This is a genomic window from Pseudomonas sp. P1.31, assembly GCF_001269815.1.
Classification (GTDB): Bacteria; Pseudomonadota; Gammaproteobacteria; order Pseudomonadales; family Pseudomonadaceae; genus Aquipseudomonas; species Aquipseudomonas rustica.
The window spans coordinates 340,890-398,560 of the sequence record NZ_LHVN01000032.1 but is presented as its reverse complement, the minus strand read 5'-3'; the positions used below and the strand labels follow the sequence as shown (position 1 = coordinate 398,560).

Sequence of the window (57,671 nt, the reverse complement as noted above, 5' to 3'; positions counted from 1 at the left end):
GCCGAATGCCGTGACGCCGCCACCGAGAGCGGGTCGTACCTGTTCGGTCGCGTCAGTCTGGCCGATGCCTTCTTCGCGCCGATTGCCGTGCGCCTGCGCACCTATCAGGTGAAGCTGCCGGCCGCCGACGAAGCCTATGTTGAAACCGTCTACCAATGGCCCGCCTTCAAAGCGTGGCAGCAGGCCGGACTGGAGGAGTTGAATCCGTGAAACGTGTACACGTCGCCGCCGCCGTCATCCGTGACGACAGCGGCAAAATCCTCATCGCCCGCCGCGCCGACTCCCAGCATCAGGGTGGGCTGTGGGAGTTTCCCGGCGGCAAGGTCGAGGCGGACGAGACTGTCGAAAGCGCACTGGCCCGTGAGCTGAAAGAAGAGCTGGGCATCGTCGTTGGTGCTGCCCGACCGTTGATCAAAGTGCGTCACGATTACCCGGACAAGCAGGTGTTGCTGGATGTCTGGGAAGTCTCGGCATTCACCGGCGAACCGCACGGTGCCGAAGGCCAGCCATTGGCCTGGGTGACCGCGAAAGATTTGCCGAACTACGAGTTCCCGGCCGCCAACCAGCCCATCGTCGCCGCCGCGCGTTTGCCGGGCGAATACCTGATCACCCCGGAAGATCTGGAAACCCCGGCTTTGCTGCGCGGGATTCAGAAGGCGATTGCTGGCGGGATCAAACTGATTCAGCTGCGCGCACCGAATGGCTACGATCCGAAGTACCGCGATCTGGCTGTGGACGCGGCCGGTCTCTGTGCTGGTAAGGCGCAACTGATGATCAAAGGGCCATTTGAATGGCTCGGTGATTTCCCGTCGGCGGGTTGGCACATCACTTCAGCGCAGTTGCGTAAATACGCAGCGGCGGGGCGGCCGTTGCCGGCTGAGCGCTGGTTGGCGGCGTCGTGCCACAACGCTGAGGAATTGGCGTTGGCAGAGCAGATGGGCGTGGATTTTGTGACGCTGTCGCCGGTGCAGCCGACGCTGACGCATCCGGATGCGCAGCCGTTGGGTTGGCAGCAGGCTTCGGCGTTGATCGAAGGCTTCAGTAAGCCGGTGTTTCTGTTGGGCGGGGTTGGCCCGGCGGAGCGCGAGAAGGCTTGGGGTGTTGGGGCGCAGGGTGTGGCGGGGATTCGCGCGTTCTGGCCTGACCCTTTGTAAAGGCTACTGGCCTCTTCGCGGGCAAGCCTTGCTCCTACAAGGAGCAAGGCTTGCCCGCGATGGCGTCGGCTGAGACGCTACACCTCTGCAGGTTTGGCGGCTGGCTGCCAAAGAATCTCCGCAATCCCCTGCCGCCGCGCAATCAACCGCGCCGCCACAAACAACAAATCCGACAACCGATTGATATACGCCAAGCCAACCCCGGCCAAAGGCTCGATCGCATTCAGATGCTGACAGCGCCGCTCGGCACTCCGCGCCAGGCTGCGGCACACATGCGCCTGCGCAATCAGCATCGAACCACCCGGCAGAATGAAATTCTCCAGCGGCCCCAACTCCTCATTCCAGACGTCGATCGCCGCTTCCAGACGCTCGATTTCCGCCGCGTTCAGCGCCTGATATTGCGGCATCGCCAACTCGCCACCCAGATCAAACAGTCGATGCTGACAAGGCGCCAATACCTCGATCAATTCATTCAGCCCCGGAGTGGCCTCGCGCTCGGCAAGTAACCCGGCCAGCAACACGCCAACCTGACTGTTGAGCGTATCGACCTCACCAATCGCTTCGATGCGCGGATGATCCTTCGGTACGCGGCGGCCGTCGCCCAGGCCGGTTTCGCCTTTGTCGCCGGTGCGCGTGTAAATCTTCGACAAGCGAAAGCCCATGGGTTACCTCGGTAGTTGATTGATTTCAGCCGCGATGGCCGGTGGTGGCGCCAGCGGCAGGCGCAGGGTGAAGCAGGTGCCCTGACCGGGCGCCGACTGCACTTCCATCTGGCCTTTGTGATTGTTGGTGATGATGAAGTACGACACCGACAAGCCAAGCCCGGTGCCCTGACCGATTTCCTTGGTGGTGAAGAACGGCTCGAAGGTGCGTTTACGCACACTCTCGCTCATGCCGATGCCGTTGTCCTCGACCTGAATCTCGGCCCACGGCGGATTGAGTTTGGTGCGCAGAATAATCCGCCCCGGTTCGCTGTCGTCCTCGCGCTGATGAATCGCTTGTGCGGCGTTTTTCAGCAGATTGAGCAGCACCTGTTCCAGTTCGTTGGCAGTGCCAGGCACCGGGCCGAGCGCCGGGTCGAACTGGCGCACAATGGCCTGACCCTTGAAGTCGAAACCGATCGCCAGATCGAAGTCGTTGCCGGCGATTTCCACCGCTTGATCGATCAGCGCCGGCAGGTCGCACGGTGCCATTTCCCGAGTGCTGCGGCGGCTGAAGCTGAGCATGTGCGTGACGATTTTCGCCGCACGGGAACCGGCCTGTTGAATGCCGTCGAGGAGTTTCGGCACTTCGCGGCCTTGCAGGTAACGGTTGACGGTATCGAGTTCGATGCCCAGTTGTTCGGCGGTTTCGATGTTCTTCGGCAGATCTGCTGAAAGGCGTCGACGGATGTTTTGCACGTTGTGCAGGATCGCGCCCAGCGGGTTATTGATCTCGTGGGCCATGCCCGCCGCGAGGCCGCCGACCGAAAGCATCTTCTCCGACTGCACCATCATTTCTTCCAGCGACAAACGCTGGGTGATGTCATCGATGCGGATCACCACGCCACGTCCGGCGCCACCCATCAGCGGATAAAACGTCAGCGCGTAATGCTTCGGCTCGTCGTCCTTGAACCACGTCACCCGTTCGATTTTCGCCACCGTGTGTTGTTCGACGGTTTGCTTGAGCTGCGGCAGAAACGGTTTCAATGGTTCGAAGGCGAGGAAGATCGGCTGGTTCAGCGCTTCGTCCAGACGTGTGCCGGAAAGGGCGCTGGCTTCCTGATTCCATTGGGTGACGTAGAGCTGTTCGTCGAGGGCGATCAGTGCCGAGGGCATCGAGTCGATGATGCTGTTGAGGTAGTTCTGGAAACCGGTGAGCTTCTTCTCGATTTTGCTGCGCACCTGAACTTCCAGTTCCAGTTTGCGGTTGGTGTGGCGGGTTTCCTCGGCCAGACCTTGAGCCTGATCGTAGGCGGCTTGCGAGTCGTCACGGGCGCGTTTGAGCTGCTGTTCGCGGGCTTCGATGCGCGACAGCATGGTGTTGAACGCTTCGGCGAGGCTGCCGATTTCGTCGTGGTTGCCGCGTGAGGCACGCAGCGCGTAGTTCTCTTCGCGGGTGACCTGACGCGAGAGTTCTTCCAGTTGATGGATCGGCCGGGTGATCAGGCGTTTGATCTGGCGGGCAATCACCAGCCACAACAGCACGCTGAAAATCAGAATCCCAAGGCTCGCGGTCAGGGTGCCGGTGTAGAACGCCATCGGCAGTTCGCTGCTCGCCACCAACAGCAGATGGCCGGGCGCGGTGCCGGGGCGGGGCAGGGTGATCAACTGGTTGCTGCGAAATTCGGTGAGTTGCCAGGCTTCGATGTGCCGGTAGCGCTCCGGCAATTTCAGTTTGTCGCCGCGCTGCACCTGCGCGAGGCGTTCGCCTTTGCCGTCATAGATGGCAGCGGCGCGTAATGGCGAATAGCTGTCGAGCTCCTTGAGCAGGCGCTCGGCGCTCTCCGGTGATTGCAGGGACTCGCTGACCAGACTCGGGTTGGCGATCAGTCGGCCGATGGTCTGCAACGCCTGCGGCGCCATGCTTTCCTGGGAAATGTAGTAGGCGGCGCTGATAAAGGTCAGGTTGGCGACCAGCAACACAGTGGTCAACAGCACCAGCAGGGCGGCCAGCAGTTTCTGGCCGACCGGCAGGTTTTCGAGGCGCTGGCGCAATGGCATCAGTTTTATCGCAGCAAAGGAACAAGTGGCCAGCGTAGCCGCTGCTCAGTCGCTGGGCAATCCAAGGCTGTGCAGATGCGCGACGAGGCGCTGCTGCAACTGGTTGAGGTGCGGCAGATTCAATTGATGACGGGTGGCGACTTTGCAGGCGTGGCCCAATAGATAGCTGATTTCGGTGCGGCGCTGGTTGGCGACGTCCTGATACATCGACGAGTAATTGGCCGCCGTCGCCTGAATCACCCGTTCGACTTCTTGCTGCAGATTCTCAGCGGCAGCGGGTTGGCCGCAGTGCTGCAACAACTCGGCGAGTTCGGCGCACAGCGTGGCGACTTCGCAGTGGTGATCCTGCAAACCACCGTTGCGGCAGTGGTGCAGCACGGTCAGTGGATTGATCGCGCAGTTGAGCGCCAGTTTGCGCCACAGCCGCGTGAGGATATCGGTACTCCACTCGTGGGGAATGTTCGCGGCTTGCAGATCGTCCAGCCAGATCGGCGCAACCGGTTGAGTGACATCGCCCAGCCAGGTGAAGCCGTGACCGGCGAACACCACGCGCCAGTCGCCATCGCGAAACGCGCCTTCGGTGCTGGACGCGCTGATGCAGCGCGCTTGCGGAACGCGCGTGGCGACGGCGTCCTGACTGCCGAGGCCGTTCTGCAACAGGATCAGTTCGGCATCCGCTGTCAGGCGCGGAGCGAGGCGGGCGATGGCACTTTCGGCGTCGTAGGCTTTGCAGGCGACCAGCAGTCGGCGAATTGGCTCAGGGCTTTCGGCGGTTTCGCCCGGCACGGCATGCGTGCTGGCCTGGCCGTGTTCGACGAGCGTTAGCCCGCCGGCCGCTTCGTAACTGCGCAGGCGTTCGGCATCGCGCACGATCAATTTCACCGGCAAACCGGCCCGGGCCAGACGCGTGGCCCACAGGGTGCCGAGGCTGCCGGCGCCGAGGACGTGCCAAGTGGTCGACATCAGTTTTTTGCTCGATTGCGTACAGGCATGTGCGGCTCGCCGTGTTCGTAGGAAAAGACCCGTTATAATGAGCCCGATTTTAACCGCAAGCCAAGCGCGCTCCATCCTCATTGAGCGTGCCTTTTTATTGGAGAGATTACATGCCGTCGTTCGACGTGGTATCCGAACTGGACAAACACGAACTCACCAACGCGGTCGAGAACGCCGTGAAGGAACTCGATCGTCGTTATGACCTGAAAGGCAAAGGCAGCTTCGAGTTCAAGGAAAAAGACCTGACCGTGAGCCTGACCGCTGAAGCCGGGTTCCAGCTCGAAGCGATGATCGAAATCCTCAAGCTGGCGCTGGTCAAGCGCAAGATCGATGTGCAGTGCCTTGAGGTCAAGGACGCTTACGCATCGGGCAAGCTGATGAAGCAGGACGCCGTCCTCAAGGAAGGCATCGACAAAGAACTGGCGAAGAAAATCGTCGGCCACATCAAGGATGCCAAGCTGAAAGTGCAGGCCGCCATTCAGGGCGAGCAAGTGCGCGTGACCGGCAAGAAGCGTGATGACCTGCAAGAAGCCATCGCTGCACTGCGTGCCAAGGAATTCGGCATGCCGCTGCAGTTCAACAACTTCCGCGACTAAGCCCGGTCAGATGACCTGTGGGAGCGAGCCTGCTCGCGAAAGCTCTATGTCATTCAGCATTGAGTTGACTGACACACCGCCTTCGCGAGCAAGCTCGCTCCCACATTGATTTTGTATACCCCCGGCGGTTTCTGCCGCTTATCTTTCGCGTGCCGAATGGCCGGAAATCAGGAGATAGAAGATGGATTTGAATGCTGAGGTAGACCAGTTGGTCAAGGCATCCCAGGCGTGGATCCCGATGATCATGGAATACGGCAGCCGCGTGCTGCTGGCAGTGATTACCCTGGCCATCGGCTGGTGGCTGATCAACAAGGTCACGCAAAAACTCGGCGGTCTGCTGGCTCTGCGCAATGCTGACCTGGCGCTGCAAGGTTTTATCAGCAGCCTGGCCAACATCATTCTCAAGGTGCTGCTGATCGTCAGCGTCGCGTCGATGATCGGCGTGGAAACCACCTCGTTCGTTGCCGCAATCGGTGCTGCCGGTCTGGCCATCGGTCTGGCGTTGCAGGGCAGCTTGGCGAACTTCGCCGGTGGCGTGCTGATTCTGCTGTTCCGTCCGTTCCGTATCGGTGACTGGATCGAAGCGCAGGGCGTGGCGGGTACTGTCGACAGTATCCAGATCTTCCACACCGTGCTGCGAACCGGCGACAACAAGACCATCATCATGCCTAACGGCAACCTGTCGAACGGCATCATCACCAACACCAATCGTCAGCCGACCCGTAAGGTTGTGTTCGATGTGGGCGTTGATTACGAAGCCGATCTGCAAAAGGCCCGTCAGGTGCTGCTGGATCTGGCCAACGACGAACGCATTCTGCAAGACCCGGCGCCGCAGGCGGTAATTTCGACGCTGGGTGACAGCGCGATCACCGTTTCCCTGCGTGTGTGGGTTAAAACTGCAGACTACTGGGACGTGATGTTCATGTTTAACGAGCAGTCGCGTGATCGTTTAAAAACCGCTGGTATTGATATTCCTTTTCCGCAGCGAACCATTCGCGTAGTTCAGGAAACAGCAGCGCAGTAACAACCTTGATACCTGGCTTTGCAGTCAGTTAATCAATAAAGACCCAAGAGCTGTTCGCACTCTTGGGTTTTTTATGGCCGCCATTAAAGTTCGCCAGCTAATAGATAGCTGACTAATCTTTGTCATTCGAATGCAGTTAAGCCAGGCATAAAAAAACCGCCCACCTGAATCAGGTGAGCGGTTCTTGTTTAGAGCAGAGCTCTACAGTACTTCAGCTGTGCATCCCTATTAGAGGATGTTCAGTGGGTACTCAACGATCAGACGCACGTCGTTGTTGTCAGACGAGTAGCCGCTGTAAGCACCGTTCGAACGGTACATGGCATAACGCAGACGGAACGACAGGTCTTTGGCTGGACCTTCTTGCAGAACGTACTTGGACTCGGCGTTCCACTCGTTCTCTTTACCTTCACCCAGACCGTTGGTCTCGATGTTGTCACCCATCACGTAACGGGTCATGAAGCTCAGGCCAGGAACGCCGTAGTCTTTCATGTTGATGTCGTAGCGAGCCTGCCAGGATTTCTCTTCGCGACCCACGAAGTCGGAGATCTGGATGGAGTTGGCTACGAAGATTGTGCTGTTACCGTCAACGCCATAGTAGTAAGCGTTGTCGCCGCTCGACTGCTGGTAGGCAACGGTGAACTTGTGCGCGCCCAGGCTGTAAGCAGCGGCCAGGGACCACAGGTTGTTGTCCACACCCAGAGTGCCGTCACCGATGGCGTCGACCAGGTCACCACGGCTGTCGCCCTTGGTTTTGTAACCGTTCAGGTCGAAGTTCAACGACTGAGTGTCGTCGATCGGCAACGTGTAGTTCAGGTTGATGTAGTACTTCTTGAAGTAGTCATCAGCGTCGGAAGCAGCCAGTGCACCGGTGAAGTTGTCGGTGAAGGCGTAGCTGGCACCAAAGATATTGATGTTGGTCAGGCCTTTGCCGCCGTTACCGTTTTCATCAGGCAGACCGCCGATGCTGTCACGGCCCATACCGGTTTGCTTGCTCAGGGAAGTGAAGCGACCTGCGCTCAGTTCCAGACCTTTGATCTCTTTGGAAGTGATCAGGGTACCGGTCGCGACTTCTGGCAGCAGACGGCTGTCATCGGTAGCGAACACTGGGCTGGCAACAAATTGCTGGCCGTATTTCAGGGTGGTGTCGGAGAGACGGAATTTAACTGCGCCGCCGATTTTGCCCTGGGATTTTTCCGGGTTGCCGTCGCTGTCGCTGGCGAACAGGCCGTTACCGCGGTGGCCCGAGCCGCCGTCCAGTTTGACCGAACCCATTGCCATGGCGTCGAGACCGAAGCCGATGGTGCCTTGAGTGAAGCCCGACTCGTAAGTCAGCAGTTGGCTGACACCGGTGTCCTGGCGATAGCCAGCAGTACCGGAAGAGCCGTTGCCTGCACCGTTTTTAAAGTCACGGTTCATGTATTCCATACGAGTCTTCAGTTTCAGACTCTGGTCGCCGAAGAAACCTTTGGAATCATCCTGAGAAGACGCCACTGCGAACTGCGAGGTGCCTGCTGCAACAGCCAGTGCGATCATGCTCCACTTCATCACGCGCATCGTGATTTGCTCCTTTGGTTTTTAGAAGAGTACTGCCGTCCCACCTGTTTTATTATCTGGGCGGCTCTTTCTTTTTGTGTCGGCGCAAACTTATATCACGCCGACAATGTTGGCGATACTTGCGAATCTAACGTTTCACCTTCTTTACGACGCTGTCGCAGATGGCTTTGTAGAGGTCGCAAATTCACAGTACCGATGCAATCGGGTCTACAACTTTCTCGCTGTTTTTCTAGCCTTTTGCATCGCTAAAAAAGAGTCCCTGGCAAAACACTTGAATCTCCATCGGGCAACCCTGCCACTGTTTTTGTTGGGCTTGAGGCATCCACATCGTGTGGTGCGCTTATAGTCCATATGTGTACGAATGCAACAAGCGTGCACAAACCGCAATGTCGGTGCGGTTATTTTTCTGAACACCGCCTGTTACCTGTAAAAACCTCATAAATACGGGGCGCCAAGCCCCTTTCTACAAGGGCTTGACGCCATTCCGGCTATCGTGTTGCCAAGGCATCGGCCGCGTGCGACAGCCAAAAACGTTACCGGTTCACCCCGCCAGTGAGTATTCGGCGGATGCTTCGACGCCTGAGCGTAGACGCACTGTGCGGTTTTGGTGCAAAAAAAATGACACCCTGTCCTGTAATCACACAGTCCGGCATGTGGGTAATCTCGAACGCCTCAATGGTTTTCAGTCATTTACGCGTATTCGTTGTCACTCTCGGTTCCGTGCTGGTGCAGGGCGCCAATAAATGTCACATGTCGGGGCGTTCGGCGAAAGCGCCGCAGGGCACAGCTGTCGTGAAGACTGGCGTATTCGCGGTATGCTTCCGGTCTGTCGCTTGGTGCGCTGCCCATCGGGCTGGCCGCTAAGCTGAATATGTCGATCAGCCGGGAGTGCGCGCAGTGTTTGCTTTAGATTCACGACTTCAACAGGACACGCTGACCATCGGTGACTTCCCGCTCTGCCGCCTGTTGCTGTCCAACGACAGCAACTATCCATGGTTCATCCTGGTGCCTCGTCGCGACGATATCAGCGAGTTGTTTCAATTGGATGTCGCCGATCAGCAGCAGTTGTGGCTGGAAACTACCGCACTGGCCGAGTTGCTCAAGGACTTGCTGGACGCGGACAAAATGAACGTGGCAACACTGGGTAATGTTGTCAGCCAGTTGCACATGCATGTGATTGTGCGCAAACGCGATGACGCCGCCTGGCCGGCGCCGGTCTGGGGCAAACACCCGGCCAAGCCATACAGTGCCGAGCAGGTTGCCGCGATTCGTGAGCGCTTGCGTCTGGTGTTGACCGAAGACTTCACGTTTCTGGAGGGCTGAAGCATGAGCCTGGAACAACGCGTTACCGATCTGGAAAGCCGTCTGGCGTTTCAGGACGACACCATTCAGGCGTTGAACGACGTGCTGGTCGCGCAGCAGCGCGTAGTTGATCGTCTGCAACTGCAGATGGCGGCGCTGCTCAAGCGTCAGGAAGAAATGGTCGGGCAGTTCGAGTCTTTTGAAGAAGAGGCGCCACCGCCGCACTATTAAGACTTTTCTGAAGGCATAAAAAAACCGCGAACAGCCAGGCTGCTCGCGGTTTTTTATTGCCTTGGATCAGCGACGCGGCAGAGCAGCGATCACGTCCTCGGCTTGCAGGCCTTTGTCCCGGTTCATCACCGAGAACTCGACGCGCTGGCCTTCGACCAGAACGCGGTGGCCTTCGCCACGGATTGCACGGAAGTGCACGAAAATATCATCGCCGGAATCCCGGGAGATAAAGCCGAAGCCTTTGGAAGTGTTGAACCACTTGACGGTACCGGTATCACGATTGGTCATGTCATAGCTGGTTGGCGCGGCAGCAGGTGAAGAACGATAGAAGCTGACGGCCAGGTGCAGAACCACGGCAACCAGAGCGATCACCAGGGTGAACAGCACGGCTGGCTGGCCGGCGATGACAGGCATCGGCGCGATCAGGGTCAGGGTTTGCAGGACAACGGTCAGTACCAAAAGCGCGCTGACGAGGTTTTGCAGATGCTGACGCGGGCCTTTGTTCCAGTAAGGAATCACCGGGGCAATGATCAGGTTCAGCAGGCCGAAAAAGGCCAGGTAAAGTGCATCGGGTTGTTGCAGGTAGGGAACGGCTTCGGATTTCAAGCTAGGTATGAACGACAGCAGCAAAGCCGCTGCGCCCATTAGCAGGTGGACGATTTTCAACATTTTAATTGGCTCACGTTTATGACGGCTCACAAGGAAGAGCTGAAGGCGCACGGTTCGCTTCGGAACAAAAATAAGAGGCGTTGGACACGTACACGGCATCAGCCTATGCGCAACACCCCGAAAAATGGGGCATGGCGACACACTGCCTATTTAACAGCAAAGCCTGCGGCTACTCAAATCAGCCCGGCCAGCGGCACAGCGTCGGTCGATTTGTCGCAGCGTCTGTGGCCAATCAAGGCTGCGAGGTGTGGTCAGCCTTGCTAGAGTGGGTCTGCACCTGTTGGATGAATTCAATCGCCGTTAGGGGGTAAACATGGCAATCGATATCGGTATCAGTGAAGAAGACCGCAAATCCATCGTTGAAGGACTGTCGCGACTGCTGTCCGACACCTACGTGCTGTATCTCAAGACCCACAACTTCCACTGGAACGTCACCGGCCCGATGTTCCGTACGCTGCACCTGATGTTCGAAGAGCAATACAACGAACTGGCGCTGGCCGTGGATTCGATCGCCGAGCGCATTCGCGCGCTGGGCTTTCCGGCTCCGGGCGCCTACGCGACGTACGCGCGTCTTTCTTCTATTAAGGAAGAAGAGGGCGTGCCGAGCGCCGAAGACATGATCAAGCAACTCGTCGCCGGTCAGGAAGCGGTGACCCGTACCGCACGCGGCATCTTCCCGTTGCTCGATAAAGTCAGCGATGAGCCGACCGCCGACCTGCTGACTCAGCGCATGCAGGTGCACGAAAAAACCGCGTGGATGCTCCGCGCGTTGCTCGAAGGCTGATCGAAGCGCGCCTGTAATCGTTGGGTTGCAGGCGCGCTGTCCAGACTCTTACTTGTTGCGTTGGCTTATCCTACGTGGCGGGTCAACAAGTCGTCTGGCTATAACTTTGCGTCTGCGTTTTTATGGAGGTCACAGGAAGTGGCTTTGAAAATCCGCAGAGATGGCAAAGGAGTGTCAACGATATGGAAGATGCAGACAGGCGCAACGACAGGGTTGTCGTGCCGCCCCATGAACTGATCGTCGATCCGTTCGTCAATGAGTTCGACATGGCATTGATCCGGCCGCTATCGCGATCCGTGCGTTTGAATGGTTACGCCACCTGCCTGCGACTGGAGCAGGTGTACTGGAACATCCTCGCCAATATGGCGGCCAATAATTGCTGTTCGATCAGTTCGCTGTTGTCCCACGTCGACCGCGAGGTGCAGTTGCGTCACGGCGGAGTGAAAAATTTCAGTGCGCTGGTGCGGGTGGTCTGTGTGATGAACAGCGGTCGGGAGGTGGCGCCGGCCATCGCGGTCTGAACGGTGACGGTTGCAAGCGAGGTCGCGGCCCGTGCAGTCTTACGGCTGCACAGGCCGCATTTAATGGATATAATCCCGCTCTTTCGCCGCAAAGCCCTGCGCGCGGTAGCAATCTGATCGCCGAGACACCTCCATGCCGATGTACGATTACCAATGTGCTTCCTGTGGTCATCAGTTGGAAGCCATTCAAAAGATCAGCGCTGCACCGCTGGTCGACTGCCCTGCCTGCCAGGCGCCAGAGCTCAAGAAACAAATGTCCATGCCAGGCTTTCGCCTCAGCGGCAGCGGCTGGTACGAAACCGATTTCAAGACCGGCGCCAAGAAGAACCTGGCCGGTGGCGACAAATCTGACTAGGGTTCAGGCCCAGGTCGAACGACACGCGTGAGTGTCCCGATGGCGCACACAGTTTGGGTGCGGCGGGATCTCCACCGAATTTCGAATTACGAGAAGCGAAACCACTACCATGATGCGCAGCCATTATTGCGGCCAACTGAACGAAAGCCTGGAAGGTCAGGAAATTACCCTTTGCGGATGGGTTCACCGTCGTCGCGACCACGGCGGGGTGATTTTCCTCGATATCCGTGATCGTGATGGTCTGGCCCAAGTGGTATTCGATCCGGATCGCGCCGAGAGCTTCGCCGCCGCCGACCGCGTGCGCAGCGAATACGTCGTGAAGATCACCGGTAAGGTGCGTCTGCGTCCGGCCGGTGCCACCAACGCCAACATGGCGTCGGGCATGATCGAAGTGCTGGGTTATGAGCTGGAAGTGCTGAACGAGTCGGAAACCCCGCCGTTCCCGCTGAACGAGTTCTCCGACGTCGGCGAAGAAACCCGCCTGCGCTATCGCTTCCTCGACCTGCGTCGTCCGGAAATGGCCGAGAAGCTGCGTCTGCGTTCGCGCATGACCACCAGCATCCGTCGCTTCCTCGACGAAAACGGCTTCCTCGACGTTGAAACACCGATTCTGACCCGTGCCACCCCTGAAGGTGCGCGTGACTATCTGGTGCCGAGCCGTACTCACGCCGGTTCTTTCTTCGCTCTGCCGCAATCGCCGCAACTGTTCAAACAACTGCTGATGGTTGCCGGTTTCGACCGTTACTACCAGATCGCCAAGTGCTTCCGCGACGAAGACCTGCGCGCTGACCGTCAGCCAGAATTCACCCAGATCGACATCGAAACCAGCTTCCTCGATGAAAAAGAGATCATGGGCCTGACCGAACAAATGATCCGCAACCTGTTCAAGGAAGTGCTGGATCTGGAATTCGGCGAATTCCCGCACATGACCTTCGAAGAAGCCATGCGCCGCTACGGTTCCGACAAGCCAGACCTGCGTATTCCGCTGGAGCTGGTCGACGTTGCCGATCAACTGAAAGAAGTTGATTTCAAAGTATTCAGCGGCCCGGCCAACGATCCGAAATGCCGTATCGCTGCTCTGCGCGTACCAGGCGGCGCAAGCATGCCACGCAAGCAGATCGACGATTACACCAAGTTCGTCGGCATCTACGGTGCCAAGGGCCTGGCGTACATCAAGGTCAACGAGCGCGCTGCCGGTGTTGAAGGTCTGCAATCGCCGATCGTGAAAAACATCCCGCTGGAAAACCTCAACGCCATCCTCGATCGCGTTGGTGCCGTTGACGGCGACATCGTGTTCTTCGGTGCCGACAAGGCCAAGATCGTCAGCGAAGCCTTGGGCGCACTGCGTATCAAGCTCGGTCACGACCTCAACCTGCTGACCTGCAAGTGGGCACCGATGTGGGTTGTCGACTTCCCGATGTTCGAAGAAAACGACGACGGCAGCTTCTCCGCGCTGCACCACCCGTTCACCGCGCCGAAGTGCTCCCCGGAAGAACTGGAAGCCAACCCGGCCGGCGCGCTGTCCCGCGCGTACGACATGGTGCTGAACGGTACTGAACTGGGTGGCGGTTCGATCCGTATTCACCGCAAGGAAATGCAGCAAGCGGTATTCCGCCTGTTGGGTATCAACGAAGCGGAACAGGAAGAGAAATTCGGCTTCCTGCTCGACGCTCTGAAATACGGTGCACCGCCGCACGGTGGTCTGGCTTTCGGCCTCGACCGTCTGGTGATGCTGATGACCGGCGCCCAGTCGATCCGTGAAGTGATCGCCTTCCCGAAAACCCAGAGTGCTGCTGACGTGATGACGCAAGCGCCGGGTGTCGTGGATGCCAAGGCACTGCGCGAGCTGCACATTCGTTTGCGCGAAACGCCAAAGGCTGAGTAACACGGGCCTGAAGGCGCATCTTCGGATGCGCCTTTTTTCTATCTATAGAAAGCAGGTCGAGATTTTTTGTGTGCTGGCCGCTGCATGAGCAGGGCGGGCAACGTTTCAAAGAGAATTCGGAGCGAGTTATGGCTGGTCATTCCAAGTGGGCGAACATCAAGCACCGCAAAGAACGTCAGGATGCCAAAAGGGGCAAGATCTTCACCAAGTGGATCCGCGAACTGACCGTTGCGGCCCGTCAGGGCGGCGGTGATCCGGGCTCCAACCCGCGTCTGCGTCTGGCGCTGGATAAAGCGCTGAGCGCAAACATGAGCCGCGACATCATCGACCGTGCCGTTGCACGTGGCGCCGGTGCGACCGAAGCGGACAACGTTGAAGAGCTGACCTACGAAGGCTACGGCCCGGGCGGCGTAGCGGTGTTGGTCGAGTGCATGACCGACAACCGCAACCGTACCGCCGCAGCCGTGCGCCACGCGTTCAGCAAGTGCGGTGGCAACCTTGGCACCGACGGTTCGGTGGCGTATCTGTTCGAGCGCAAAGGCCAGATCAGCTTTGCGCCGGGCGTCGATGAAGACGCACTGACCGAAGCTGCGCTGGAAGCCGATGCCGATGACGTGGTTGCACACGAAGACGGTTCGATCGACGTGTTCACCTCGTTCACCAGTTTCTACGCGGTGCGTAACGCGCTGGAAGCGGCCGGCTTCAAGGGTGATGACGCAGAAATCGTCATGCAGCCGACCACCAGCGCCGAGCTGGATCTGGAAGGCGCGGAGAAGGTGCTCAAGCTGATCGACATGCTTGAGGATCTGGACGACGTGCAGAACGTTTACTCCAACGCGGACATTCCGGAAGACGTGGCTGCTCAGCTCGGATAAGAGCGACTAGTCTTCAATGTGGGAGCGGGCTTGCTCGCGAAGGCGGCGTATCAGCAAACATCAATGCTGAATGACACACCGCTTTCGCGAGCAAGCCCGCTCCCACAGTTGTTTTTTGTTGTTATGTAAATCGTGTTTTTTCAAAACCGCAGGCGTTATGACTTTAATTCTTGGTATCGACCCCGGTTCGCGCATCACCGGTTATGGGATTGTTCGTGATACCGGGCGTGGCGGCTGTATCTATGTGGCTTCCGGCTGCATCCGCACCGGTGCGGGCGAGCTGCACGAACGGCTGCAAATCGTTTATCGCGGTGTGCGTGAAATCATTCAGACCTACGGCCCGGTCACCATGGGCATCGAAAAAGTCTTCATGGCGAAAAACGCCGATTCTGCACTGAAACTCGGTCAGGCCCGTGGCGCGGCGATCGTCGCTGGCGCCGAAGAAAGCCTGGAGATCGCTGAGTACACCGCGACGCAGGTCAAGCAGGCCGTAGTAGGCACCGGCGCCGCCAATAAAGAACAAGTGCAGATGATGGTCATGCACATGCTCAAACTGACCGCCAAACCGCAAATCGATGCATCCGACGCCCTGGCCATTGCCATTTGCCACGCGCACACCCGCTCCAGTCTGCTGCCGCACGGCTTGGGCACTGCACGCAGTCGTGGCGGGCGCCTGCGTCTCTGATAGCATCAGCATCAAATTTCCCGAAAGCGGATGCTTGCGCCTGTGTCGTCGGCCCGAAATCCGCGTTTCGACAGTCGCCAGCCCACGGTTGGCCAACGCTCAAGGATCTGAAACGTGATTGGACGCTTGCGCGGCACCTTGGCTGAGAAACAGCCGCCGCACCTGATTCTGGATGTAAACGGCCTCGGGTATGAGCTGGAAGTACCGATGACCACGCTTTATCGTCTGCCGTCGGTCGGTGAACCGCTGACCCTGCACACCCATTTGGTCGTACGCGAAGACGCGCAACTGCTCTATGGTTTTTCCGGTAAACGTGAGCGAGACTTTTTTCGCGAGTTGATTCGTCTCAATGGTGTCGGGCCTAAATTGGCCCTGGCCTTGATGTCGAGTCTGGAAGTCGACGAGTTGATCCGCTGCGTGCAATCCCAGGACACCTCGGCGCTGACCAAGGTGCCGGGCGTTGGCAAGAAGACGGCCGAGCGTTTGCTGGTCGAGCTGAAAGATCGCTTCAAGGCGTGGGAAACTTCGCCGGCTATGTTTGCGCTGGTACCGAATCAGCCGGACGGCCCGGCGCCGGTCAATACCGCCGAGAACGATGCCGTCAGCGCGTTGATTTCCCTCGGTTACAAACCGCAGGAAGCGAGCAAGGCGATTTCCGCGATCAAGGACAAGAATTTGAGCAGTGAAGACATGATCCGCCGCGCCCTGAAGGGAATGATTTAAGTGATTGAAGCTGATCGTCTGATCGCCGCCGCGCACAGCCCGCGTGAGCGCGAAGAAGTCCAGGATCGGGCCATTCGCCCGGTCAGTCTGGCCGACTATATTGGCCAGCCGACCGTGCGCGAGCAGATGGAATTGTTCATCCAGGCCGCGCGTGGCCGCAGTGAATCCCTCGACCACACGCTGATCTTCGGCCCGCCGGGCTTGGGTAAGACCACGCTGGCCAACATCATTGCCCAGGAAATGGGCGTGTCGATCAAGAGTACCTCGGGCCCGGTGCTTGAACGTCCCGGTGATCTGGCGGCATTGCTGACCAACCTTGAACCGCACGACGTGTTGTTTATCGATGAAATCCATCGCCTGTCGCCGATCGTGGAAGAAGTGCTGTACCCGGCGATGGAAGATTTCCAGCTCGACATCATGATCGGCGAAGGGCCGGCGGCGCGTTCGATCAAACTTGATCTGCCACCGTTTACTTTGGTTGGCGCCACGACTCGCGCCGGCATGCTGACCAATCCGCTGCGTGACCGCTTCGGTATCGTCCAGCGTCTTGAGTTCTACAGCACTGCCGATCTGTCGACGATTGTCAGTCGTTCGGCGGCTATTCTCGGTTTGCCACTGGATCCGGAAGGCGCCTTTGAAATCGCCCGCCGTGCCCGTGGTACGCCGCGTATCGCCAACCGTTTGTTGCGTCGCGTGCGCGATTTTGCTGAAGTCCGCGCCAAAGGGCACATCACCAAATCGGTTGCCGATCTGGCGTTGAACCTGCTGGACGTTGATGAACATGGCTTCGACCATCAGGATCGACGTCTACTGTTGACCATGATCGAGAAGTTCGACGGCGGGCCGGTCGGTATCGACAGTCTGGCGGCGGCGATCAGCGAGGAGCGGCACACCATTGAGGACGTGCTGGAGCCGTACCTGATTCAACAGGGCTACATCATGCGTACACCACGGGGCAGGGTGGTGACCCGGCATGCGTACCTGCATTTCGGTTTAAACATCCCGTCACGAATGGGCGAAATGCCCGTGGCAGACGAGTTTCTCGATGCCGTGGACGATTAATACACATTTGTTGTCGATTTATTCAGGGTTTGTACTGTCAGACGACGGTACTTTTGCGTTAAAGCTTTGAAACCATGAAAAACAGTTGCCTGGCCGGATTGGCAACCTGAGGAGTAAGCACTAGAGTATGCGCGCGCAAAACGGGCTTGGGCCGTTCGCACATCGTTGTCGCGTTTATTACGAGGACACCGATGCGGGCGGCATCGTGTATTACGTTAATTACCTCAAGTTTATGGAACGGGCTCGAACCGAGCGGCTGCGTGAACTGGGCTTTGCCCAATCGCAGTTGGCAGGGGAGGATCTGTTGTTTGTCGTGCATTCCAGCGAAGCGCGTTACCACGCGCCGGCGCGACTGGATGACGAACTGCTGGTAAGCGCTGAAGTAATCGAATTGAACCGTGCCAGCCTGCGCTTTAAACAGCAGGTCAGGCGGGCTACGGATAATGTGCTGCTCTGTGAAGGGCAGTTTTTGGTGGCCTGTGTGCGCACTAACAGTTTGAAACCCCGGGCCCTTCCCGAAGACTTGCGTGCGGCCTTTGCCGACGCGGTCGGCCCGGGTACACACTCAAAGCAGGAGATAAAGCGTGGAAGCTAACGTCGTCGACCATTCCTCCATGTGGAGCCTGGTCAGCAATGCCAGCATCGTGGTGCAGTTGGTAATGTTGACCCTGGTGGCCGCATCGGTGACCTCATGGATCATGATCTTTCAGCGCAGCAATCTGCTGCGTGCCGGTCGACGCGCCCTGGAGAGCTTCGAAGAGCGCTTCTGGTCGGGTATCGATCTGTCCAAACTGTACCGTCAGGCGGGCAGCAACCCGGATCCGGATTCGGGCGTCGAGCAAATCTTCCGCGCCGGTTTCAAAGAGTTCTCGCGTCTGCGTCAGCAGCCAGGTGTCGACCCTGAAGCGGTGATGGAAGGTGTGGCCCGTGCCATGCGCGTTGCCATCTCCCGTGAAGAAGAGAAACTCGAGCAAAGCCTGCCGTTCCTCGCCACCGTTGGTTCGGTCAGCCCGTACATCGGTCTGTTCGGTACCGTGTGGGGCATCATGAACTCCTTCCGCGGTCTGGCCAGCGCCCAGCAAGCCACCCTGGCCACTGTGGCCCCGGGTATCGCCGAAGCCCTGATCGCCACCGCGATCGGTCTGTTCGCCGCGATCCCTGCGGTTATCGCTTACAACCGTTTCGCCGCTCGCAGCGAAACCTTGCTGGGCCGCTACTACACCTTCGCCGATGAATTCCAGGCGATCCTGCACCGCAAAGTGCACACCAGCGAAGAATAAGCAGGTAATTTCCAATGGCTTTAATCGCTCGAGCTCGCAAAAAGCGCAAGCCGGTCGCCGAGATGAACGTGGTGCCTTACATCGACGTGATGTTGGTGCTGCTGGTCATCTTCATGGTGACCGCGCCGATGCTCAATCAGGGCGTGAAAGTTGATCTGCCCAAGGTTTCCAGCGAAGCCTTGCCGCAGGACAACAACACGCAAGTCCTGACCATTTCGATCAAGGCTGACAAGACCTACTACTGGAACCTTGGCAGCGAAGTCGATACCGAGAAGCAACAGGACAGGGCCATGACCCTGCCGCAAATGACCGACGCGGTGACCAAGATCATTCGTGCCGGCACCGAAGGCGGCAAGCGTACCCAGGTCTTCATCCGCGGTGACAAGACCGTCGATTATGGTTCCGTCATGGGCGCCATGGGCGGGTTGCAGAAAGCCGGGGTCGGTAATGTTGGTTTGATTACCGAGGCCCCCTGATGCAGCAACAGCGAGAGCCGTCCGCCTCGGAAAGCTACTTCTGGCCTAGTGTTCTGGCAATTGTCCTGCACGTGCTGGTGTTCGGCATGCTGTTCGTCAGTTTCGCCTTTACACCAGAGCTGCCGCCGGCCAAGCCGATTGTCCAGGCGACCCTGTACCAGCTGAAATCGAAAAGTCAGGCAACCACCCAGACCAATCAGAAGATTGCGGGTGAGGCGAAGAAATCCGCCGCGCGTCAGACCGAAGTCGAGCAGATGGAGCAGAAAAAGGTCGAGCAGGAAGAGATCAAGGCTGCGGCGGAACAAAAGAAAGAAGAAGCGGCTCAAAAAGCCGAGGAAGCCAAGAAGGCCGACGAGTCGAAAAAAGCGGACGAAGCGAAAAAGGCTGATGAAGCCAAAAAAGCCGACGACGCGAAAAAGGCTGAGGCGAAAAAGGCAGAAGAGAAACAATTGGCTGATATAGCCAAGAAGAAAGCCGAAGACGAAGCCAAAAAGGCTGCTGAAGAAGAGGCCAAGAAAGCGGCCGCTGAAGAAGCCAAGAAGAAGATTGTCGAAGACGCGAAGAAGAAAGCCGCCGACGACGCCAAGAAGAAAGCTGAAGCTGACGAGGCGAAGAAGAAAGTCGCCGACGAAGCGAAGAAGAAAGCTGCTGCCGATGCTGCGAAGAAGAAAGCGCAGGATGCGGCACGTAAATCGACCGAAGACAAAAAGGCTCAGGCCTTGGCCGATTTGCTTTCCGACACGCCGCAGCGCCAGCAGGCTTTGGCGGATGAGCAGGGTGACGAAGTCGCGGGCAGTTTCGATGACCTGATTCGTGCGCGAGCAGCAGAAGGTTGGGCTCGACCACCTTCGGCACGCAAAGGCATGACGGTCGTGCTGCAAATCGGCATGTTGCCGGACGGTACGGTGACTTCGGTCAGCGTGTCCAAGTCCAGCGGCGATGGTCCGTTTGATGCTTCGGCAGTGGCGGCAGTGAAGAATATTGGACGTTTGACAGAAATGCAGGGAATGAAGCCGAGCGATTTCGCTCCGTATCGTTCATTCAAGATGACATTCACACCTGAGGATCTAGCCTTGTGAGAAACCTTCTTCGAGGAATGCTGGTCGTGATCTGCTGCATGGCAGGGATCGCGATGGCTGATGAAAAGAACATTCTGGTTACCAGCGGCAGTGATCGGGCTACTCCGATCGCGGTTGTGCCGTTTGGTATGCAGGGCGGTGCCGTCCTGCCGGACGACATGGCTGAAATCATTGGTAACGATTTGCGTAACTCGGGCTACTACTCGCCGATTCCAAAGCAAAACATGATCAGCCAGCCAAGCCAGCCGAGCGAAATCATCTTCCGTGACTGGAAGGCGGTGGGTGCTCAATACATGATGGTCGGCAGCATTGCTCCAGCCGGCGGTCGCCTGCAGGTGCAATGGGCGCTGTTCAACGTTGCCACCGAGCAGAAAGTGGCTGACGGCAGCGTCTCCGGTACCACGGATCAAATCCGCGACATGGCGCACTTCATTGCTGACCAGTCGTTCGAAAAACTCACCGGTATCCCGGGTGCGTTCTCGACTCGCCTGCTGTACGTAACGGCCGAGCGTTTCTCCGAGAAGAACACTCGCTACACCCTGCAACGTTCGGACTACGACGGTGCTCGCGCCGTGACTCTGCTGCAATCGCGTGAGCCGATCCTGTCGCCGCGTTTCGCACCGGATGGCAAGCGCATCGCTTATGTTTCGTTTGAACAGCGCCGTCCGCGCATCTTCATGCAGAACATCGACACCGGTCGCCGTGAGCAGATCACCAACTTCGAAGGTTTGAACGGTGCACCGGCCTGGTCGCCGAATGGTGATCGTCTGGCGTTCGTACTGTCGAAAGACGGTAACCCGGACATTTACGTGATGAACCTGGCTTCGCGTCAGATCACTCGCGTGACCGCAGGTCCGGGCATCAACACCGAACCGTACTGGGGCAAGGATGGTTCGACCATCTACTTCACCTCGGATCGCGGCGGCAAGCCACAGATCTACAAAACCAGCGCCAGTGGCGGCGGTGCGGAGCGAGTGACCTTCATCGGTAACTACAACGCCAACCCTAAATTGTCGGCGGATGAAAAGACCCTGGTGATGATCCATCGTCAGGACGGTTTCACCAATTTCAAGGTGGCAGCCCAGGATTTGCAGCGAGGTAGTGTAAAGATCCTCACTGATAGCACTCTGGACGAGTCGCCTACTGTTGCGCCCAACGGCACCATGGTAATCTACGCCACCCGCCAACAGGGCCGGGGAGTCTTGATGCTCGTGTCCATTAATGGACGCGTTAGGCTCCCGCTTCCTACCGCTCAAGGCGAAGTCAGAGAACCGTCCTGGTCCCCTTACCTGAAGTGAGCGGGCGCTACACGTTTTACTTAACACACTGGGGTTCATTAGGAGTTTCACGATGGAAATGCTGAAGTTTGGTAAATTTGCTGCGCTGGCTCTGGCCATGGCTGTAGCTGTAGGTTGCTCGTCCAAAGGCGGCGACAACGCCGGTGAAGGCGCTGTTGATCCAAACGCTGGTTACGGCGCAAACACTGGTGCCGTTGACGGTTCCCTGAGCGAAGAAGCTGCTCTGCGCGCAATCACCACCTTCTACTTCGAATACGACAGCTCGGACCTGAAGCCAGAAGCCATGCGCGCTCTGGACGTTCACGCCAAAGACCTGAAAGCAAACGGCGCTCGCGTTGTTCTGGAAGGCAACACCGACGAACGTGGTACTCGTGAGTACAACATGGCACTGGGCGAGCGTCGTGCGAAAGCCGTTCAACGCTACCTGGTACTGCAAGGTGTTTCCCCAGCTCAGCTGGAACTGGTTTCCTACGGCGAAGAGCGTCCAGTTGCTACCGGCAACGACGAGCAGTCCTGGGCTCAAAACCGTCGCGTCGAACTGCGTAAGTAATTCGATATGCGAACGTGCCGTCGTGCTGTAACTGTTCTGGCTCTCAGCCTCGCGCCGCTTGCGGCGTGGGCTGCGGTTCCTGTGGTCGATGACAACTCCGGTTATAACAATAGCGGGAGCAGTTATCCGCCTGCAGGTTACGGTACGAACGGCGCCTATGCCGGGGGAGCGGCTTCGGCCCCTGCCTCGGCACAAGGCATGCTGTTCAACCAATTGCAACAGATGCAGGATCAGATCTCGCGCCAGCAAGGCGTGATTGAAGAACTGCAGAATCAGGTTGCGCGCATGAAGCAGGAATCCCTGGAGCGATACCAGGATCTTGATCGGCGCATAGGATCCGGTGCTGCACCTGCCGCGACTCCCGAGAATTCTTCTGCCGGTGGCGACGCAAGCGCTGCTGCCGGTGCTGCCGCTGGTGCAGGGGCTGCTGCTGCAGCAACCCAGGCGCCGGCTGCGGGTAGCGAACCGGCTGATCCGGCCAAAGAAAAGCTGTATTACGATGCCGCTTTCGACCTGATCAAAGCCAAGGATTTCGACAAGGCCAGCCAGGCTTTTGCCGCTTTCCTGCGCAAATACCCGAACAGCCAATACGCGGGCAACGCCCAGTACTGGTTGGGCGAAGTCAACCTGGCCAAAGGCGATCTGCAAGGTGCGGGTCAGGCTTTCGCCAAGGTTTCGCAGCTGTATCCCAAGCACGCCAAAGTGCCGGATTCGCTGTACAAGCTAGCTGATGTAGAGCGCCGCCTTGGTCACACCGACAAGGTCAAAGGCATTCTGCAGCAGGTGGTGGCCCAATATCCGGGTACCTCCGCCGCTCAGTTGGCCCAACGCGATCTGCAACGCATGTAAGGCCGTTTGACCTTTCAAGAAGAAACCCGCGCTTGTCGCGGGTTTTTTCGTTAGAATTCACGCCCTTTTTCTGAAACACGCTTCTTGCGGTCTACGCGTTGGCGGGATTGCCTGAAGTGCCTGACGGAGGCGGACAGCCTGTTTAGCTGTTACGCCCGTGGCGACTATGCAAGACACATTGAGAATCACCGAAGTTTTCTACTCTTTGCAGGGGGAAACGCGGACTGCCGGGCTGCCCACTGTTTTTGTGCGCCTGACCGGTTGCCCTTTGCGTTGCCAATACTGCGACAGCGCATACGCCTTCAGTGGCGGCACCGTGCGCAGCCTCGACGACATCCTCGAGCAAGTGGCCGGATTTCGTCCGCGCTACGTTTGTGTCACCGGCGGTGAGCCGCTGGCGCAACCCAATGCCATTCCTCTGCTTAAACAGTTGTGTGATGCCGGTTACGAGGTCTCGCTGGAAACCAGCGGCGCCCTCGACGTCTCGGCGGTCGATCAGCGCGTCAGTCGCGTGGTTGACCTGAAAACGCCGGGTTCGAAAGAAGCCCATCGCAACCGTTACGAAAATATCGAATTGCTGACCCCCAACGATCAGGTGAAGTTTGTCATCTGCTCGCGGGAAGACTATGACTGGGCGGTATCGAAACTGATTCAGTACGGGCTTGATCGACGTGCGGGCGAAGTGCTGTTTTCGCCAAGTCATCATGACCTCAATGCCAGGGATCTGGCGGACTGGGTGGTGGCAGACAACCTGCCAGTGCGGTTGCAACTGCAGCTGCATAAATATCTATGGAATGATGAGCCGGGGCGCTGATATGACTGAACAACTGAACACTAACGAAAAACGTGCGGTAATCCTGCTGTCCGGTGGTCTCGACTCGGCAACGGTCGTGGCCATGGCCCGTGCTGAAGGTTACGCCTGCTACACCATGAGCTTCGACTACGGTCAGCGCTCCCACGCCGAATTGCACGCCGCTGCACGCGTCGCCCGCGATTTGGGTGTGGTCGAGCACAAAGTGATTGGCCTGAACCTGAACGGCATGGGCGGCTCGGCCCTGACCGACACCAGCATCGACATTCCGGAAGAACTCGGCGAAGGCATTCCGGTGACCTACGTGCCGGCGCGCAACACGGTGTTCCTGTCGTTGGCATTGGGTTGGGCAGAAGTGCTTGGCGCGCGCGACATCTTTATCGGTGTCAACGCGGTGGACTATTCCGGTTACCCGGATTGCCGTCCCGAGTTCATCGAGTCGTTCGAGCGCATGGCCAACCTGGCAACCAAGGCTGGCGTGGAAGGCAATGGCTTCCGCATCCAGGCGCCGTTGCAGAACCTGAGCAAGGCGCAGATCGTCCAGGCCGGCGTGAAGCTGGGCGTTGATTATGGTCTCACCGTTTCCTGCTATCAGGCCGACGATGAAGGCCGCGCGTGCGCCAAATGCGACAGCTGCCGCCTGCGTGCGGAAGGCTTCGCGGCCGCTGGTGTGGACGACCCAACACCTTATTTTTGATTATTTTCAAAAAGGTGTTGAATAGTCCTTAAAAATCAGTATTATACGCGCCACCACACAGCGGGTCGTTAGCTCAGTTGGTAGAGCAGTTGGCTTTTAACCAATTGGTCGTAGGTTCGAATCCCACACGACCCACCATTTTTGGCGGTTTAGAAAATCCGGAAGGCCCACGCAAGTGAGGATTTCCGGGTTTTTTTTTGCCTGCAATTCGGCCCCGCGTCGTTTCGGTGTCAGCAGCGCTGACGCAGGTCAGAATGATCTTTTGTATCAACGGGATATTCTGTAGCCTTGCGCAGCTTCAATGCTGTCCGTGCCTGATAATACTCACTCTCCCGGCGGTACCCTCAAGCGGTCCGGAGCCGGGTGTATACTCGACTTTCGCGCGAACGCGCCTGCAGGTCTTGCGAACATGACGCAGATTTCCGAACGCCTTCTGGTTCAAGCCCACCTCGATGCCAAACAGCCCAAACCGCTGACGGCTGAGGAAGAGGCTTATTACCGTGCCGCCATCGCCGCCGAGCTCAAGGCTCAGGACGCGGTGCTGGTTGCCCACTTTTATTGCGACCCGGTGATTCAGGCTCTGGCCGAAGAAACCGGTGGTTGCGTGTCCGACTCCCTGGAAATGGCGCGCTTCGGCAACGCCCACCCGGCCAAGACCGTGGTGGTCGCCGGCGTGAAGTTCATGGGCGAGACCGCGAAGATTCTCAACCCGGAAAAACGCGTGCTGATGCCGACGCTTGAGGCAACCTGCTCGCTGGATCTGGGTTGCCCGGTCGATGAGTTCTCGGCGTTCTGCGATCAGCACCCGGAGCGTACGGTGGTGGTCTACGCCAACACCTCCGCTGCTGTTAAAGCACGAGCCGACTGGGTGGTGACATCGAGTTGCGCGCTGGAGATCGTCGAAAGCCTGATGGACAACGGCGAGACGATTATCTGGGGCCCTGACAAGCACCTGGGGACGTACATCCAGCGCAAGACTGGCGCCGACATGCTGTTGTGGGACGGTGCCTGTATCGTCCACGAGGAGTTCAAGTCCAAGCAGCTCGAAGACATGAAAGCGCTGTACCCGGACGCCGCGATTCTGGTGCACCCGGAGTCACCGACCTCGGTGATCGAGCTGGCAGACGCCGTGGGCTCGACCAGTCAGCTGATTGCCGCTGCACAGTCGTTGCCGAACAAGACGCTGATCGTTGCGACCGACCGTGGCATCTTCTACAAGATGCAGCAGCTGTGCCCGGACAAGGTCTTCATCGAGGCGCCAACCGCCGGTAACGGCGCAGCGTGCCGCAGTTGCGCACATTGCCCGTGGATGGCCATGAACACCCTTGAGCGCACGCTGAAGAGCTTGAAGGAAGGCACGAACGAGATCTTTGTCGATCCGGCGCTGATTCCGCAGGCGATTCGTCCGTTGAAGCGCATGCTCGACTTCACCCAGGCTGCACGGATGAAGCTCGCCGGTAACGCCTAAAAGCAAAAGATCGCAGCCTTCGGCAGCTCCTACATCGATCCCTGTAGGAGCTGCCGAAGGCTGCGATCTTTTTTTGTGGGCGCTTACTTTTGTTTCTTCGGGATTCGCACCACGCGCGTATCCGAATAGATGTCATGCCACGTGCGTTTCTGCTTGTCGTACAGCGACCAGAAAAAACCCAGTCCCACGCACAGCCACGACGCAATCGACACCATAAACCGCAACAGCGCCTGCCACAGGCTGATCGCGCTGCCATCCGCGTTTTGCACGCGAATCCCCCACACCTGCATGCCCAGTGTCTGCCCGCCGTGGGTCCAGAACTTGGCGAAGAAGGCGAACAACACCAATAGCAGGACGGTGGAGTACAGCGGATCGCCGTCCATTTTTCCGGCATCGGTCAGCACGCGCAGGCGTTCTTCGCCGATGATCGCGGCCTGGATCAGTTTGTAAATGAAACCGGTGACGATCAACAGTGCCGTGCACAGCAGAAAGTCATAGAACATCGCGGCCAGACGACGGCCCAGGCCAACGGCAGGAAAATCGCCCTGGGGAGTGAGCAGGTTTTTCGACATGGCAGCCTCTGGACGCGAAAGGAAGCGCCATTTTACGGGTTCGCGCGCACAAAAAAGCCCCTGATATCAATATCAGGGGCTTTTTCGTTACAGAAGATTAGGCTTCTGCTTGTACTTCGTCAGCCTGCATGCCTTTCTGGCCTTGCACAGCAACGAAAGTCACTTTCTGGCCTTCTTTCAGGCTCTTGAAGCCGTTGCCCTGAATGGCGCGGAAATGCACGAACAGATCCGGACCGCTTTCTGGAGTGATAAAACCAAAACCTTTCTCGTCGTTAAACCACTTGACGGTACCGCTCTGACGTGTGGACATTTCTTATTTCCTTTGACGCAAAAATTAATGACAGTCTCTTTCACATGAAAGAGTACTGGGGCTGGTTGCAGGAGAGTAAGAAGACGTCGAACGGGATGTAGCTAACTTGTAGGCTACTGCCCAGGTCACGATTCAAAGCTGACCCATGCAAACACAGTGAACAAACTCTACGCCAACTACGGGAGAAAAAACAAGCCCCCGTGAAGGCCCCGGTTTCCCTACGCTTGATGGCAATTAGTCAGTTCACTAGTGCGGCTTAGGCGATTCGCTTGTTCAATTGTTTTCGATCGTTATAAGCAAAGTTCATATTCGAATAGAAGGGTGGGAGATGCACTGTTTTATGGCGGTTGCGTTACACATTAGTGCACGTTTAACGCAACCGCGTTACTTATAGAAACAGTCAATCAACCACGGTAGTAGCGTTGCGGAACAAATGGCATTTTGCTTACAAGCATTGGCACCTTTTTCCCACGCACGATGGCCCATACGACGGTATCGATCGCGTTATAAGCCTTGTCGAGGTAACCCATCGCCAAAGGCCCGCCAAGAGTCGGGCCGAAACCACCGCTGCACACGTTGCCGATGATCTCGCCGGCTTCGTTGACGATTTCGGCGCCTTCGCGCACCGGGGTACGTTCTTGCGGCAGCAGGCCGACGCGTTTACGTGCGACGCCATTCTGTTGCTGTGCGAATACTTGCTCTGCACCCGGGAAACCACCGGCCCGCGTGCCGTCTGCACGACGGGGCTTGGAGATCGCCCACAACAGGCTGGCTTCGATCGGTGTGGTTTCGGTGTTCATGTCGTGACCGTACAAGCACAGGCCGGCTTCGAGGCGCAGCGAATCGCGGGCGCCGAGGCCGATGGCCTGGACTTCCGGTTCGGCGAGCAGGGCACGGGCGAGTTTTGCTGCATCGGCGGCAGGAACGGAGATTTCGAAACCGTCTTCACCGGTGTAGCCCGAGCGGCTGACGAAGCAGTCCACGCCCAGCAACGACACGCGGTTGAATTGCATGAAGGTCATCTTCGCGACTTCAGGTGCAAGGCGCGCCAGCACCGTAACGGCTGCCGGGCCTTGCAGCGCCAGCAGGGCGCGCTCTTCGAACAGCTCTGTAATGGTGCACTGGTCGCCGATGTGTTTTTGCAGATGGGCGAGATCCTGATCCTTGCACGCGGCGTTGACCACCAGGAACAGTTCGTCGTTGCCGAGGTTGGCGACCATCAGGTCATCGAGGATGCCGCCAGTCTCGTTGGTGAACATGGCGTAACGCTGCATGCCCACCGGCAGGTCCATTATATCCACCGGCACCAGGGTTTCCAGGGCTTTGGCGGCGTTGGCGCCGGTCAGGCGGATCTGGCCCATGTGCGAGACGTCGAACAGCCCGGCGTGTTCACGGGTGTGCTGGTGTTCTTTCATCACGCCGAGCGGGTATTGCACCGGCATGTCGTAGCCGGCGAACGGCACCATGCGGGCGCCGAGTTCGATGTGCAGCGCGTGAAGTGGAGTTTTCGACAGTTGTTCGGTGGACATGCGTGGCTCCTTGAAAATTTGGGTTGGGGTAAGGGCAAGATCAAGATCAAAAGCCCCTCACCCCAGCCCTCTCCCGGAGGGAGAGGGAGTTAGTTACGTTTCTCTCCCGGAGGGAGAGGGGGCTAAATGCGATCGTCTCCCTGAGGGAGGCGGAGTTAAATAGGTTCAGCATTCGATAATGTTGACCGCCAGACCGCCGCGCGCGGTCTCTTTGTATTTGCTTTTCATGTCGGCGCCGGTCTGACGCATGGTGCGGATGACTTTGTCGAGGGAGACGAAATGCTGGCCGTCGCCGCGCATGGCCATGCGCACCGCGTTGATGGCTTTCACCGAGCCCATCGCATTGCGCTCGATGCACGGCACCTGCACCAACCCGCCAATCGGATCGCAGGTGAGGCCGAGGTTGTGCTCCATGCCGATTTCTGCGGCGTTCTCGACTTGCTGAACACTGCCACCGAGCACTTCACACAACGCGCCGGCGGCCATAGAACAGGCCACGCCGACTTCACCCTGACAACCGACTTCGGCGCCGGAGATCGACGCGTTTTCCTTGTAGAGAATGCCGATGGCCGCAGCGGTCAGCAGAAACCGCACCACGCCGTCGTCATTCGCGCCGGGGATAAAACGCATGTAGTAATGCAGCACCGCCGGAATAATCCCCGCCGCGCCGTTGGTGGGTGCGGTGACCACGCGGCCGCCGTTGGCGTTTTCTTCATTGACGGCGAGTGCGTAAAGGTTGACCCAGTCGAGTACCGACAACGGATCGCGCAATGCTGATTCCGGGTTCTTGCACAGCTGCCGGTGCAACGCTGCCGCTCGGCGTTTGACTTTCAAACCACCGGGCAAAATACCTTCGTTACGGCATCCCGCAGCGACGCAATCCTGCATCACTTGCCAGATGTTCAGCAGGCCGGCGCGGGTTTCTGCTTCCGGGCGCCAGGCGCTTTCGTTGGTCAGCATCACTTGGCTGATCGACAGGCCATAGGTGGCGCAATGACCGAGCAAATCCTTGGCACTTTTGAACGGGAAGGTCAGCGGCGTGGCGTCTTCGACGATGCGATCGGCACCGGCCGCGTCTTCATCGACGACAAAACCACCACCGACCGAGTAGTACTCGCGGCTGCGGATCTGCAACCCGGCCGCATCGAAGGCGCGGAAGATCATGCCGTTGGGGTGATAGGCCAGCGGCTTGCGGATCATCGCCAGGTGTTCTTTCTCGTTGAACGCAATGCTGTGTTCACCGAGCAGGTTCAAGCGAGCGTTGCCGCGAATTTCTTGCAGGCGCGCGGCGACGGTTTCGGTATCAACGGTGTCCGGGTGTTCGCCTTCGAGGCCGAGCAGCACGGCTTTGTCGCTGCCGTGGCCTTTGCCAGTGGCACCGAGGGAACCGTATAACTCGACGCGAACGCTGGCGGTGGCCGTCAGCAGGTTTTCACGGCGTAAACCTTCGGCGAAACGCGCAGCAGCACGCATCGGGCCGACGGTGTGGGAGCTGGAGGGGCCGATGCCAATCTTGAACAGGTCGAACACGCTTAACGACATGAGTGGTTCTCCGGTTTCTTGTTATAGGAATTGGCGGATTTCACGGTTCGCCGCACTCCTTTGTAGGAGCTGAGCTTGCTCGCGAAAGCGGTGTGTCAGTCAACTTATTAGCTATCTGATACACCGTTTTCGCGAGCAAGCTCGGCTCCTACAGGGGTTTGCGGTGTGTGGGGGATCGATGGAACTGATCCCCCTACACGTTTAAGCGTAGCTTTCGATCGACGGGCAGGCGCAGACCAGGTTGCGGTCGCCGAAGACGTTGTCGACGCGACCGACCGGTGGCCAGTATTTGCCTTCAACCAACGATGCAACCGGGTAAACGGCTTGCTCGCGGCTGTACGGGTGCGTCCACTCGCCAACCAGTTCCGCTGCGGTGTGCGGAGCGTTTTTCAGTGGGTTGTCGTCCTTGTCCAGCGTGCCGTTTTCCACCGCGCGGATTTCTTCGCGGATGCGGATCATGGCGTCGCAGAAGCGATCCAGTTCTTCCTTGGATTCACTTTCGGTCGGCTCGATCATCAGCGTGCCGGCGACCGGGAACGACATGGTCGGGGCGTGGAAGCCGAAGTCGATCAGGCGCTTGGCGACGTCATCAACGCTGATGCCGCTGCTGTCTTTCAACGGACGCAGATCGAGGATGCACTCGTGCGCCACCAGGCCGTTGCTGCCGGTGTACAGCACTGGGTAGTGCTCTTCGAGGCGACGGGAAATGTAGTTGGCATTGAGGATCGCCAGCTGCGAAGCGCGCTTCAAACCGGCGCCGCCCATCATGCGAATGTACATCCAGGTGATCGGCAGAATGCTCGCGCTGCCGAACGGTGCCGCGCAGACCGCGCCTTCCTTGCGTTGCATCTGGCCGTGGCCAGGCAGGAACGGCGTCAGGTGCGACTTGACGCCAATCGGGCCGACGCCCGGGCCGCCACCGCCGTGCGGGATGCAGAATGTTTTGTGCAGGTTCAGGTGGGAGACGTCGCCGCCGAACTTGCCCGGTGCGCAGAGGCCGACCATCGCGTTCATGTTGGCGCCGTCGATGTACACCTGGCCGCCGTTGTCATGAATGATCCCGCAGATTTCGCGGATGCCTTCTTCGAACACGCCGTGGGTCGACGGGTAAGTGATCATCAGCGCGGCGAGGTGTTCGCGGTGCTCGATGGCTTTGGCGCGCAGGTCTTCGATGTCGACGTTGCCGCGGGCATCGCACGCAGTCACGACCACGCGCATGCCAGCCATGTTGGCGGTGGCCGGGTTGGTGCCGTGGGCGGACGACGGGATCAGGCAGATGTCGCGACGCTCATCGCCACGGCTCTGGTGATAAGCACGAATCGCCAACAGGCCAGCGTATTCACCTTGCGAACCGGCGTTCGGTTGCAGCGAGATCGCGTCGTAACCGGTGGCGGCGCAGAGCATCGCTTCCAGTTCGTCGGTCAGTTGCTGGTAACCGGCGCTTTGCGCGGCCGGGGCGAACGGGTGCAGCGCACCGAATTCAGCCCAGGTCACCGGGATCATTTCGCTGGCGGCGTTGAGCTTCATGGTGCACGAGCCCAACGGGATCATGGTGCGATCCAGGGCCAGATCCTTGTCTGCCAGTTTGCGCAGGTAGCGCATCAGCTCGGTTTCCGAGTGATAACGGTTGAACACCGGGTGGCTGAGGATTGGCGACTGGCGTACCAGTGAGGCTGGAATGGTGCTCTGTACCGAAGCGGCCAGCGCAGCGAAGTCCGGCAGAGTCTTGCCGTCGGCGAACAGGCCCCACAGGATTTCGATATCCGCCTGCGTGGTGGTTTCATCGATCGACAGGCCCAGACGCTGAGCGTCGATCACGCGCAGGTTGATCTGCGCAGCGTGCGCCTTGTCGTGCAGCGCGGCGGTTTGTGCGCCGGTGGCCACGGTCAGGGTGTCGAAGAAGCTCGCTTGTTCAACTGTCGCGCCCAACGCGGTCAGGCCCTTGGCCAGAATCGCGGTCAAGTGATGCACGCGGTTGGCGATCTGCGTCAGGCCTTTCGGGCCGTGGTAGACGGCGTACATGCTGGCGATGTTGGCCAGCAGCACTTGCGCGGTGCAGATGTTCGAGGTGGCCTTCTCGCGACGGATGTGTTGTTCGCGAGTTTGCATCGCCAGACGCAGGGCCGGCTTGCCGAAACGGTCAACCGAAACACCGACCAGACGGCCCGGCATATCACGCTTGAACGCATCTTTGGTGGAGAAGTAAGCCGCGTGCGGGCCACCGAAGCCCAGCGGCACGCCGAAGCGTTGTGCCGAACCGATGGCGACGTCAGCGCCGAACTCGCCCGGCGCGGTCAGCAGCGTCAGGGCCAGCAGGTCAGCAGCCACGGCGACCAGTGCGTTGGCGGCGTGGAAGCGTTCGGTCAGTTCGCGGTAGTCGAACACATCACCGTTGGCGGCCGGGTATTGCAGCAACGCGCCGAAGAACGGCGTCACGTCAGTCAGTTCACGCTCATCGCCCACAACCACGTCGATGCCCAGTGGCTCGGCACGGGTGCGCAGCACGTCGAGGGTTTGCGGGTGGCTGTGGCTCGAGGCGAAGAATTGGTGGCTGCCTTTGTTCTTGCTCAGGCGTTTGCAGAAGGTCATGGCTTCGGCAGCGGCGGTGGCTTCGTCGAGCAGCGAGGCGTTGGCGATCGGCAGACCGGTGAGGTCGCTGATCATGGTCTGGAAGTTCAGCAACGCTTCGAGACGGCCCTGGGAAATTTCCGGCTGGTACGGGGTGTAAGCGGTGTACCAGGCCGGATTTTCCAGCAGGTTACGCAGGATCGGCGACGGCGTGTGGCAGTTGTAGTAGCCCTGGCCGATGTAAGTCTTGAACAGCTGATTCTTGCCGGCGATGCCTTTGATCATCGCCAGAGCATCGGCTTCGCTGAGGCCGTCGTCCATGCCGAGCACGCTGGTGCCCTTGATGCTTTCCGGGATGACGCTGGCGCTCAGCGCTTCGAGCGAATCGAAGCCGAGGCTGTTGAGCATGGCTTGCTCGTCACCGGCGCGCGGGCCGATGTGACGGGCGATGAATTCGTTGGCGGTGCCAAGGTTTACTTGAGTCATGTCGGTGTTCCTCAGGCTTCGGCTTGGGCTTTGATCAGACGGTCGTACGCGTCCTGATCGAGCAGTTTGCCGACAGCGGCGGCGTCGCTTGGCTTGAAGCGGAAGAACCAGCCTTCGCCCAGCGGATCTTCGTTGACCAGTTCAGGGCTGCTGTCCAGCGCCGGGTTCACTTCCAATACTTCGCCGTCGAGAGGCATGTACACGCCGCTGGCGGCTTTCACCGATTCCACGGTGGCGGCTTCGGCGCCTTTGTCGTACGCCTGCAATTCAGGCAGTTGCACGAACACCACGTCGCCCAAGGCGTTCTGCGCGAAAGCGGTGATGCCGACAGTAACGCTGCCGTCAGCTTCGGTGCGCAGCCATTCGTGATCTTCAGTAAAACGCAACTCGCTCATGGAAACTCCTCAGGGGCCAGACTCGTCTGGTGGACGCGGTGGAAGGCTTGGGCAGGGAAGCCCTTTATTTATGAAGGGTTGATTAGCAAGAACGCGGCCAAGGTTGATTTATCTATATAAATCAATGATTTGAGTGATTTGGACGGATGTGAATCAGTGGTGTGTGTAGCGAAATCGCTACAGCACAGGGCGAGGAGAAAAGCTGAACCGGATCAAAGCCTTGCACAGCGGTGATCAGAGGAGGGTGTAACGACATCATTCCACTGTAGCGCTTTCAGTACAGGCGGAGGTCGCTTTTAAGCAGTAACTACAAATGTAGGATTGGAAACCCGGACTGTAGGAGCTGCCGAAGGCTGCGATCTTGTCCCGGCCAATACACATCCAAAGTCAACAGATCGCCGCCTCCGGCAACTCCTACAGAAAACAATCTGGAACACAGTTCAAAATGTAGGAGCAGAGCTTGCTCGCGAAAGCGGTCTGTCAGTCACCATTAATTGCAACTGAAAGGCCGCTTTCGCGAGCAAGCTCTGCTCCTACAAGCGCGCGGCGTCGGATTTGCTAAGTGTGCAAAAGGAGTTACGGTTTGTTGGGGATGCCGTACTTGCGCAACCGATGGGCGATAGCGGTATGCGAAGTCTGCAGGCGGCTCGCCAGTTGCCGGGTCGAGGGGTAGCTGACGTAGAGTTTTTCCAGCAGCGCTTTCTCGAACGATTCGACCGCTTGTTCTAGGCTGTCGACCTCGCTGTCGGTCTGCCGCGCCACCGAGGTGCCGGCGATGTCGAGGTCGCCGATGTCCACCAGACTGCTTTCGCAAATCGCCGCCGCGCGAAAGATCACGTTCTGCAATTGCCGCACATTGCCCGGCCAGCGATTGCCGAGCAGCGCCGGGTAAGTGCCCGGGGCGAGGCGGCAGACCGGGCGCTGAATCTGCGCGCAAGCCTGCTGCATGAAGTAGCGCGCCAGCAGCAGAATGTCCTGACCACGTTCACGCAGCGGCGGCACTTCCACGTTGAGCACGTTGAGGCGATAGAACAGATCCTCACGGAACGACCCTTCGCTGACCATTTTTTCCAGATCGCGGTGGGTCGCACTGAGGATGCGCACGTTGACCTTGACCTCACGATCACCGCCCACGCGACGGAAGCTGCCGTCATTCAAGAAGCGCAGCAATTTCGCCTGCAAGTACGGCGACATCTCGCCGATTTCATCGAGAAACACCGTGCCCTGGTTGGCCAGCTCCATCAGCCCCGGTTTGCCGCCACGCGCCGCACCGGTGAAGGCGCCGGGGGCGTAGCCGAACAGCTCGCTCTCGGCGAGGTTCTCCGGCAGCGCTGCGCAGTTCAGAGCAAGGAACGGCGCGTTGTGCCGCGCACTGATCGCGTGACAGGCGCGGGCAACCAATTCTTTGCCGGTACCGGTTTCGCCTTGAATCAACAGCGGTGCATCGAGGGCTGCCACGCGTTGAGCGCGGGCCTTGAGCGTACGGATCGCCGGGGATTCGCCGAGCAGCGCATCGAAACCTTCGGCGTGGTCGTGGTGCAGCGCCGAGAGCTGCTCGCCGATGCGGTTGGGTTGATACAACGTCAGCAGGGCGCCGGCGTCGGTGATTGGCGTGGCGTCGAGCAACAAGGTTTGACCGTTGACGGTGATTTCGCGCAGCGGCAGACGGAAGCCGTGTTCGAGCAGCGTGTCGAGCAGGCCGGGGTCGTTGAACAATTCGGAGACACTTTCGCCGGCCGGTTCGCGACCGTAGAGGGCGATCAGTGCCGGGTTGCCAAGGAGGACTTTGCCGGCGCTGTCGAGGGCTAAAACTGGATCGGTCATCGCCGCGAGCAAGGCATCGAGTTGCAAGTGCCGACGCTGGCCGGGGAGGATATCGACCACGGTCACCGCTTCCACGCCGAGCACGCGGAACAACGCATCTTTCAGCTCTTCGAGCACTGTCGGGCTCAGGGTTGGCGCGTCGATATAGACGTTCGGCGGGATCATCTCCACCGCATCCAGATTGAGGTTGCGCCCACCGAGGATAGCCAGGACTTCCTGGGTGATGCCAACGCGGTCGATGAAACTGACGTGGATACGCATGGGGCGGTTCAGTGATCTGCAGAGCGGAGGGTGGCAAGTATGCCTTGGGGCGGGCTAATGGTGAAATCTGTGTCTTGCGCTGATCGTTCCCATGCTCCGCGTGGGAATGCATCCCGTGACGCTCTGCGTCACAGCGGACGCGGAGCGTCCGTGGCGGCATTCCCACGCAGAGCGTGGGAACGATCAATCGATGTAGGAGCTGCCGAAGGCTGCGATCTTTTGATCTTGACGGTTACTCGAAATGCTCAGGATTAACCGGATCCCCGGACTGCATGTTCAGCTGCTTGCGGATGTCTTCAAACATCAGGTCGTAATGTTTGTGCACCGAGCCGATCTGGCTGTGTGTCTTGGGGATCCCGTATTTTTCGGCAATCCGGGTCACGTCGCGGGCGAAGTTGTAGGCCTCTTCCTTGGGCAGGAAAAACGTTTCCTTCATGTCCTTGCCCTGCATATTGCCGTGCAGGGTGAACTGTATCCCTTTGCCTTTCTGCGGATCGGTGAACACTTCATAGTCGAGGCAGACGTTGTAATTGACGTCATCGTCGGTCAACGCATGCCGCTCGATGTGCAAATGACCGGGTTCAAACTGGGCCATGAGGAACTCCTTTCAAGGCATGGAAAGAGGGCAGACCCTGGGCCTGCCCCCGCCGTTTCTAATTATCGGTAAGTGATGCCAGGCTTCGCTGTGGTCACGCGTGTACCGGCGGTGCCTTGGACAATCGCTTCGATGTCCGCCAGCGAACCGATCACCGCGACCTTGCCAGTATGGCGCGCAAATTCGCAGGCTGCCTGCACCTTTGGCCCCATGGAACCTGCGGCGAAACCGAGGCGCTCGAGTTCATCCGGATGCGCTTCGGCGATGCCTTTCTGCGTTGGTTTGCCGTAATCGATAAACGCCGCGTTGACGTCGGTGGCGATCACCAGCAGATCCGCTTCCAGTTGCTCGGCGAGCAGCGAAGAGCACAGATCTTTGTCGATCACCGCTTCGATACCCTTGAGGTTGCGGTTCTCGTCATACATGGTCGGAATCCCGCCACCCCCGGCGCAAATCACGATGCTGCCCTTGTCCAGCAACCACTTGATCGGGCGGATTTCGAAAATGCGTTTTGGTCGTGGGCTGGCCACCACGCGACGGTACTTATCGCCGTCCGGCGCAATCGCCCAGCCTTTTTCAGCGGCGAGTTTTTCCGCTTCGGCTTTGTCGTAAACCGGGCCGATCGGTTTGGTCGGGTTCTTGAACGCCGGGTCGTTGGCGTCGACTTCAACCTGGGTGAGGAGGGTGGCGAACGGCACTTCGAAGTCGAGCAGGTTGCCCAGTTCCTGTTCGATGATGTAGCCGATCATGCCTTCGGTTTCGGCACCGAGCACGTCCAGCGGGTAAGGAGTGACGGAGGTGTAGGCCGCCGCTTGCAGCGACAGCAGACCGACTTGCGGGCCATTGCCGTGGGCGATGACCAGTTGGTTGCCGGCATGGATTTTGGCGATTTGCTCGGTGGCGATGCGGATGTTGGCGCGCTGATTGTCAGCGGTCATCGGCTCACCACGGCGGAGCAGGGCGTTACCGCCCAGAGCTACGACGATACGCATGGTGCATGTCCTTTTCGTAGTGATCGTTCCCACACTCTGCGTGGGAATGCCGCCACGGACGCTCCGCGTCCGCTGTGACGCAGAGCGTCACGGGATGCATTCCCACGCGGGAGCGTGGGAACGATCATGGATAAGCAGTGGTTACAGATCAGCGAGGGTCGAGACCAGGATCGCCTTGATTGTGTGCATGCGGTTTTCCGCTTGCTCGAAGGCGATGCAGGCTGGGGACTCGAACACGTCGTCGGTCACTTCGATGCCGTTTTTCAGGTGTGGATACTGTTCGGCGATTTGCTTGCCGACTTTGGTATCACTGTTGTGGAATGCCGGCAGGCAGTGCATGAACTTGGTGCGCGGGTTGCCGGAGGCTTTCATCAGCTCGGCGTTGACCTGGTATGGCAGCAGTTGCTGGATACGCTCGGCCCAGGCTTCCACCGGCTCGCCCATCGACACCCAAACGTCGGTGTGGATGAAGTCGACGCCTTTGACCGCCGCTTTCGGGTCTTCGGTCAGGGTGATGCGTGCGCCACTTTCTTCGGCATATTTGTGGCAACGCTCGACCAGATCATCCAGTGGCCACAGGGCTTTTGGCGCGCAGATGCGCACGTCCATGCCGAGTTTGGCGCCGATCAGCAGCAGCGAGTTACCCATGTTGTTGCGCGCATCGCCAAGGTAGGCGTAGCTGATTTCGTGAATCGGCTTGTCGGCGTGCTCACGCATGGTCAGCACGTCGGCGATCATTTGTGTCGGGTGATATTCATCGGTCAGACCGTTGAACACAGGCACGCCAGCGAACTTGGCCAGCTCTTCGACGATCTCCTGTTTGAAGCCACGGTACTCGATGGCGTCGTACATGCGACCCAGCACGCGGGCTGTGTCTTTCATGCTTTCCTTGTGACCGATCTGCGAAGAGTTCGGGTCGATGTAGGTGACGTTGGCGCCTTGGTCATACGCCGCCACTTCGAACGCGCAACGGGTACGGGTCGAGGTTTTTTCGAAGATCAGGGCGATGTTGTTGCCCTTCAGATGTTGCTGCTCGGTGCCGGTGTACTTGGCGCGTTTGAGGTCGCGGGACAGGTCGAGCAGGTAACGCAGCTCACGTGGAGTGTGGTGTTCCAGGCTGAGCAGGTTACGGTTGTGAATGTTAAAAGCCATGATGGATCTCCTTCGGTGTCGGTTATCCCCCTGGCCGCACGTTGTAAGTGACGGCCAGGGCTCAGAGGTTTAGTAGTCGATTGCGTCGCGCACGATCGGGCAGGTCATGCAGTGGCCACCGCCACGGCCTCGGCCCAGTTCACCGGCGCTGATGGTGATGACTTCCACGCCGGCCTTGCGCAGCAGGGTGTTGGTGTAGGTGTTGCGGTCGTAGCCGATGACCACGCCCGGTTCCACGGCCACCACGTTGTTGCCGTCGTCCCATTGCTCGCGTTCAGCGGCGAAGCTGTTGCCGCCGGTTTCCACCACGCGCAACGCTTTCAGATTGAGGGCCTTGGCCACGGTGTCGAGGAAAGTGCCTTCTTCGCGGCGGATGTCGATGCCGCCCTGTTTGCCTTCGTCAGGTCGCAGGGTGAAGGCAACGATCTGATTGACCACTTCCGGGAAAATCGTTACGAGGTCGCGGTCGCAGAAGCTGAACACGGTGTCGAGGTGCATCGCCGCGCGGGATTTCGGCAGGCCGGCAACGATGACTTTTTCCACGGCTTTGTTCTTGAACAGGTTCAGCGCCAGTTGGCCGATGGCCTGACGGGACGAGCGCTCGCCCATACCGATCAACACCACGCCGTTGCCGATTGGCATGACGTCGCCGCCTTCAAGGGTGGAGCTGCCGTGATCCTTGTCCGGGTCGCCGTACCAGATTTCGAATTCGGCGTTGGTGAACTGTGGATGGAATTTGTAGATGGCGGTGGTCAGCAGGGTTTCCTGACGGCGCGCTGGCCAGTACATCGGGTTCAGCGTCACGCCACCGTAGATCCAGCAGGTGGTGTCGCGGGTGAACTGAGTGTTCGGCAGCGGCGGCAGAATGAAGCTGGAGTGGCCGAGGAAGTCGCGGAACATCTGGATGGTCTTGCCACCAAAGCTGTCCGGCAGATCATCAGCGGACACGCCGCCAATCAGGAACTCGGCGATGTGCCGTGGCTCGAGGCTTTTCAGCCAGGATTTGACTTCGTTGATCAGGCCCAGGCCCACCGAATCGGCGGTGACCTTGCGCTCAAGAATCCAGTCCAGCGCCTCGGGGATGGCGACGATGTCGGTCAGCAGGTTGTGCATTTCCAGCACATCGATGCCGCGCTCGCGCATCTTGGTGACGAAGTCGAAGTGGTCGCGCTTGGCCTGGGCAACCCAGAGCACGTCGTCGAACAGCAGCTCATCGCAGTTGTTCGGGGTCAGCCGCTGGTGGGCCAGACCTGGGGAGCAAACCATGACTTTGCGCAGTTTGCCGGCTTCGGAATGTACGCCGTACTTAACTTTTTCCGTGGTCATTTCAGTGATCCTCCAGATGACAAATTAGTCGGGTATTACAGCGTCAGGAAGCCGTCGTAGAGACCATAGGCTGCCACCAGGGCACCCACGATCACCGCGGCGAAAAGCAGCTTCTCGACATTAGTGAAAATCGGTTGTTTGAGTTCCAGCTTGGCTTTGGCGAACAGGATCGCGCCAGGTGCGTAGAGCAGGGCCGAAAGCAGCAAGTACTTGACCCCGCCGGCATACAACAGCCATACCGCATAGATCAGCGCGATGCCGCCGATAATCAGATCCTTGCGCCGTTCGGCGGCAAAGCCTTCGTAAGTTTCGCCGCGCACCGCCAGCAGCAGGGCATACGCCGCCGACCACAGGTACGGCACCAGAATCATCGAAGTGGCGAGGTAGATCAGCGACAGGTAAGTACTCGCCGAGAACAGGGTGATGATCAGGAAAATCTGCACCATCGCGTTGGTCAGCCACAGGGCGTTGACCGGTACGTGGTTCTCGTTTTCCTTGCGCAGGAACTCCGGCATGGTGTGGTCTTTGGCGGCGGCGAACATGATCTCCGCACACAGCAGCACCCACGACAGCAGCGCACCCAGCAGCGAGATGATCAGACCGACGCTGATCAGCACCGCGCCCCAGTGACCGACCACGTGCTCAAGCACGGCGGCCATCGACGGGTTCTGCAGTTTCGCCAGTTCCGGCTGAGTCATGATGCCCAGCGACAGCACGTTCACCAGCACCAGAAACAGCAGCACGGTAATGAAGCCGATCACGGTGGCTTTACCGACGTCCGAGCGTTTTTCCGCGCGGGCCGAGAAGATGCTCGCGCCTTCGATGCCGATGAACACCCACACGGTGACCAGCATCATGTTGCGCACCTGGTTCATCACGCTGCCCAGATCAGGGTTTTTGATACCCCAGATGTCGGCGGTGAAGATGTCCAGTTTGAAGGCGAAAATCGCGATCAGAACGAACAGCACCAGCGGCACAACCTTGGCGACCGTGGTCACAAGGTTAATGAACGCTGCTTCCTTGATCCCGCGCAGGACGAGGAAGTGCACGGCCCACAGCAGCACCGAGGCGCCGATCACGGCCGCGACAGTGTTGCCTTCACCGAAAATCGGGAAGAAGTAGCCGAGGGTACTGAACAGCAGAACGAAGTAACCGACGTTGCCCAGCCAGGCACTGATCCAGTAACCCCAGGCGGACGAGAAACCCATGTAATCGCCAAAACCGGCCTTGGCATAGGCGTAGACACCGCCGTCCAGGTCAGGCTTTCGGTTGGCGAGGGTCTGGAAGACAAAAGCGAGGGTGAGCATGCCGACAGCGGTGATGGCCCAACCGATCAGCACGGCGCCAACGTCGGCGCTGGCGGCCATGTTTTGTGGCAAAGAGAATATCCCGCCACCGATCATTGAACCGACTACCAACGCAACCAATGCACCGAGTCGTAGTTTTCCGGGAGCTTCAGACATTGCATGACTCCATTGCAGGAGAAGAGAGATCACAGCGTAGTTCTGTTGTCTGTTCAGTTAGCTGACTTAGATCAGTGCATGGTCACATTCCATTGTTAATGAATGACTTATGAATCGGCTGAAGGCATAAAGCTATCGTCTGCGAAGCCCGATTTAGACGCTTTGTGGCTACATGCTTGGGAATGGCTATTATTACTTTCGAATTATGACGCTAGTTCGTTTTGGCGGATTGGCAAATTTTCCGCGTCTGTTTTCAGTACAGAATTGATTTATTAGGATCAGCGCACAAAATTGTCTGAGCGTGCTAGGCGTTAGCGTGATCGGCTATATATAAATGGGCATTTGTTGGCGTTATCTAATAAACGTACTTACTCTTTACCCATTTAGTTAGTTAAGACATAAACCTGTGGTGAGGGGTTCGGTGCATCTGGGGTTTGGGTGGATCCTGGGGTTTGGGTGGAAATTGAGAATTCGTTCATCAGGAAGGGAGATTTGAATGTCGCAACCGACGCAAAAGCTGCGCCTAGGCGCGTTGATCGCTCTGGTGGTGGGGTCGATGATTGGTGGGGGGATTTTCTCGCTGCCGCAGAACATGGCGGCGCGGGCCGATGCCGGGGCGATATTGATCGGTTGGGGCATCACCGCGATCGGCATGCTCACGCTGGCGTTCGTCTTTCAGACCCTGGCCAACCGCAAGCCTGAACTGGATTCCGGTGTCTACGCCTATGCCAAGGCCGGGTTCGGCGACTACATGGGATTTTCATCGGCGTGGGGTTACTGGATCAGCGCCTGGCTGGGTAACGTCGGTTATTTCGTCCTTTTATTCAGCACCCTCGGCTACTTCTTTCCGGTGTTCGGTCAGGGCAATACGCCGATCGCCATCGGTTGTGCTTCGGTGCTGTTGTGGTGCGTGCATTTTCTGGTGATGCGCGGGATCAAAGAGGCAGCGTTCATCAATCAGGTGACCACGGTGGCGAAGATCGTGCCGCTGATCATGTTCATCGTCATTGCCGCCGTCGCCTTCAAGGCCGACATTTTTACCCGCGACATCTGGGGCACCAGCAACCCGAACTTCGGCAATGTCATGGATCAAGTGCGCAACATGATGCTGGTCACGGTGTTCGTGTTTATCGGCATCGAAGGCGCTAGTGTCTATTCAGCGCGCGCGGAGAAACGCAGCGACGTCGGCCGCGCCACGGTGATCGGCTTTATCGGTGTGTTGGCGTTGCTTGTGCTGGTCAACGTGCTGTCGCTGGGGATCATGAGCCAGCCGGAACTGGCCAACCTGCAAAACCCTTCGCTGGCCGCGGTGCTGGAACACATCGTCGGGCCGTGGGGCGCATTGCTGATCAGCATCGGCCTGGCAATCTCGCTGCTCGGTGCGCTGCTGTCGTGGGCGCTGCTGTGTGCGGAAATTCTCTTCGCCACGGCCAAAGACAAAACCATGCCGGCGTTCCTGAAAAAGGAAAACAAAAACCATGTGCCGGTGAATGCGTTGTGGCTGACCAACGCGATGATCCAGATTTTCCTGCTGATCACCCTGTTTTCGGCGGGCACCTACACCAGCCTGATTTATCTGGCGTCGTCGATGATTCTGGTGCCGTATCTGTGGTCGGCGGCGTATGCCGTGCTGCTGAGCGGGCGTGGCGAAACCTACGAACACGCCTCGGCCGAACGCACCAAGGATTTGCTGATCGGCGGCATCGCCCTGGGTTATGCGGTGTGGTTGCTGTACGCCGGCGGGGTGAAATATTTGCTGCTGTCGGCGCTGCTGTATGCGCCGGGGGTGATCCTGTTTGCCAAGGCCAAACATGAACAGGGCGAGCCGATCTTCACGTCTATTGAGAAGGGCATCTTTACCGTCGTCATCATCGGTGCGGGTCTGGCGGCGTATGGCTTGTACAGCGGCATGCTGTCGTTGTGAGGTTGGCGCTGGACTATCAACCGCCGTATGACTGGGAGGCGATGCTGGGTTTTCTCACGGCGCGAGCGGTGGTCGGGATGGAGACCGTGGTCGATGGCGTGTATTCGCGCAGCATCGGGTTGAACGGGGTGCATGGCACGGTTTCGGTGTGGCTCGGTGCTGCTGATTCGCTGGCGGTTGAAGTGGATTTTCCTGATTCGCAGGCGCTGCCGGAGATTGTGCGGCGGTTGCGGCGGATGTTCGATCTGGATGCGGATGTGGCAGTGATGCAAGGGCATCTTGCGCAGGATCCGCTGCTGGTGCGGTTGATGGCCGAGCGTCCGGGGTTGCGCATTCCGGGGGCGTGGGATGGCTTGGAACTGGCGTTTCGCGCAGTGCTCGGGCAGCAGATTACCGTGGTGGCGGCGATTCGCTTGGCGGGGAAATTGGTGGCTCAGTATGGCGCGCCGTTGCAATCGACGGTGCCGGGTTTGAGCTATGTGTTTCCTGAGGCCTGTGTGTTGGCTGAGGCGGATTTGGCGGCGTTGGGGATGCCCAAGAGTCGAGGGCGGACACTGTCGGGCGTGGCGCAGGCGTTGCTCGATGATCCTGCATTATTTGAGCCTTATCGCGAAGGCGGGGTGGCGCGGTTGCTGGCGTTGCACGGGATTGGCGAGTGGACGGCGCAGTACATTGCGCTGCGACAGTTGCGCGATCTGGATGGGTTTCCCCATGGCGATGTCGGGTTGTTGCGGGCGTTGGAAGTGCTGGAGGGCCAGCGGCCGACGGCGCGGGAATTGGCTGTGCGGGCGGAGGGTTGGCGGCCTTATCGCGGGTATGCGGCGCAGGTGTTGTGGGCGTCTTTGAGCCGCGGGGACTGATCCGGCCCATTTAATTGAGCGCATTTGCATAACAAGTTTGAGTGTTATCTCTAAACATTATTTAAAACTGTCAGTTATGACAGGTGTTGTGTGCTACCGAAAATGCTCATATGAGTTGCCTTTTCAGGTAACTAATTTTGGCTAAAGGAGGTGGCATGGGCTTGTTAAATGGGATTGAAACTTTGTGGGGCTTAACGACGTCAACTTTTTTAAAAACAGTCTTTTTACTGTTGGTGTGCATGGTCCACGGTTGTAGCTCTGTCCAAACGCAGACAGTATATTCGTTGGAGCAAGATGCAATGCTGCAAAGGTTCATGATAAAGAATATACATTACAACGTATGTGCCACAATTAACGGCGCCCGCGGGGTGATGTATCTGAGCGCCTGCGACCCTTCTAATCTGAATCAAGCGTTCTATAAAAACGGAGAGTACCTGATCGCGGTGGGTACAAACTTGGCCAATCAATGCGTTCGGAAGGAATGGCAGCACAATGTGGTGTCGGGAGACAGTGATCGTAACTGCACAAAAAATATGGGTAATCAGTATAGATGGTCGTATTTTTTACCCAAAATCGTAAATGCTGCCTATGGGCCGTGCCTGGATTACATTACCGGTGGTTCACTTGCTGGGCAGGTCACGACGACAACGTGTCTGGATAATATTTATCAGGCTTGGGAATTGGTAAATGTTCCGGGTCGGTAGTAAAAATAATCGTTCGGTTGCACGTGTTTTAAAAATAGTCAGGGTCGTTGTCTTGTTGCAGTTAATATTCCAAAAAAGTAATTTTTAGATTTGATGGATTGCGCTTTCAGATCCCAGTGATTACGAAAAGACTTGTTGGCGGAGCGCATATGGCTGCAAAAAGAGCTGTCACTTCAGCGGGTTTCTTCAGCTCTGGTTGGTCGTGAAGAGACTGTGATAGTGGTTACCTCTGTGGACGATGTGAAGCCAGTTTTAAGGCTTGCCCTCACCCCAGCCCTCTCCCGGAGGGAGAGGGGGCCGACCGAGGTGTCTGACGCTATACATCGACCTGAACGACCGAGTCGATTATGGATTCAAGGCCAATCCTCCATACTGATTTTGGATTCAACACCGATCTTTCAAGTCGGTGAATTTCGACAATATCCCCCAATCAGTCCCCTCTCCCTCGGGGAGTGGGCTAGGGTGAGGGGCTCTTCAAACCCAATGCGGTCGATGCGAACCCAAGTCCGTCGCCGGCAACGCCCACTGCAACGGTGTGCCAATGATCTTCACCGGCGCCAGCAACCGATGTGCCGGCCCCCACGGTGTCTGCTCCAGCAACGAGTTCTGATCTTGTTCATCCTCGGCACGCAACGCTTCGGCTATTCCGGACCCGTGTTCGATCAACAACCTCGCCGTCCGCGCTAACGACAACTGTGCCGAACCACCATGCCCATTCCGCAACCGCTCAGTCAGCAACCTGATCGCACTCGCCGCCATCAAATAGCCGGTCGCATGATCCAGCGCCTGCACCGGCAACGGCGTCGGTTTGTCCGCCTGCTTCCAACGCTGCCCGGCCTCGGCGATGCCGCTGCTCATCTGCACCAGGCTGTCGAAACCCCGGCGGTTTTGCCACGGGCCGCTCCAGCCGTAAGCGTTGAGGCAGACGTCGATCAATCCCGGTGCCAATTGGCGACGACGTTCAACGCCGAAACCAAGATTCTCCAACGCATCAGCGCGATAACCGTGCAGCAGTATGTCGGCGTCTTTCAGCAGACTCTCGAACACCGCGCGATCCGCCGGAACCTGCAAATCCAGCCGTGCGCAGCGTTTGCCCAAGGTCATTTCCGGGACGACGCCGGGCTCGTTCCAGGTCGGTGGATCGATGCGCAAAACCTCAGCACCGAGCCCCGCGAGGAAACGACTGGCGGTAGGGCCGGCGAGTACTCGCGTCAGATCCAACACCTTGATCCCGGCCAATGGGCGTTCCACCGAGCCTTGCCACGATTTCGCATGTTCATCCTGATCTGCGAAGAAGTGAACAAGCGGCTCGGCATTCACCGCCAACCCCTGCGGGTGCTGTTGCCACTGCGCCCAACTGCGCATTTCGGCGGCGCAACCCTTGGCGTCGACCACCGCTTGCTCCAGTTCCGTGCTCGCCCACTGCGCGACTTTCACCGCCATCGCCGAGCGGTCGGCACAGGCACCGAGCACGCGTTCAGCGGCGGCGCGGTGATGCGGGGCGTTGGTGTGCAGGCGAATCCAGCCGTCGCGCGTTGCGTAGTCACCGGCGACCGGATCCCACAGCGGCGGCACTTGCCAGCCGATCGGGCGCAGTGATGAGGAGAACCAAAACGAGGCCAAACGACGATCGACTTCTACGGCGGGCAGGTGGCCGGTTTGTTGCTGCAAGAGTTCGCTGACGGCTTGCCCGGCAGCGGCGATGCTGGCGCAGGCCAGATCGGTGACGGCGAAGGCCGAGGGCAGGGCGCCACTGGCGGTGAACGCAATCGGCGTGTGCGGCAAGCCGAGTGCGGCTTGAATGGACGTGAGTAAATCAGTCATCGAAGGCCCTCCGGAGCGAGAGGGCGATGATAGTGCAAAACGTCACGGGATTAGATGAAGGCTCTTGTAGGAGCTGAGCTTGCTCGCGAAAGCGGTGTGTCAGTCGACGAAGATGTTGAATGTGACGGCCTCTTCGCGAGCAAGCTCTGCTCCTACACGTTTGTGTGGTGAGGGTCTAGACGCGGAACTGATCCATCAATTTCATCTGCTGGCTCGCCAGTGCATTGAGCTGGCTGCTGATCGCCGCCGACTCGGTGGCTTGTCCGGTCAGGGTCTCGGTCACGGTGCGAATCGCCGAAACGTTGCGATTAACCTCTTCGGCCACCGCGCTCTGCTGTTCAGCCGCGCTGGCGATCTGCAGGTTCATGTCGCTGATCACCGTCACCGCGTCGCTGATCTTGCCCAGCGCATCCACGGCCTGACGAATCTGCCCGGCGTTGTTGTGTGCCTGAGTCTGGCTCGAATGCATGGTCGCGACCACGCCACGGGTGCCGGTCTGAATACGCTCGATCACCACGCGAATCTCTTCGACCGAATCCTGCGTGCGTTTGGCGAGGTTACGCACCTCGTCGGCGACCACGGCGAAACCGCGTCCACTCTCACCGGCACGGGCCGCTTCAATCGCCGCGTTGAGTGCGAGCAGGTTGGTTTGTTCGGCGATGCTGCGGATCACTTCCAGTACCGAACCGATCTGCTCGCTGTTGACCGCCAGCGCTTCAACTTCGGTCACCGCTTTGCTGACTTCATCGGCCAATTGATTGATGTCGCGGGTGCTGCGTTCGATGATCGACATGCCGTCCTTCGCCGACTGATCGGCACCTTTCGCGGCGTTGGCTGCGTTCGACGCGCTGTTGGCGACGTCGTGAGCGGTGGCGCTCATTTCGTTGGACGCGGTAGCGACCTGATCGATTTCGCGGAACTGCACCTGCATGCCTTCGCTGGTCTGACGGGCGATTTCCGAAGACTGGTCGGCGGTGCCGCGCGCTTCGGTGATGCTCTGTTTGATCTGCGCGATGGTCGGTTGCAGCTTGTCGAGGAAACGGTTGAACCAGTTCACCAGTTCGCCCAGTTCATCTTTCTTGCTGTAGTTCAGACGCTGGGTCAGATCGCCTTCACCGCTGGCGATGTTCTTCAGCATCTCGGCGACGCTGTTGATCGGACGGGTAACGCCAGACGCGGTCAGCCAGATCAGCAGCAGGCCAACGACACCAGCCACCACAGCCACCAGCAGCGCGGTGAGCACGCCGGTTTCCTGGGCATCATCGAGCACCGCTTGCAGCTTGACCGAGTCGGCCAGCAGCACTTGTTTCGGCAGGTCGATGACCACGCCCCACGCACGCGAGTTGCCAATCGGGTCGACCGGGTAAACCGCTCGAATCAGGTCGCCCTGTTCGAGGATTTTCGGAGTGCCGGAGGCGAGCAGTTGCAGTACGTCCTGGCCATTGGCGCCGAGGGTGTCGTTGATCTTTTTGCCGACCTTGGTCGCGTCTGAGCTGTCGGCGCCGAGCACGCCGCTGCCGGAGACGATAAGCATGTGCCCGGCGTTGTTGAAGAGGTTGCGTTGCGACTCGACGGCGGCTGCTTGCAGCGCGTCGAGGGCGATGTCGACACCGACCACGCCAATCGCTTTGCCGTCGACAATCAACGGTACGGAAATGGTCGTCATGAGCATTTCCTTATTGCCCACGGTGTCGGCGTACGGGTCGAGCAAGCAGGTGCGTTTGTTGTCGCGAGGGCAGGTGTACCAGCTGTTGTACGGTGTGCCGCTGACGCTGAGGGTGGTTTTGGTCAGGTCTTCTTCGACCATGATCGTGTTCAGCGTGGCGCCGGCCGCGCGGCTCCAATAGGTCGCGAAACGTCCGGCTTCGTTGGACTGGCGCGCGGCGTCGTTGGCGAACTCGCTGTCCTTGCCGTCGAGGCCATTGGGTTCGAAGGCGAGCCAGATTCCGAGCACTTTATCGTTGCGCTCGAAGGCGGTTTTCAGGCTCAGGTTCAACTCTTCGCGCAGGGCGCCGGCGTCCAGCGAACGCTTGGCGGCCATCGCGCGCAGGTCTTTGATCTGATCCGCCAGCGCGGTAATCACCAACAAGCTTTCGCCAAAGGTTTTCTGCACCCGCACCGCTTGTTCGGCGGCTTTGGCTTGCAGCAGGTTTTGCACACTGGCGGTGAGCAGCTGGTTGCTGGAGTTGCTGACCAGTTCATCGTTCTGGTTGGTCTGGTAGATGTTCATGCCAACAATCAGCGCGACCACACCGAGCAGGCAAAGACCGGAGAGCAGGACGATTTTCAGGCGGATGGACAGAGAGTCGAACATGGGGCGATCTCGCGAATGGATAAACGGGTGGCTTGCGGGTATGGACTACCCGGTTCGCCAAATCCATTCAGCGCCATGAATGCTCATCGGCGCGAGGCGAAAAGGCATGAGGTGCGCGCCGACGAACGGTCAGCGCTAAACGTTTGCGCAGGGGAAAGTGCTGGAAATCAGAACAATTTCAGGGAAGTGTCTGCGTGTTTGGGAGGGCACTTGTGGTGAGGGGATTTATCCCCGTTCGGCTGCGAAGCAGTCGTTAGACAAGATAATGCGGTCTGTCAGTGGAATGGGGGGGCCGGGTTTGGGGCTGCTTCGCAGCCCAGCGGGGATAAATCCCCTCGCCACAGGGTTTATGTATGCCGCAGATTTGGAGTGATCTTTGAAATATCAGGCGGGTTTAGTGATGGTTTCCGGGCGCGACCAGATCCACAGATTCCCCAACCCCATCCCGGCGATCGCCAGATAGATCGGCCAGCCGTGATCGAGCACCACCAGCATCAACGTCGCGCAGAGCAGCATGCTCACCGTCGCACTGACTTTGGCTTTGCGCGCGATGATTTTGCCGTTGCGCCAGTTGCTCAGAATCGGCCCGAACAGGCGATGGTTTTCCAGCCAGGCACTCAGGCGCGGCGAACTGCGGGTGGCGGCCCAGGCGGCGAGGAGGATGAACTCGGTGGTCGGCAGGCCGGGCACGACAATGGCGATCAGGCCGATGCCGAGGCTGACGTAGGCCAGGAGGCCGAACAGCACGCGGGCGAGTTTGGAGGAGGCTGGTTGCGGCATGGGCTCGGCGGGATGCTTCTGAAGCGGGATCGGGATCTTACAGATTTACGCGGGCCCTTGTAGGAGCAAGGCTTGCCCGCGAAGGCGGTGTGTCAGTCAACGATGATGTTGAATGGGCTGACGCTTTCGCGGGCAAGCCTTGCTCCTACAAGGGATCGTGTCGGGAATCAGGCCAGTTCGGCTTCTGTCGCGTAAGCCTGTTCCAGCAACACGGTGAAGCGGTTGAACGCGTCGATCGCGCCTTGCTCCACTTCGGCTTCTTCTTCAGCGCTGAATTGCAGCGAATCCAGGGTGCGCACGAAGCTCTTCCAGCCTTCGGCACGGCCACCTTCTGGCTCACCGAGGTGACGGGCGCCGAAGGTTTCGCTCAGCTCCAGGGCCACGGCGCGTTTGATCAGGAACGCAGCGCCGAGCTTCGAACCTTCGGACACAAAGATCCAGCCCAGTGCCCGTGCCTTGCTCGGGTTTTTCACCGCGCCAGCGACCGGTGCCGGGACTTCGGTGTCGAGATCGGCGAGGTCAGCCTTGGCCGCTTCAGCGCGGCAGCGGGCCGGCAGGTCAGGGACGATGGCGGTCAGTTCGGCGCTGTTGTAGAGGTCGACCAGTTCCGACTGGAACAGGTACTGCGCGACCACGAAACGAGCGAAGTTGGCGCGGGTCTCGAACGGCGCGTGAGCCTTCACCAGGGCATCGAGCTTGGTGTGCGGCTCGTTGGTGATCTGGTTCAAGCGTTGCGAACGCAGGGCAGGGCGTTGTTCGGTGTCTTGAGCTGTCATGGGAAATCCTTGAGAAAGAGAGGCGCTTGCTAACGAGACGAACAAGCAGACGCCTGAGCGTAAAAAAACCTCACTGCGCGGTGCTTGAACACGCGCAGTGAGGTCGGCCGGATCAGATGTCCCAAACCAGATTGATCGCGAAGTTGCGGCCCGGTTGGGTCAGGCGATCGAGGTTGGCCGGTTGCGTGACCGAGGCTTCGCCAACGCTGTCGTAACCGCGCACGTCATCCCACTGCCAGTATTTCTTGTCGGTCAGGTTGTAGAGACCGGCGTTGACGGTCACGTCGTCGGTGACTTTGTAGAAGCCCGCCAGATCGAGCACGCCATAACCCGGGGTCTTGAACTGGGTGCTGGTGCCGTCCGGTGTTTTGAACATGGTGCTGTCGACACGATCCTTGCGCTTGACCAGCGTCCAGCTCAGCAGCGCGCCGTATTTGTCCTGGTCATAACCGAGGCCGAACACGCCGGTCAGCGGATTGATGCTGTTCAGCGGCTCACCGCTGTCGTCGTTGCGGCCATACAGGTACGCCATCGAGCCTTGGGTGTAGAGGCCGGTCGGTGCGCCGAAGGTATCGAGGTTCAAGCGACCTTTAAGCTCCACGCCTTTGATGGTGGCGTGTTTGATGTTGTTGCTCTGGAACGTGGTCTCGGTGTAGCCGGGAGTGATGGCGTTCTCGTCGATGAAATCACGGTACTTGTTGTAGAACACCGCAACGTCGAAGGTGCCCGCTTCAAACTGGCCACGCAGACCGGTTTCATAGCTTTTGCTTTTTTCCGGTTCCAAATCCGGGTTCGGCGCGACCTGATAGCCGCCCGCGAGGTTTTCAAAGCGACCATACAAAGCCTTGGCTGTCGGTGTGCGGAAGCCTTCGGCGTATTGACCGTACCAGGTGTAGTTGTCGTTGAAGCTGTAAGTGGTGCCGAACTTCGGCGACAGACGATGCCAAGTTTTCTTCTCGTCGCTGACCAGACCGTTACCGCTCTGGTCGGCAGTGGCGAGGAACTCATCGGTGATGTGCGGTTTGAGTTCGGTGTAGTCGTAACGTGCGCCCGGCAGGAACGTCCAGTTGCCCCAGCTGATCTGATCCTGGGCAAACAGGCTGTAGCTGTTGATGGTCGGATCCGGGAAGTCGCTGGCCGGTGTCAAGGTGTCGGCGGCGCTTGGCGCCCCGATGGCGCGGCAGGCACCGGCGACAGTCAGGCAGGTGCCGGAGCCGGTGCGCAGACCGGTGACCTTGTCCTGCTTGATGGTCGTGCCGTAGGTGATGGTGTGATCGGTGTCGGCGATGGCAAACGACTTGTCAGCCTGCGCATCGAACACCCACTGGCGATCTTTGTAATTGGTGTCACGGTTACGCAGCACAGTGCGCGACGGCGCGTAGATTTCCTGGGTGCTCTGATCGGTCTTGGCGATCTGATAGTTGAGCGACCACTTGATGTTGTCGGCCAGCACAGTGTCCAGTGCGAAGCGGTGTTCCAGACCAAAACGCTCGCGGGTAACGGTGTCGTTGCCGGTGCGCGACTTATAGAAACCGAAACCGCGTCCAGCGTTGAACGGGCCGCCGACGGCGCTCAACTGGTTGGTGTCGCGATCATCTTTATAGTGTTCGTAGGTCAGGCCGAAGCGCGCGTCGTCAGCGTAGTTCCAGCCGAGTTTGGCCAGCACGTTGGTGGTGCGCACGTCTTCCGGGTTGGCCTCGGTGCGGTTCAGGCCGGTGCCACCGGTTTCGCCGTAGGATTCGGTTTCGTGACCGTTGCGCTGGCTCAGGTGCAGCAAACCGTCGAAGTCGCCGGTGCGGCCAGCAACGGTGCCGGAGGTCAGCCAGCTGTCATCGGCCGAGCTGTAACCGGTTTTCAGCCGGGCGCCGACGTCCTGGCCAGGCTTGATGATGTCGTCCGGATCGAGGGTGTAGTAGCTGACGGCGCCGCCAATCGCGTTGCTGCCGTACAGCACAGAGGCCGGGCCTCGGAGAATTTCGACGCGTTTGACGATTTCCGGGTCGACGTAATTGCGGTTGGTCTGTGCGTACGGGCCGTTGAAGAAACTGTCCGGCACTTGCACGCCGTCGACCTGAGTCAGGACGCGGTCGCCATCGATACCACGGATGTTGTAGCCGGTGATGCCGGCACGTTGACCGGCGCCGCCCACCGAAACGCCCGGCTCGTACCGCACCAGATCCTTGATCGAATTGACGTTGTTGCGATCGAGATCTTCGCGGGTCTGCACGCTGACGGTGGCCGGCACGCTATTGACCGACTGTTCCTGACGCGTGGCGCTGATGGTCACCTGATCAAGGTTAAGGGTGCCGCTGCTGTTGCGCTTTTCCAGCACCACATTGTTGTTGCTCAGCTTGCGGAAGCTCAGATTGGTCCCCACCAACAGCCGCTCCAGCGCTTTCTCCGGCGGCAGCGAACCGCGCACGCCCGGCGACGATACGCCCTGACCCAGTTCCGCTGGCAAGCCGACCTGCCAACCGGTCACAGAGGTGAAGGCATTGAGCGCCGACACCAGCGGTTGCTGGTTGATGGAGAACGCGTAATCACCCATGTTGCGCGCCGGTTGCTCGGTGGCAGCCATCAGCGGTGCGGTGCCGGCCATGAGAATGGCAGCGGTCAGCAGCGACAATACGCGGGAAGGGGAAGTCTGACGGGTAAGGCGTGAGGACATCGATAGCGCTCCGTGTCGCACGAATCTTTATAGGTGCTGATTGGCATCGTGATGCGAATCAATTGCATTGGCTATAACGAGACGAACGGGCTCCAGCTATCGAGTAAAAATAATTCTCATTTAGTTCAAGATCACCAGCGCCGGAAATTCCTGCAAGCGCGCGGAGGTGATGTGGGCGAGAGAGCGCACCACGTCGAGTGGTTGATCGAGGCGATAATTGCCGGTCACGGCGACGTCGGCCAACTGCTCGTTGGTATTGATGATCCAGCCCGGATAGTAGCGGCGCAGCTCGGCCAGCACTTGGTTGAGCGGACAGTTCTCGAACACCAGTCGGCCCTGCACCCAGGCCAGATCGGTCGCAGCGTCGAGTTTGGACGGGCGGTCGAAGCCATTAGGGCCGATGCGGATACTTTCCCCGGCCGACAGGCGCACGCGGGCATCGTTGTGGGTCGCGCGCAAATCGACATCACCACGCTGGACGTTGACCTGCGCGACGCCATCGAGATAACGCACGGCGAATTCGGTGTCGCGCACACTGGCTTTGACCGGGCCGGCATCGATTTCCAAGGGCTGAGTGCGGCTGCCGGCGATCTCGAAATACGCCTCGCCTTGATACAACCGCGCCACGCGTTGCTGATCATTGATGGTGCTGGAGAACGCGGAATTGGTGTTGAGCAGGACTTTCGAACCGTCCTCCAGTTGCAGGCGCTGACGCTCGCCGACCACCGTCAAGTGATCGGCCTGAATGCGCATCGGCAGGTTGCTGAAACTGAACAGACCAAGAATCAGCACCGCAGCAGTGGCCAACGGTTTCCAGTGCGGGCGCAACCGCTTGAGAAAGGTGACCTTGGCCGGTTTCGCCGCGAGGCTTTGCGCGCACTGAATGACTTGCGGGCCATCCCAGATCGCCTGCGCCTTGGCGAACGCTTCGGCGTTCAACGGATCAGCCGCCAGCCAGGCATGGAACTGCCGGGTCTGCTCCTCGTCCGGGCTGCCGAGCAGGATGAGCCAGTCCAGCGCCTGGTCCATTGCGTCTGCAGCGTCCCGCGCCGAGTCAGGCGAAGGCGAGCGGTGGGTGTCCGTCACGGTGTTTCCTCGGGCTTTTTCAAAGCAAGTTTCGAGTTTCAAGCGACAAGCTGCAAGCTAAAGCTCATTCGGTGTGAACTTTGAGTTTTCAGCTTGCCGCTTGAAGCTTATAACTCGCCGCTGCTGTTATGCCGTTCGGCGACGCCGATGCAAATGGACATGATCAGTTTCAATTCTTTCTGCACAGTACTCAGGGAGACGTTCAGTTCGTCCGCGATTTCCTGGTAGCTGTTGCCGTGCAAACGGCTGAGGATGAAAATCTGCTGCTGACGCGAGCTGAGTTCGCTGAGACTCACGTTCAATCGCTCCAGCATTTGTTCGGCGTGGGCGGCGTCTTCGGCGCTGCTGGCGGGGGCGGCGATGCTGTGCACGACGTCTTGGGGCACGTCATCGACCATCGTCCGCGAGTGCAGCTTGCGCGCACGCAAATGATCCAGCGCCAGATTGCGCGCGGTCTGGAAGACAAAGGGCTCGAGGTGATCGATGGCCCGCTCGCTCAACGCCCGCGTCACGCGCAAGTAGGTTTCCTGCAGCAGGTCTTCAGCGGTGCTGTGATTGTTGACCATCCGTTCCAGCGTCCGCAGCAGGGACATACGCTGGGTGAGGAAGACGTGGTTGAAGCGCGATTGACTCACGGGGGAACCTGATCCATTTCGAGCGAATGATAATGCTTATCATCTATGCGAATGGTCAAGTATTGTTTTGTGATCGACACGGATAAATGTAGGCGCTGCCGAAGGCTGCGATCTTTTGATGTTGATCTTAAAAACAAGATCAAAAGATCGCAGCCTTCGGCAGCTCCTACGGGGAGAGCGAGGCAACCTTACTCGGCGTTACACAGCGCCAGGCAGTTATCCAGCATGCGGTTGGAGAAGCCCCACTCGTTGTCGTACCAGGCCAGCACTTTCAGCAGTTTGCCGCTGGATTTGGTGTGGTTGGCGTCGAAGATCGACGACAGCGGGTTGTGGTTGAAGTCGCTGGAAACCAGCGGCAACGTGTTGTAACCCAAAATCTTCGAATGCTGGCTCGCAGCCTTGAGCAGCGCGTTGACCTCATCCGCCGAGGCTTCGCGCTTCAATTGCACGGTCAAATCCACCAGCGACACATTGATCACCGGCACCCGCACGGCCATGCCCGTCAGTTTGCCGGCCAGTTCCGGCAACACCAGGCCGACCGCTTCAGCAGCGCCGGTCTTGCTCGGGATCATGTTTTGCGTGGCCGAACGCGCGCGGTACGGATCGGTGTGATAGACGTCGGTGAGGTTCTGATCGTTGGTGTAGGCGTGAATGGTGGTCATCAAACCACTTTCGATGCCCAGCTCACGGTGCAGCACCTGCGCCACTGGCGCCAGGCAGTTGGTGGTGCACGAAGCGTTGGAGATGATCTGATGCGATTGGCGCAGAATGTCGTGGTTCACACCATAAACGACGGTGGCGTCGGCGCCTTTGGCCGGGGCCGAGATAATCACTTTGCGCGCGCCGGCAGTAATATGCGCGGCCGCTTTGGCGCGGTCGGTAAAGAGACCGGTGCATTCAAACACCACATCAATCTTTTCCGCGGCCCAGGGCAGGTCGGCCGGATTGCGAATCGCGCTGACCGCAATGCGGTCGCCGTTGACGGTCAGACTCTCGTTGTCATGCTCGACTTGCGCGTCGAACGTGCCGTGAACGGTGTCGTATTTGAGCAGATGGGCGTTGATCGAGCTGTCGCCCAGATCGTTGATGGCGACGATCTGCAAATCCTGTCGATAGCCTTGGGTATACAGTGCGCGCAGGACATTACGGCCGATGCGGCCAAAACCATTGATTGCGATTCGTAGAGTCATGGAACAGCGCCGCCGTCGTTTTGTTGTTGGAATTACAAGATTATTCGCATAAAAATAGAAAACAAGCCTTTTTAATGGCAATATTTTGTTTTATCTACAACGAGTGACCTGAATCAACTGGTCCGAATGATCAAAAAAACCGTCTGTCATTCCAACAACAACGGCGTTTGATCAGCATAGACAATCAGGTCGCCACATCCGTTAGCCTGGAGTTCTACACATGCATCCCCGCGTTCTTGAGGTCACCGAACGGCTTATCGCCCGCAGCCGCGCCACGCGTCAGGCTTACCTTGCACTGATTCGCGGCGCCGCCACTGACGGGCCGATGCGCGGCAAGCTGCAATGCGCCAACTTCGCCCATGGCGTGGCCGGTTGCGGCAGCGAAGACAAGCACAGCCTGCGGATGATGAACTCGGCGAACATCGCCATTGTTTCGTCTTATAACGACATGCTCTCGGCGCACCAGCCGTACGAAGTGTTCCCGGAACAGATCAAAAACGCCCTGCGCGAAATCGGCTCGGTCGGCCAGTTCGCCGGTGGTACCCCGGCGATGTGCGACGGCGTGACCCAAGGCGAGCCGGGCATGGAACTGAGCCTGCCGAGCCGCGAAGTGATTGCCATGTCCACAGCGGTAGCGCTGTCGCACAACATGTTCGACGGCGCGCTGATGCTCGGCATCTGCGACAAGATCGTGCCGGGCCTGATGATGGGGTCGCTGCGTTTCGGCCACCTGCCGACGATTTTCGTGCCGGGCGGGCCGATGGTCTCGGGGATTTCCAACAAGGAAAAAGCCGACGTGCGCCAGAAGTACGCCGAAGGCAAAGCGACCCGCGAAGAGCTGCTGGAATCGGAGATGAAGTCCTACCACAGCCCGGGCACCTGCACGTTCTACGGCACCGCCAACACCAACCAGTTGCTGATGGAAGTCATGGGCCTGCACTTGCCGGGCGCCTCGTTCGTCAACCCGAACACGCCGCTGCGTGACGCGCTGACCCGCGAAGCCGCGCATCAAGTCACGCGCCTGACCAAACAAAACGGCAACTTCATGCCGATCGGCGAAATCGTCGACGAGAAGTCGCTGGTCAACTCGATTGTGGCGCTGCACGCCACCGGCGGCTCGACCAACCACACCCTGCACATGCCGGCCATCGCCATGGCAGCGGGCATTCAACTGACCTGGCAGGACATGGCCGACCTCTCCGAAGTCGTGCCGACCCTGAGCCACGTCTACCCGAACGGCAAAGCCGACATCAACCACTTCCAGGCGGCGGGCGGCATGTCGTTCCTGATCCGCGAACTGCTCGGCGCCGGTCTGTTGCACGAAGACGTCAACACGGTGCTCGGCCACGGCTTGAGCAAGTACACCAAAGAACCGTTCCTCGATAACGGTGAACTGGTCTGGCGCGAAGGCCCGGTCGACAGCCTCGACGAAAACATCCTGCGCCCGGTCGCGCGTGCGTTCTCGCAGGAAGGCGGTTTGCGCGTGATGGAAGGCAACCTCGGGCGCGGCGTGATGAAGGTGTCTGCGGTGGCGCTGGAAAACCAGATCGTCGAAGCACCGGCGATGGTGTTCCAGGATCAACAGGATCTGGCTGACGCGTTCAAGGCCGGTCTGCTGGAAAAAGATTTTGTCGCCGTGATGCGCTTCCAGGGCCCGCGCTCCAACGGCATGCCCGAGTTGCACAAGATGACGCCGTTCCTCGGTGTGCTGCAGGATCGCGGCTTCAAAGTCGCGCTGGTAACTGACGGGCGCATGTCCGGCGCCTCGGGGAAAATCCCGGCGGCGATTCACGTCAGCCCCGAAGCTTATGTCGGCGGCGCTTTGGCACGCGTGCAAGAGGGCGATATCATCCGCGTCGATGGCGTCAAAGGCACTTTAGAACTTAAAGTCGACGCCGCAGAATTTGCAGCGCGCGAACCCGCCAAAGGCCTGTTGGGCAACAACATCGGCAGCGGTCGCGAACTGTTCGGCTTTATGCGCATGGCCTTCAGCTCGGCAGAGCAGGGCGCCAGCGCCTTCACTTCTGCCCTGGAGACGCTTAATTGAAACTGGCTTTGGTCGGTGACATCGGAGGCACCAACGCACGGTTTGCGTTGTGGAAAGATCAGCAACTGCAATCGGTTCAGGTCTTGGCCACCGCCGACCACGCCAGCCCGGAAGAGGCGATCAGCCTCTACCTGAGCGGGCTCGGTCTGGCGCCGGGCGCGATCGGTTCAGTGTGTCTGTCGGTGGCCGGTCCGGTCAGTGGTGATGAATTTAAATTCACCAATA

Annotated in this window: 53 protein-coding genes, 1 tRNA gene and 2 pseudogenes (2 of these 56 cut by a window edge); 30 read left to right on the top strand and 26 right to left on the bottom strand. The window is 58.8% G+C overall.

Annotation, left to right across the window (positions count from 1 at the left end):
* Window positions 1-210, top strand: the end of a protein-coding gene (locus tag AD669_RS20575; protein WP_053123108.1) for a glutathione S-transferase family protein. 423 nt of this gene lie to the left of the window's left edge; 210 of the gene's 633 nt are visible here — the last part of the coding sequence; its start codon lies beyond the left edge, outside the window; its stop codon occupies window positions 208-210.
* Window positions 207-1,154 (top strand): Nudix family hydrolase, encoded by a 948-nt coding sequence (locus tag AD669_RS20570; protein WP_053123107.1) that lies wholly within the window; start codon window positions 207-209, stop codon window positions 1,152-1,154. The genes AD669_RS20575 and AD669_RS20570 overlap by 4 nt, the downstream gene beginning before the upstream one ends.
* A gap of 77 nt (window positions 1,155-1,231) precedes the next feature.
* Here AD669_RS20570 and AD669_RS20565 read toward each other — a convergent pair whose 3' ends face one another.
* Genes AD669_RS20565 through AD669_RS20555 form a run of 3 tightly spaced genes read right to left on the bottom strand, consistent with a single transcriptional unit; the run spans window position 1,232 to window position 4,819 of the window.
* Window positions 1,232-1,816, bottom strand: coding sequence for a cob(I)yrinic acid a,c-diamide adenosyltransferase (locus AD669_RS20565; protein WP_053123105.1), 585 nt, complete (start codon window positions 1,814-1,816; stop codon window positions 1,232-1,234).
* A 3-nt stretch (window positions 1,817-1,819) separates the two neighbouring features.
* Complete coding sequence (locus AD669_RS20560) at window positions 1,820-3,856, bottom strand: PAS domain-containing sensor histidine kinase (RefSeq protein WP_053123102.1); 2,037 nt, start codon at window positions 3,854-3,856, stop codon at window positions 1,820-1,822.
* Between the two features lie 45 nt (window positions 3,857-3,901).
* Window positions 3,902-4,819, bottom strand: a complete 918-nt coding sequence (locus tag AD669_RS20555; RefSeq protein ID WP_053123100.1) for a putative 2-dehydropantoate 2-reductase — start codon at window positions 4,817-4,819, stop codon at window positions 3,902-3,904.
* A gap of 140 nt (window positions 4,820-4,959) precedes the next feature.
* On the opposite strand from AD669_RS20555, the gene AD669_RS20550 reads away from it, so the two are divergent.
* Window positions 4,960-5,445 (top strand): YajQ family cyclic di-GMP-binding protein, encoded by a 486-nt coding sequence (locus AD669_RS20550; protein WP_007912755.1) that lies wholly within the window; start codon window positions 4,960-4,962, stop codon window positions 5,443-5,445.
* A gap of 181 nt (window positions 5,446-5,626) precedes the next feature.
* The gene (locus AD669_RS20545) at window positions 5,627-6,469 is read left to right on the top strand and encodes a mechanosensitive ion channel family protein (protein ID WP_053123098.1); all 843 of its coding nucleotides are present in this window, start codon (window positions 5,627-5,629) and stop codon (window positions 6,467-6,469) included.
* A 228-nt stretch (window positions 6,470-6,697) separates the two neighbouring features.
* On the opposite strand, the gene AD669_RS20540 is transcribed toward AD669_RS20545, so the two are convergent.
* The gene (locus AD669_RS20540) at window positions 6,698-8,023 is read right to left on the bottom strand and encodes an OprD family porin (RefSeq protein ID WP_053123096.1); all 1,326 of its coding nucleotides are present in this window, start codon (window positions 8,021-8,023) and stop codon (window positions 6,698-6,700) included.
* A gap of 897 nt (window positions 8,024-8,920) precedes the next feature.
* On the opposite strand from AD669_RS20540, the gene AD669_RS20535 reads away from it, so the two are divergent.
* Window positions 8,921-9,346 carry an HIT domain-containing protein gene (locus AD669_RS20535; RefSeq protein ID WP_053123094.1) on the top strand — a complete coding sequence of 142 codons (426 nt, stop codon included), beginning with the start codon at window positions 8,921-8,923 and terminating at the stop codon, window positions 9,344-9,346.
* Between the two features lie 3 nt (window positions 9,347-9,349).
* On the top strand, window positions 9,350-9,556 hold the full coding sequence (locus tag AD669_RS20530) for a SlyX family protein (RefSeq protein WP_053123092.1): 207 nt from the start codon (window positions 9,350-9,352) through the stop codon (window positions 9,554-9,556).
* Window positions 9,557-9,622: 66 nt separating this feature from the next.
* On the opposite strand, the gene AD669_RS28905 is transcribed toward AD669_RS20530, so the two are convergent.
* Window positions 9,623-10,225, bottom strand: coding sequence for a cold-shock protein (locus AD669_RS28905; protein ID WP_053123090.1), 603 nt, complete (start codon window positions 10,223-10,225; stop codon window positions 9,623-9,625).
* Window positions 10,226-10,538: 313 nt separating this feature from the next.
* Between AD669_RS28905 and AD669_RS20520 the strand changes: the two genes are divergently transcribed.
* The 19 genes from AD669_RS20520 (at window position 10,539) to nadA (ending at window position 25,623) form a co-directional block, all read left to right on the top strand.
* Window positions 10,539-11,009 carry a Dps family protein gene (locus AD669_RS20520; RefSeq protein ID WP_053123088.1) on the top strand — a complete coding sequence of 157 codons (471 nt, stop codon included), beginning with the start codon at window positions 10,539-10,541 and terminating at the stop codon, window positions 11,007-11,009.
* 182 nt (window positions 11,010-11,191) lie between these two features.
* A complete protein-coding gene (locus AD669_RS20515) occupies window positions 11,192-11,530 on the top strand; it encodes a ribbon-helix-helix domain-containing protein (protein ID WP_053123086.1) in 339 nt (112 codons plus the stop codon).
* Window positions 11,531-11,663: 133 nt separating this feature from the next.
* Complete coding sequence (locus AD669_RS20510; protein WP_053123084.1) at window positions 11,664-11,885, top strand: FmdB family zinc ribbon protein; 222 nt, start codon at window positions 11,664-11,666, stop codon at window positions 11,883-11,885.
* 109 nt (window positions 11,886-11,994) lie between these two features.
* On the top strand, window positions 11,995-13,770 hold the full coding sequence (gene aspS / locus AD669_RS20505) for an aspartate--tRNA ligase (RefSeq protein ID WP_053123083.1): 1,776 nt from the start codon (window positions 11,995-11,997) through the stop codon (window positions 13,768-13,770).
* Between the two features lie 128 nt (window positions 13,771-13,898).
* Window positions 13,899-14,645, top strand: a complete 747-nt coding sequence (locus AD669_RS20500; RefSeq protein WP_016983823.1) for a YebC/PmpR family DNA-binding transcriptional regulator — start codon at window positions 13,899-13,901, stop codon at window positions 14,643-14,645.
* A 157-nt stretch (window positions 14,646-14,802) separates the two neighbouring features.
* Complete coding sequence (ruvC, locus tag AD669_RS20495) at window positions 14,803-15,330, top strand: crossover junction endodeoxyribonuclease RuvC (protein WP_008080220.1); 528 nt, start codon at window positions 14,803-14,805, stop codon at window positions 15,328-15,330.
* Between the two features lie 114 nt (window positions 15,331-15,444).
* Entirely contained in the window at window positions 15,445-16,053 is a 609-nt protein-coding gene (ruvA, locus tag AD669_RS20490; RefSeq protein WP_053123081.1) for a Holliday junction branch migration protein RuvA, read from the top strand.
* Window positions 16,054-17,115, top strand: coding sequence for a Holliday junction branch migration DNA helicase RuvB (gene ruvB, locus AD669_RS20485; RefSeq protein ID WP_053123079.1), 1,062 nt, complete (start codon window positions 16,054-16,056; stop codon window positions 17,113-17,115).
* A gap of 127 nt (window positions 17,116-17,242) precedes the next feature.
* Entirely contained in the window at window positions 17,243-17,710 is a 468-nt protein-coding gene (gene ybgC, locus AD669_RS20480; protein ID WP_053123077.1) for a tol-pal system-associated acyl-CoA thioesterase, read from the top strand.
* Window positions 17,700-18,395, top strand: a complete 696-nt coding sequence (gene tolQ / locus AD669_RS20475) for a protein TolQ (RefSeq protein WP_008080223.1) — start codon at window positions 17,700-17,702, stop codon at window positions 18,393-18,395. The genes ybgC and tolQ overlap by 11 nt, the downstream gene beginning before the upstream one ends.
* Window positions 18,396-18,418: 23 nt before the next feature.
* Entirely contained in the window at window positions 18,419-18,871 is a 453-nt protein-coding gene (gene tolR / locus AD669_RS20470) for a protein TolR (RefSeq protein ID WP_161806672.1), read from the top strand.
* Window positions 18,871-19,950, top strand: a complete 1,080-nt coding sequence (gene tolA, locus AD669_RS20465; RefSeq protein ID WP_053123075.1) for a cell envelope integrity protein TolA — start codon at window positions 18,871-18,873, stop codon at window positions 19,948-19,950. The genes tolR and tolA overlap by 1 nt, the downstream gene beginning before the upstream one ends.
* 17 nt (window positions 19,951-19,967) lie before the next feature.
* A complete protein-coding gene (gene tolB, locus AD669_RS20460) occupies window positions 19,968-21,248 on the top strand; it encodes a Tol-Pal system beta propeller repeat protein TolB (RefSeq protein ID WP_172680149.1) in 1,281 nt (426 codons plus the stop codon).
* Between the two features lie 52 nt (window positions 21,249-21,300).
* Complete coding sequence (pal, locus tag AD669_RS20455) at window positions 21,301-21,798, top strand: peptidoglycan-associated lipoprotein Pal (RefSeq protein ID WP_003178634.1); 498 nt, start codon at window positions 21,301-21,303, stop codon at window positions 21,796-21,798.
* A 6-nt stretch (window positions 21,799-21,804) separates the two neighbouring features.
* Window positions 21,805-22,647, top strand: coding sequence for a tol-pal system protein YbgF (ybgF, locus tag AD669_RS20450; RefSeq protein WP_053123074.1), 843 nt, complete (start codon window positions 21,805-21,807; stop codon window positions 22,645-22,647).
* Window positions 22,648-22,813: 166 nt separating this feature from the next.
* Window positions 22,814-23,461 (top strand): 7-carboxy-7-deazaguanine synthase QueE, encoded by a 648-nt coding sequence (queE, locus tag AD669_RS20445; RefSeq protein ID WP_053123072.1) that lies wholly within the window; start codon window positions 22,814-22,816, stop codon window positions 23,459-23,461.
* Between the two features lies 1 nt (window position 23,462).
* A complete protein-coding gene (gene queC, locus AD669_RS20440; RefSeq protein ID WP_053123071.1) occupies window positions 23,463-24,155 on the top strand; it encodes a 7-cyano-7-deazaguanine synthase QueC in 693 nt (230 codons plus the stop codon).
* A 62-nt stretch (window positions 24,156-24,217) separates the two neighbouring features.
* Window positions 24,218-24,293, top strand: a tRNA-Lys gene (locus AD669_RS20435).
* Between the two features lie 271 nt (window positions 24,294-24,564).
* Window positions 24,565-25,623 (top strand): quinolinate synthase NadA, encoded by a 1,059-nt coding sequence (gene nadA / locus AD669_RS20430; protein WP_008080237.1) that lies wholly within the window; start codon window positions 24,565-24,567, stop codon window positions 25,621-25,623.
* Window positions 25,624-25,706: 83 nt separating this feature from the next.
* On the opposite strand, the gene AD669_RS20425 is transcribed toward nadA, so the two are convergent.
* From AD669_RS20425 to arcD (AD669_RS20370), 12 genes are all read right to left on the bottom strand, one after another.
* Entirely contained in the window at window positions 25,707-26,195 is a 489-nt protein-coding gene (locus AD669_RS20425) for an RDD family protein (RefSeq protein WP_053123069.1), read from the bottom strand.
* Window positions 26,196-26,292: 97 nt separating this feature from the next.
* Entirely contained in the window at window positions 26,293-26,505 is a 213-nt protein-coding gene (locus AD669_RS20420) for a cold-shock protein (RefSeq protein ID WP_003227496.1), read from the bottom strand.
* Between the two features lie 404 nt (window positions 26,506-26,909).
* Window positions 26,910-28,034 (bottom strand): glycine cleavage system aminomethyltransferase GcvT, encoded by a 1,125-nt coding sequence (gcvT, locus tag AD669_RS20415; protein WP_053123068.1) that lies wholly within the window; start codon window positions 28,032-28,034, stop codon window positions 26,910-26,912.
* Between the two features lie 165 nt (window positions 28,035-28,199).
* Window positions 28,200-29,576 (bottom strand): L-serine ammonia-lyase, encoded by a 1,377-nt coding sequence (locus AD669_RS20410; RefSeq protein ID WP_053123066.1) that lies wholly within the window; start codon window positions 29,574-29,576, stop codon window positions 28,200-28,202.
* A 201-nt stretch (window positions 29,577-29,777) separates the two neighbouring features.
* Window positions 29,778-32,630, bottom strand: coding sequence for an aminomethyl-transferring glycine dehydrogenase (gene gcvP / locus AD669_RS20405; RefSeq protein WP_053123063.1), 2,853 nt, complete (start codon window positions 32,628-32,630; stop codon window positions 29,778-29,780).
* Between the two features lie 11 nt (window positions 32,631-32,641).
* Complete coding sequence (gene gcvH, locus AD669_RS20400; RefSeq protein WP_053123061.1) at window positions 32,642-33,025, bottom strand: glycine cleavage system protein GcvH; 384 nt, start codon at window positions 33,023-33,025, stop codon at window positions 32,642-32,644.
* Window positions 33,026-33,601: 576 nt separating this feature from the next.
* Window positions 33,602-35,110: a sigma-54-dependent transcriptional regulator gene (locus tag AD669_RS20395; protein ID WP_053123059.1), complete on the bottom strand. Its 1,509-nt coding sequence runs from the start codon at window positions 35,108-35,110 to the stop codon at window positions 33,602-33,604.
* 232 nt (window positions 35,111-35,342) lie between these two features.
* Entirely contained in the window at window positions 35,343-35,705 is a 363-nt protein-coding gene (locus AD669_RS20390; RefSeq protein ID WP_053123058.1) for a DUF5064 family protein, read from the bottom strand.
* A 62-nt stretch (window positions 35,706-35,767) separates the two neighbouring features.
* Window positions 35,768-36,697: a carbamate kinase gene (gene arcC / locus AD669_RS20385; protein ID WP_053123056.1), complete on the bottom strand. Its 930-nt coding sequence runs from the start codon at window positions 36,695-36,697 to the stop codon at window positions 35,768-35,770.
* A gap of 141 nt (window positions 36,698-36,838) precedes the next feature.
* The gene (locus AD669_RS20380; RefSeq protein ID WP_053123054.1) at window positions 36,839-37,849 is read right to left on the bottom strand and encodes an ornithine carbamoyltransferase; all 1,011 of its coding nucleotides are present in this window, start codon (window positions 37,847-37,849) and stop codon (window positions 36,839-36,841) included.
* Window positions 37,850-37,918: 69 nt separating this feature from the next.
* Window positions 37,919-39,175, bottom strand: coding sequence for an arginine deiminase (arcA, locus tag AD669_RS20375; protein WP_053123052.1), 1,257 nt, complete (start codon window positions 39,173-39,175; stop codon window positions 37,919-37,921).
* A 35-nt stretch (window positions 39,176-39,210) separates the two neighbouring features.
* The gene (gene arcD / locus AD669_RS20370; protein ID WP_053123050.1) at window positions 39,211-40,638 is read right to left on the bottom strand and encodes an arginine-ornithine antiporter; all 1,428 of its coding nucleotides are present in this window, start codon (window positions 40,636-40,638) and stop codon (window positions 39,211-39,213) included.
* 496 nt (window positions 40,639-41,134) lie between these two features.
* On the opposite strand from arcD (AD669_RS20370), the gene arcD (AD669_RS20365) reads away from it, so the two are divergent.
* The 3 genes from arcD (AD669_RS20365) (at window position 41,135) to AD669_RS20355 (ending at window position 44,126) form a co-directional block, all read left to right on the top strand.
* Window positions 41,135-42,562 (top strand): arginine-ornithine antiporter, encoded by a 1,428-nt coding sequence (gene arcD / locus AD669_RS20365; RefSeq protein WP_053123047.1) that lies wholly within the window; start codon window positions 41,135-41,137, stop codon window positions 42,560-42,562.
* Window positions 42,559-43,422, top strand: coding sequence for a DNA-3-methyladenine glycosylase (locus AD669_RS20360; protein WP_053123045.1), 864 nt, complete (start codon window positions 42,559-42,561; stop codon window positions 43,420-43,422). Before arcD (AD669_RS20365) ends, AD669_RS20360 begins: the two co-directional genes overlap by 4 nt.
* A gap of 155 nt (window positions 43,423-43,577) precedes the next feature.
* Complete coding sequence (locus AD669_RS20355) at window positions 43,578-44,126, top strand: RICIN domain-containing protein (RefSeq protein ID WP_053123043.1); 549 nt, start codon at window positions 43,578-43,580, stop codon at window positions 44,124-44,126.
* Between the two features lie 474 nt (window positions 44,127-44,600).
* Here the strand turns inward: AD669_RS20355 and AD669_RS20350 are convergent, their stop codons facing one another.
* The 9 genes and pseudogenes from AD669_RS20350 to gap all read right to left on the bottom strand — a co-directional run bounded on the left by AD669_RS20350 (window position 44,601) and on the right by gap (window position 55,399).
* The gene (locus AD669_RS20350) at window positions 44,601-45,950 is read right to left on the bottom strand and encodes a CoA transferase (protein ID WP_053123042.1); all 1,350 of its coding nucleotides are present in this window, start codon (window positions 45,948-45,950) and stop codon (window positions 44,601-44,603) included.
* 175 nt (window positions 45,951-46,125) lie between these two features.
* Window positions 46,126-46,653, bottom strand: a pseudogene (locus tag AD669_RS29070) (methyl-accepting chemotaxis protein); the annotation flags it as partial.
* Window positions 46,654-47,031: 378 nt separating this feature from the next.
* Window positions 47,032-47,991, bottom strand: a pseudogene (locus tag AD669_RS29065) (chemotaxis protein); the annotation flags it as partial.
* A gap of 657 nt (window positions 47,992-48,648) precedes the next feature.
* Window positions 48,649-49,044, bottom strand: coding sequence for a YbaN family protein (locus tag AD669_RS20340; RefSeq protein ID WP_053123038.1), 396 nt, complete (start codon window positions 49,042-49,044; stop codon window positions 48,649-48,651).
* 167 nt (window positions 49,045-49,211) lie between these two features.
* Entirely contained in the window at window positions 49,212-49,820 is a 609-nt protein-coding gene (locus AD669_RS20335) for a biliverdin-producing heme oxygenase (RefSeq protein WP_053123036.1), read from the bottom strand.
* 112 nt (window positions 49,821-49,932) lie between these two features.
* Entirely contained in the window at window positions 49,933-52,488 is a 2,556-nt protein-coding gene (locus tag AD669_RS20330) for a TonB-dependent receptor (RefSeq protein WP_053123034.1), read from the bottom strand.
* Window positions 52,489-52,608: 120 nt separating this feature from the next.
* A complete protein-coding gene (locus tag AD669_RS20325; RefSeq protein WP_053123032.1) occupies window positions 52,609-53,574 on the bottom strand; it encodes a FecR domain-containing protein in 966 nt (321 codons plus the stop codon).
* 107 nt (window positions 53,575-53,681) lie between these two features.
* Window positions 53,682-54,209, bottom strand: a complete 528-nt coding sequence (locus tag AD669_RS20320) for an RNA polymerase sigma factor (RefSeq protein ID WP_053123030.1) — start codon at window positions 54,207-54,209, stop codon at window positions 53,682-53,684.
* A gap of 188 nt (window positions 54,210-54,397) precedes the next feature.
* Window positions 54,398-55,399: a type I glyceraldehyde-3-phosphate dehydrogenase gene (gene gap / locus AD669_RS20315; protein ID WP_053123028.1), complete on the bottom strand. Its 1,002-nt coding sequence runs from the start codon at window positions 55,397-55,399 to the stop codon at window positions 54,398-54,400.
* A gap of 220 nt (window positions 55,400-55,619) precedes the next feature.
* Between gap and edd the strand changes: the two genes are divergently transcribed.
* Complete coding sequence (gene edd, locus AD669_RS20310) at window positions 55,620-57,446, top strand: phosphogluconate dehydratase (protein ID WP_053123026.1); 1,827 nt, start codon at window positions 55,620-55,622, stop codon at window positions 57,444-57,446.
* Window positions 57,443-57,671, top strand: partial view of a glucokinase gene (locus tag AD669_RS20305; RefSeq protein ID WP_053123024.1) — the 5' portion only. It continues 731 nt past the right edge of the window; the window shows 229 of its 960 coding nt (coding positions 1-229); the start codon lies at window positions 57,443-57,445; its stop codon lies off the right edge, out of view. Before edd ends, AD669_RS20305 begins: the two co-directional genes overlap by 4 nt.

Coding starts and splice junctions, on each gene's coding strand:
- AD669_RS20565 (WP_053123105.1), bottom strand. CDS start 1,816: ATGGGCTTTCGCTTGTCGAAGATTTACACGCGCACCGGCGACAAAGGC.
- AD669_RS20560 (WP_053123102.1), bottom strand. CDS start 3,856: ATGCCATTGCGCCAGCGCCTCGAAAACCTGCCGGTCGGCCAGAAACTG.
- AD669_RS20555 (WP_053123100.1), bottom strand. CDS start 4,819: ATGTCGACCACTTGGCACGTCCTCGGCGCCGGCAGCCTCGGCACCCTG.
- AD669_RS20550 (WP_007912755.1), top strand. CDS start 4,960: ATGCCGTCGTTCGACGTGGTATCCGAACTGGACAAACACGAACTCACC.
- AD669_RS20545 (WP_053123098.1), top strand. CDS start 5,627: ATGGATTTGAATGCTGAGGTAGACCAGTTGGTCAAGGCATCCCAGGCG.
- AD669_RS20540 (WP_053123096.1), bottom strand. CDS start 8,023: ATGCGCGTGATGAAGTGGAGCATGATCGCACTGGCTGTTGCAGCAGGC.
- AD669_RS20530 (WP_053123092.1), top strand. CDS start 9,350: ATGAGCCTGGAACAACGCGTTACCGATCTGGAAAGCCGTCTGGCGTTT.
- AD669_RS28905 (WP_053123090.1), bottom strand. CDS start 10,225: ATGTTGAAAATCGTCCACCTGCTAATGGGCGCAGCGGCTTTGCTGCTG.
- AD669_RS20520 (WP_053123088.1), top strand. CDS start 10,539: ATGGCAATCGATATCGGTATCAGTGAAGAAGACCGCAAATCCATCGTT.
- AD669_RS20515 (WP_053123086.1), top strand. CDS start 11,192: ATGGAAGATGCAGACAGGCGCAACGACAGGGTTGTCGTGCCGCCCCAT.
- AD669_RS20510 (WP_053123084.1), top strand. CDS start 11,664: ATGCCGATGTACGATTACCAATGTGCTTCCTGTGGTCATCAGTTGGAA.
- aspS (WP_053123083.1), top strand. CDS start 11,995: ATGATGCGCAGCCATTATTGCGGCCAACTGAACGAAAGCCTGGAAGGT.
- AD669_RS20500 (WP_016983823.1), top strand. CDS start 13,899: ATGGCTGGTCATTCCAAGTGGGCGAACATCAAGCACCGCAAAGAACGT.
- ruvC (WP_008080220.1), top strand. CDS start 14,803: ATGACTTTAATTCTTGGTATCGACCCCGGTTCGCGCATCACCGGTTAT.
- ybgC (WP_053123077.1), top strand. CDS start 17,243: ATGCGCGCGCAAAACGGGCTTGGGCCGTTCGCACATCGTTGTCGCGTT.
- tolA (WP_053123075.1), top strand. CDS start 18,871: ATGCAGCAACAGCGAGAGCCGTCCGCCTCGGAAAGCTACTTCTGGCCT.
- tolB (WP_172680149.1), top strand. CDS start 19,968: ATGCTGGTCGTGATCTGCTGCATGGCAGGGATCGCGATGGCTGATGAA.
- pal (WP_003178634.1), top strand. CDS start 21,301: ATGGAAATGCTGAAGTTTGGTAAATTTGCTGCGCTGGCTCTGGCCATG.
- ybgF (WP_053123074.1), top strand. CDS start 21,805: ATGCGAACGTGCCGTCGTGCTGTAACTGTTCTGGCTCTCAGCCTCGCG.
- queE (WP_053123072.1), top strand. CDS start 22,814: ATGCAAGACACATTGAGAATCACCGAAGTTTTCTACTCTTTGCAGGGG.
- queC (WP_053123071.1), top strand. CDS start 23,463: ATGACTGAACAACTGAACACTAACGAAAAACGTGCGGTAATCCTGCTG.
- nadA (WP_008080237.1), top strand. CDS start 24,565: ATGACGCAGATTTCCGAACGCCTTCTGGTTCAAGCCCACCTCGATGCC.
- AD669_RS20425 (WP_053123069.1), bottom strand. CDS start 26,195: ATGTCGAAAAACCTGCTCACTCCCCAGGGCGATTTTCCTGCCGTTGGC.
- AD669_RS20420 (WP_003227496.1), bottom strand. CDS start 26,505: ATGTCCACACGTCAGAGCGGTACCGTCAAGTGGTTTAACGACGAGAAA.
- gcvT (WP_053123068.1), bottom strand. CDS start 28,034: ATGTCCACCGAACAACTGTCGAAAACTCCACTTCACGCGCTGCACATC.
- AD669_RS20410 (WP_053123066.1), bottom strand. CDS start 29,576: ATGTCGTTAAGCGTGTTCGACCTGTTCAAGATTGGCATCGGCCCCTCC.
- gcvP (WP_053123063.1), bottom strand. CDS start 32,630: ATGACTCAAGTAAACCTTGGCACCGCCAACGAATTCATCGCCCGTCAC.
- gcvH (WP_053123061.1), bottom strand. CDS start 33,025: ATGAGCGAGTTGCGTTTTACTGAAGATCACGAATGGCTGCGCACCGAA.
- AD669_RS20395 (WP_053123059.1), bottom strand. CDS start 35,110: ATGCGTATCCACGTCAGTTTCATCGACCGCGTTGGCATCACCCAGGAA.
- AD669_RS20390 (WP_053123058.1), bottom strand. CDS start 35,705: ATGGCCCAGTTTGAACCCGGTCATTTGCACATCGAGCGGCATGCGTTG.
- arcC (WP_053123056.1), bottom strand. CDS start 36,697: ATGCGTATCGTCGTAGCTCTGGGCGGTAACGCCCTGCTCCGCCGTGGT.
- AD669_RS20380 (WP_053123054.1), bottom strand. CDS start 37,849: ATGGCTTTTAACATTCACAACCGTAACCTGCTCAGCCTGGAACACCAC.
- arcA (WP_053123052.1), bottom strand. CDS start 39,175: ATGACCACGGAAAAAGTTAAGTACGGCGTACATTCCGAAGCCGGCAAA.
- arcD (WP_053123050.1), bottom strand. CDS start 40,638: ATGTCTGAAGCTCCCGGAAAACTACGACTCGGTGCATTGGTTGCGTTG.
- arcD (WP_053123047.1), top strand. CDS start 41,135: ATGTCGCAACCGACGCAAAAGCTGCGCCTAGGCGCGTTGATCGCTCTG.
- AD669_RS20355 (WP_053123043.1), top strand. CDS start 43,578: ATGGGCTTGTTAAATGGGATTGAAACTTTGTGGGGCTTAACGACGTCA.
- AD669_RS20350 (WP_053123042.1), bottom strand. CDS start 45,950: ATGACTGATTTACTCACGTCCATTCAAGCCGCACTCGGCTTGCCGCAC.
- AD669_RS20340 (WP_053123038.1), bottom strand. CDS start 49,044: ATGCCGCAACCAGCCTCCTCCAAACTCGCCCGCGTGCTGTTCGGCCTC.
- AD669_RS20335 (WP_053123036.1), bottom strand. CDS start 49,820: ATGACAGCTCAAGACACCGAACAACGCCCTGCCCTGCGTTCGCAACGC.
- AD669_RS20330 (WP_053123034.1), bottom strand. CDS start 52,488: ATGTCCTCACGCCTTACCCGTCAGACTTCCCCTTCCCGCGTATTGTCG.
- gap (WP_053123028.1), bottom strand. CDS start 55,399: ATGACTCTACGAATCGCAATCAATGGTTTTGGCCGCATCGGCCGTAAT.
- edd (WP_053123026.1), top strand. CDS start 55,620: ATGCATCCCCGCGTTCTTGAGGTCACCGAACGGCTTATCGCCCGCAGC.